This is a genomic window from Halomonas shengliensis, assembly GCF_900104135.1.
GTDB classification, from domain to species: Bacteria; Pseudomonadota; Gammaproteobacteria; order Pseudomonadales; family Halomonadaceae; genus Halomonas; species Halomonas shengliensis.
The window spans coordinates 57,672-115,342 of sequence record NZ_FNIV01000003.1 but is presented as its reverse complement, the minus strand read 5'-3'; the positions used below and the strand labels follow the sequence as shown (position 1 = coordinate 115,342).

52 protein-coding genes and 2 pseudogenes (1 of these 54 only partly in view) are annotated in these 57,671 nt (G+C 57.5%); 24 read left to right on the top strand and 30 right to left on the bottom strand.

The window, feature by feature from the left end:
- Positions 1–66 precede the first annotated feature (66 nt).
- The 12 genes and pseudogenes from BLP95_RS05510 to BLP95_RS05455 all read left to right on the top strand — a co-directional run bounded on the left by BLP95_RS05510 (position 67) and on the right by BLP95_RS05455 (position 13,306).
- Complete coding sequence (locus BLP95_RS05510; RefSeq protein WP_176760231.1) at positions 67–2,475, top strand: copper-transporting P-type ATPase; 2,409 nt, start codon at positions 67–69, stop codon at positions 2,473–2,475.
- 2 nt (positions 2,476–2,477) lie between these two features.
- Positions 2,478–2,723 carry a DUF2933 domain-containing protein gene (locus BLP95_RS05505; RefSeq protein ID WP_052384922.1) on the top strand — a complete coding sequence of 82 codons (246 nt, stop codon included), beginning with the start codon at positions 2,478–2,480 and terminating at the stop codon, positions 2,721–2,723.
- The gene (locus tag BLP95_RS05500) at positions 2,716–3,375 is read left to right on the top strand and encodes a methyltransferase family protein (RefSeq protein ID WP_089677406.1); all 660 of its coding nucleotides are present in this window, start codon (positions 2,716–2,718) and stop codon (positions 3,373–3,375) included. The genes BLP95_RS05505 and BLP95_RS05500 overlap by 8 nt, the downstream gene beginning before the upstream one ends.
- 84 nt (positions 3,376–3,459) lie before the next feature.
- Positions 3,460–3,666, top strand: a pseudogene (locus BLP95_RS16670) (hypothetical protein); the annotation flags it as partial.
- 49 nt (positions 3,667–3,715) lie between these two features.
- Complete coding sequence (locus tag BLP95_RS05490) at positions 3,716–5,416, top strand: DUF3141 domain-containing protein (RefSeq protein WP_089677405.1); 1,701 nt, start codon at positions 3,716–3,718, stop codon at positions 5,414–5,416.
- A gap of 66 nt (positions 5,417–5,482) precedes the next feature.
- Positions 5,483–5,941, top strand: coding sequence for a hypothetical protein (locus BLP95_RS05485; RefSeq protein ID WP_043337196.1), 459 nt, complete (start codon positions 5,483–5,485; stop codon positions 5,939–5,941).
- A 105-nt stretch (positions 5,942–6,046) separates the two neighbouring features.
- Positions 6,047–7,066 carry a bifunctional enoyl-CoA hydratase/phosphate acetyltransferase gene (locus BLP95_RS05480; RefSeq protein ID WP_089677404.1) on the top strand — a complete coding sequence of 340 codons (1,020 nt, stop codon included), beginning with the start codon at positions 6,047–6,049 and terminating at the stop codon, positions 7,064–7,066.
- A complete protein-coding gene (locus BLP95_RS05475) occupies positions 7,066–8,817 on the top strand; it encodes a PHA/PHB synthase family protein (RefSeq protein WP_089677403.1) in 1,752 nt (583 codons plus the stop codon). Before BLP95_RS05480 ends, BLP95_RS05475 begins: the two co-directional genes overlap by 1 nt.
- Positions 8,818–8,930: 113 nt before the next feature.
- A complete protein-coding gene (locus tag BLP95_RS05470; protein ID WP_045995012.1) occupies positions 8,931–9,962 on the top strand; it encodes a zinc-dependent alcohol dehydrogenase family protein in 1,032 nt (343 codons plus the stop codon).
- A 757-nt stretch (positions 9,963–10,719) separates the two neighbouring features.
- A complete protein-coding gene (locus BLP95_RS05465) occupies positions 10,720–11,790 on the top strand; it encodes a YncE family protein (protein WP_089677402.1) in 1,071 nt (356 codons plus the stop codon).
- A 68-nt stretch (positions 11,791–11,858) separates the two neighbouring features.
- Complete coding sequence (locus BLP95_RS05460) at positions 11,859–12,059, top strand: hypothetical protein (RefSeq protein ID WP_089677401.1); 201 nt, start codon at positions 11,859–11,861, stop codon at positions 12,057–12,059.
- Positions 12,059–13,306 (top strand): MFS transporter, encoded by a 1,248-nt coding sequence (locus BLP95_RS05455; RefSeq protein ID WP_089677400.1) that lies wholly within the window; start codon positions 12,059–12,061, stop codon positions 13,304–13,306. The genes BLP95_RS05460 and BLP95_RS05455 overlap by 1 nt, the downstream gene beginning before the upstream one ends.
- Before the next feature lie 728 nt (positions 13,307–14,034).
- Here the strand turns inward: BLP95_RS05455 and merA are convergent.
- The 5 genes from merA to merT form a co-directional block, all read right to left on the bottom strand.
- The gene (gene merA / locus BLP95_RS05450; RefSeq protein WP_008957401.1) at positions 14,035–15,684 is read right to left on the bottom strand and encodes a mercury(II) reductase; all 1,650 of its coding nucleotides are present in this window, start codon (positions 15,682–15,684) and stop codon (positions 14,035–14,037) included.
- Complete coding sequence (gene merF, locus BLP95_RS05445; RefSeq protein WP_008957402.1) at positions 15,677–15,922, bottom strand: mercury resistance system transport protein MerF; 246 nt, start codon at positions 15,920–15,922, stop codon at positions 15,677–15,679. The genes merA and merF (BLP95_RS05445) overlap by 8 nt, the downstream gene beginning before the upstream one ends.
- 73 nt (positions 15,923–15,995) lie before the next feature.
- Entirely contained in the window at positions 15,996–16,253 is a 258-nt protein-coding gene (gene merF, locus BLP95_RS05440) for a mercury resistance system transport protein MerF (RefSeq protein WP_008957403.1), read from the bottom strand.
- Between the two features lie 2 nt (positions 16,254–16,255).
- Positions 16,256–16,552 (bottom strand): mercury resistance system periplasmic binding protein MerP, encoded by a 297-nt coding sequence (gene merP, locus BLP95_RS05435; RefSeq protein ID WP_006911918.1) that lies wholly within the window; start codon positions 16,550–16,552, stop codon positions 16,256–16,258.
- Between the two features lie 13 nt (positions 16,553–16,565).
- Entirely contained in the window at positions 16,566–16,916 is a 351-nt protein-coding gene (gene merT, locus BLP95_RS05430) for a mercuric ion transporter MerT (protein WP_008957404.1), read from the bottom strand.
- Between the two features lie 73 nt (positions 16,917–16,989).
- On the opposite strand from merT, the gene merR reads away from it, so the two are divergent.
- The 5 genes from merR (at position 16,990) to BLP95_RS16975 (ending at position 22,654) form a co-directional block, all read left to right on the top strand.
- Positions 16,990–17,436: a mercury resistance transcriptional regulator MerR gene (merR, locus tag BLP95_RS05425; RefSeq protein ID WP_006911920.1), complete on the top strand. Its 447-nt coding sequence runs from the start codon at positions 16,990–16,992 to the stop codon at positions 17,434–17,436.
- A gap of 78 nt (positions 17,437–17,514) precedes the next feature.
- A complete protein-coding gene (locus tag BLP95_RS05420) occupies positions 17,515–18,816 on the top strand; it encodes an ISL3 family transposase (RefSeq protein ID WP_008957405.1) in 1,302 nt (433 codons plus the stop codon).
- 309 nt (positions 18,817–19,125) lie between these two features.
- Positions 19,126–19,773 (top strand): Spy/CpxP family protein refolding chaperone, encoded by a 648-nt coding sequence (locus BLP95_RS05415; RefSeq protein ID WP_023004785.1) that lies wholly within the window; start codon positions 19,126–19,128, stop codon positions 19,771–19,773.
- A gap of 77 nt (positions 19,774–19,850) precedes the next feature.
- Positions 19,851–22,397 carry a heavy metal translocating P-type ATPase gene (locus tag BLP95_RS05410; RefSeq protein WP_023004786.1) on the top strand — a complete coding sequence of 849 codons (2,547 nt, stop codon included), beginning with the start codon at positions 19,851–19,853 and terminating at the stop codon, positions 22,395–22,397.
- Complete coding sequence (locus BLP95_RS16975; RefSeq protein ID WP_058577548.1) at positions 22,394–22,654, top strand: DUF2933 domain-containing protein; 261 nt, start codon at positions 22,394–22,396, stop codon at positions 22,652–22,654. Before BLP95_RS05410 ends, BLP95_RS16975 begins: the two co-directional genes overlap by 4 nt.
- Before the next feature lie 69 nt (positions 22,655–22,723).
- Here the strand turns inward: BLP95_RS16975 and BLP95_RS05395 are convergent, their stop codons facing one another.
- The 3 genes from BLP95_RS05395 to BLP95_RS05385 are packed head-to-tail and all read right to left on the bottom strand — an operon-like array spanning position 22,724 to position 25,447.
- Positions 22,724–24,013, bottom strand: coding sequence for an ISL3-like element ISPpu12 family transposase (locus BLP95_RS05395; RefSeq protein WP_004574636.1), 1,290 nt, complete (start codon positions 24,011–24,013; stop codon positions 22,724–22,726).
- 21 nt (positions 24,014–24,034) lie between these two features.
- Positions 24,035–24,547: a signal peptidase II gene (gene lspA / locus BLP95_RS05390; RefSeq protein ID WP_004863699.1), complete on the bottom strand. Its 513-nt coding sequence runs from the start codon at positions 24,545–24,547 to the stop codon at positions 24,035–24,037.
- A gap of 3 nt (positions 24,548–24,550) precedes the next feature.
- Positions 24,551–25,447: a cation efflux transmembrane domain-containing protein gene (locus BLP95_RS05385; RefSeq protein ID WP_004574643.1), complete on the bottom strand. Its 897-nt coding sequence runs from the start codon at positions 25,445–25,447 to the stop codon at positions 24,551–24,553.
- A 95-nt stretch (positions 25,448–25,542) separates the two neighbouring features.
- Here BLP95_RS05385 and cadR point away from each other — a divergent pair, with 95 nt between their 5' ends.
- Entirely contained in the window at positions 25,543–25,950 is a 408-nt protein-coding gene (gene cadR, locus BLP95_RS05380; RefSeq protein WP_004364961.1) for a Cd(II)/Pb(II)-responsive transcriptional regulator, read from the top strand.
- A gap of 229 nt (positions 25,951–26,179) precedes the next feature.
- On the opposite strand, the gene BLP95_RS05375 is transcribed toward cadR, so the two are convergent.
- From BLP95_RS05375 to BLP95_RS05315, 15 genes are all read right to left on the bottom strand, one after another.
- Positions 26,180–26,638 (bottom strand): ATPase, encoded by a 459-nt coding sequence (locus tag BLP95_RS05375; protein WP_089677399.1) that lies wholly within the window; start codon positions 26,636–26,638, stop codon positions 26,180–26,182.
- An 18-nt stretch (positions 26,639–26,656) separates the two neighbouring features.
- Positions 26,657–27,985, bottom strand: coding sequence for an APC family permease (locus BLP95_RS05370; protein WP_245678700.1), 1,329 nt, complete (start codon positions 27,983–27,985; stop codon positions 26,657–26,659).
- 145 nt (positions 27,986–28,130) lie between these two features.
- The gene (locus BLP95_RS05365; RefSeq protein WP_089677397.1) at positions 28,131–28,604 is read right to left on the bottom strand and encodes a hypothetical protein; all 474 of its coding nucleotides are present in this window, start codon (positions 28,602–28,604) and stop codon (positions 28,131–28,133) included.
- 46 nt (positions 28,605–28,650) lie between these two features.
- A complete protein-coding gene (locus BLP95_RS05360) occupies positions 28,651–28,989 on the bottom strand; it encodes a hypothetical protein (protein WP_089677396.1) in 339 nt (112 codons plus the stop codon).
- Positions 28,990–29,064: 75 nt separating this feature from the next.
- Complete coding sequence (gene lgt, locus BLP95_RS05355) at positions 29,065–29,874, bottom strand: prolipoprotein diacylglyceryl transferase (RefSeq protein ID WP_089677395.1); 810 nt, start codon at positions 29,872–29,874, stop codon at positions 29,065–29,067.
- Positions 29,875–30,153: 279 nt separating this feature from the next.
- Positions 30,154–33,279: an efflux RND transporter permease subunit gene (locus BLP95_RS05350; protein ID WP_089677394.1), complete on the bottom strand. Its 3,126-nt coding sequence runs from the start codon at positions 33,277–33,279 to the stop codon at positions 30,154–30,156.
- Positions 33,279–34,907, bottom strand: a complete 1,629-nt coding sequence (locus tag BLP95_RS05345) for an efflux RND transporter periplasmic adaptor subunit (protein WP_245678689.1) — start codon at positions 34,905–34,907, stop codon at positions 33,279–33,281. Before BLP95_RS05345 ends, BLP95_RS05350 begins: the two co-directional genes overlap by 1 nt.
- Before the next feature lie 35 nt (positions 34,908–34,942).
- A complete protein-coding gene (locus BLP95_RS05340) occupies positions 34,943–36,247 on the bottom strand; it encodes a TolC family protein (RefSeq protein ID WP_245678688.1) in 1,305 nt (434 codons plus the stop codon).
- A gap of 157 nt (positions 36,248–36,404) precedes the next feature.
- Positions 36,405–36,818, bottom strand: a complete 414-nt coding sequence (locus BLP95_RS16665) for a hypothetical protein (protein WP_143004406.1) — start codon at positions 36,816–36,818, stop codon at positions 36,405–36,407.
- A 224-nt stretch (positions 36,819–37,042) separates the two neighbouring features.
- On the bottom strand, positions 37,043–37,459 hold the full coding sequence (locus BLP95_RS16660) for a hypothetical protein (protein WP_143004405.1): 417 nt from the start codon (positions 37,457–37,459) through the stop codon (positions 37,043–37,045).
- A 130-nt stretch (positions 37,460–37,589) separates the two neighbouring features.
- Entirely contained in the window at positions 37,590–38,360 is a 771-nt protein-coding gene (locus BLP95_RS05335; protein ID WP_089677393.1) for a copper resistance protein B, read from the bottom strand.
- Positions 38,361–38,369: 9 nt separating this feature from the next.
- Entirely contained in the window at positions 38,370–40,190 is a 1,821-nt protein-coding gene (locus BLP95_RS05330) for a copper resistance system multicopper oxidase (RefSeq protein ID WP_089677392.1), read from the bottom strand.
- Positions 40,191–40,262: 72 nt separating this feature from the next.
- Positions 40,263–41,597 carry an ATP-binding protein gene (locus tag BLP95_RS05325; protein WP_089677391.1) on the bottom strand — a complete coding sequence of 445 codons (1,335 nt, stop codon included), beginning with the start codon at positions 41,595–41,597 and terminating at the stop codon, positions 40,263–40,265.
- Positions 41,578–42,243 carry a response regulator gene (locus BLP95_RS05320; protein ID WP_081712100.1) on the bottom strand — a complete coding sequence of 222 codons (666 nt, stop codon included), beginning with the start codon at positions 42,241–42,243 and terminating at the stop codon, positions 41,578–41,580. Before BLP95_RS05320 ends, BLP95_RS05325 begins: the two co-directional genes overlap by 20 nt.
- 9 nt (positions 42,244–42,252) lie before the next feature.
- Positions 42,253–42,753 carry a cupredoxin domain-containing protein gene (locus tag BLP95_RS05315; protein ID WP_089677390.1) on the bottom strand — a complete coding sequence of 167 codons (501 nt, stop codon included), beginning with the start codon at positions 42,751–42,753 and terminating at the stop codon, positions 42,253–42,255.
- A 209-nt stretch (positions 42,754–42,962) separates the two neighbouring features.
- Here BLP95_RS05315 and BLP95_RS05310 point away from each other — a divergent pair, with 209 nt between their 5' ends.
- The 4 genes from BLP95_RS05310 (at position 42,963) to BLP95_RS05300 (ending at position 44,673) form a co-directional block, all read left to right on the top strand.
- On the top strand, positions 42,963–43,583 hold the full coding sequence (locus BLP95_RS05310) for a hypothetical protein (protein ID WP_089677389.1): 621 nt from the start codon (positions 42,963–42,965) through the stop codon (positions 43,581–43,583).
- A 119-nt stretch (positions 43,584–43,702) separates the two neighbouring features.
- Entirely contained in the window at positions 43,703–44,005 is a 303-nt protein-coding gene (locus BLP95_RS05305) for a hypothetical protein (protein ID WP_143004404.1), read from the top strand.
- A 78-nt stretch (positions 44,006–44,083) separates the two neighbouring features.
- Positions 44,084–44,236, top strand: a complete 153-nt coding sequence (locus tag BLP95_RS16820; RefSeq protein ID WP_023007307.1) for a hypothetical protein — start codon at positions 44,084–44,086, stop codon at positions 44,234–44,236.
- Positions 44,233–44,673 carry a DUF411 domain-containing protein gene (locus BLP95_RS05300; protein ID WP_023007306.1) on the top strand — a complete coding sequence of 147 codons (441 nt, stop codon included), beginning with the start codon at positions 44,233–44,235 and terminating at the stop codon, positions 44,671–44,673. Before BLP95_RS16820 ends, BLP95_RS05300 begins: the two co-directional genes overlap by 4 nt.
- A gap of 202 nt (positions 44,674–44,875) precedes the next feature.
- On the opposite strand, the gene BLP95_RS05295 is transcribed toward BLP95_RS05300, so the two are convergent.
- Positions 44,876–45,937 carry a calcium/sodium antiporter gene (locus BLP95_RS05295; RefSeq protein WP_089677388.1) on the bottom strand — a complete coding sequence of 354 codons (1,062 nt, stop codon included), beginning with the start codon at positions 45,935–45,937 and terminating at the stop codon, positions 44,876–44,878.
- 252 nt (positions 45,938–46,189) lie between these two features.
- Here BLP95_RS05295 and BLP95_RS05290 point away from each other — a divergent pair, with 252 nt between their 5' ends.
- The gene (locus BLP95_RS05290; protein WP_089677387.1) at positions 46,190–47,764 is read left to right on the top strand and encodes a DNA methyltransferase; all 1,575 of its coding nucleotides are present in this window, start codon (positions 46,190–46,192) and stop codon (positions 47,762–47,764) included.
- Positions 47,765–47,932: 168 nt separating this feature from the next.
- On the opposite strand, the gene BLP95_RS05285 is transcribed toward BLP95_RS05290, so the two are convergent.
- The 5 genes from BLP95_RS05285 to BLP95_RS05275 form a co-directional block, all read right to left on the bottom strand.
- Positions 47,933–49,294, bottom strand: a complete 1,362-nt coding sequence (locus BLP95_RS05285; protein WP_089677386.1) for an IS1380 family transposase — start codon at positions 49,292–49,294, stop codon at positions 47,933–47,935.
- Positions 49,295–49,492: 198 nt separating this feature from the next.
- A complete protein-coding gene (locus BLP95_RS05280) occupies positions 49,493–49,900 on the bottom strand; it encodes a hypothetical protein (RefSeq protein WP_089677385.1) in 408 nt (135 codons plus the stop codon).
- Positions 49,893–51,971, bottom strand: coding sequence for a hypothetical protein (locus BLP95_RS16655; RefSeq protein ID WP_143004403.1), 2,079 nt, complete (start codon positions 51,969–51,971; stop codon positions 49,893–49,895). Before BLP95_RS16655 ends, BLP95_RS05280 begins: the two co-directional genes overlap by 8 nt.
- Positions 51,968–53,935: a hypothetical protein gene (locus tag BLP95_RS16650; protein ID WP_143004402.1), complete on the bottom strand. Its 1,968-nt coding sequence runs from the start codon at positions 53,933–53,935 to the stop codon at positions 51,968–51,970. Before BLP95_RS16650 ends, BLP95_RS16655 begins: the two co-directional genes overlap by 4 nt.
- A complete protein-coding gene (locus BLP95_RS05275) occupies positions 53,928–55,406 on the bottom strand; it encodes a site-specific integrase (protein ID WP_218118522.1) in 1,479 nt (492 codons plus the stop codon). Before BLP95_RS05275 ends, BLP95_RS16650 begins: the two co-directional genes overlap by 8 nt.
- A gap of 669 nt (positions 55,407–56,075) precedes the next feature.
- On the opposite strand from BLP95_RS05275, the pseudogene BLP95_RS05270 reads away from it, so the two are divergent.
- Positions 56,076–56,954: pseudogene (locus BLP95_RS05270) on the top strand (IS630 family transposase).
- Positions 56,955–57,471: 517 nt separating this feature from the next.
- Here the strand turns inward: BLP95_RS05270 and hrpB are convergent.
- Positions 57,472–57,671, bottom strand: the 3' portion of a protein-coding gene (gene hrpB / locus BLP95_RS05265; protein ID WP_089677384.1) for an ATP-dependent helicase HrpB. Its footprint extends 2,290 nt past the window's final position; 200 of the gene's 2,490 nt are visible here — the last part of the coding sequence; the start codon falls outside the window, past its right edge; it ends in the stop codon at positions 57,472–57,474.

The window sequence follows — 57,671 nt, the reverse complement described above, 5'->3', positions numbered from 1 at the left end:
GTTTCGACCCTATCGAGATAGGGCCACGAGGTTGAATCAAGACGCGGAAGCGACGGAGACGATTCCATGACGCAACACCAACACGACCATTGTCACGGGCATGCCTCGCACGAGGCACCGACACGAGGCAGCGGCGATACGGACCAACACACCGCCGGCAGCCAGGGTGGCGCCCAATACACCTGCCCGATGCACCCGGAGGTCGTCTCCGACCAGCCGGGTGACTGCCCCAAGTGCGGCATGCACCTCGTGCCCGTGGGAAGCGACGACTCGCAGACGCATGACGGGCATGGTCATGGGGCCTCCGCGCCGGCCCACGGCGGCAAGTACGACAAGGTGCCGGCCGGGCATGCCGGCGCCGTCTACACCTGCCCGATGCACCCCGAGGTGCGCCAAACCACTCCCGGTGCCTGCCCCCTGTGCGGTATGGGTCTGGAGCTGGAATCGGCGGCGGTCGGCGATGAAGGGCCGAATCCCGAGCTGGTCGATTTTACCCGACGCTTCTGGGTCGCGGCCGTGCTCACGCTTCCGGTCCTGATTCTGACGATGAGCCCCTACCTGGGCCTCGGGGCCATTCGCGACTTCTTCGGTGAACGCAACGCGATGTGGATCGAGCTGGTGCTCAGCACGCCGGTGATCCTGTGGTCGGGCTGGCCGTTCTTCGTGCGCGGCTACAACTCCTTCCGCACCATGAACCTCAACATGTTCAGCCTGATCGGCATGGGGGTCGGCGCGGCCTATCTGTTCAGCATCGTGGCGGTGCTGTTGCCGGGCGTCTTCCCCGACGGCTTTCGCCGGGAAGACGGCACCGTCGGCGTCTATTTCGAGGCCGCGGCGGTGATCGTCACCCTGGTACTGCTGGGTCAGGTGATGGAGTTGCGCGCCCGTGAAGGCACCGGCAAGGCGATCCGCGCGCTGATGGACATGGCCGCCAAGACCGCGCGGGTGATCCGGCCCGACGGCAGCGAAGAAGAGGTCGCGCTGGAAGACGTGCAGGTGGGCGACCACCTGCGGGTGCGCCCCGGCGACAAGGTGCCGGTGGACGGCGTGGTGGTCGAGGGCCGCTCCTCGATCGACGAGTCGATGATCTCCGGCGAGCCGGTACCGGTGGAGAAGGTCCAAGGCGACCAGGTCACGGGGGCCACGATCAACGGCACCGGCAGCCTGGTCATGGAGGCCACCCGCATCGGCGCCGACACCATGCTCAGCCAGATCGTCGAGATGGTGGCTGCCGCCCAGCGCAGCCGCGCACCGATCCAGAAATTCGCCGACAAGGTGGCGGGCAAGTTCGTGCCCGCGGTGATCGGCGTCGCCATCCTCTCCTTCATCGCCTGGGCGATCTGGGGGCCGGCGCCGGCGCTGTCCTATGCGCTGGTCTCGGCGGTGGCGGTGCTGATCATCGCCTGCCCCTGTGCACTGGGGCTGGCCACGCCGATGTCGATCATGACGGCCACCGGACGCGGCGCGCAGGCCGGCGTACTGATCAAGAATGCCGAGGCGCTGGAAGGCTTCGCCAAGGTCGATACGCTGATGGTCGACAAGACCGGCACCCTGACCGAAGGCAAGCCGAAGCTGGTGGCGGTGCTGCCCGAGGAAGGGCATGACGAGGCCGAGGTATTGCGCCTGGCGGCCAGCCTCGAACGTGGCTCGGAACACCCACTGGCCGAGGCCATCGTCGCCGGCGCCGAAGAACGTGGCGTATCCCTCGCCGATGCCACCGATTTCGAAGCCGTGACCGGCATGGGCGTCAAGGGGGTCGTGGACGGCCAGTCGGTGGCCCTCGGCAACGCCAAGCTGATGGCCGAACTGGGCCTCGATGGCGGCCGGATCTCCGAGACCGCGAACGCCCGCCGCGATGAAGGCGAAACGGTGATGTTCGTCGTGCTCGATGGCCAGATCGCCGGCCTGGTCAGCGTCGCCGACCCGGTGAAGGAGACCACCCCCGAGGCCCTGAAGGCGCTGCACAAACTTGGCTTTCGCATCATCATGGCCACCGGCGACAACGAGCGGACGGCCAAGGCGGTGGCCGGGCGACTGGGTATCGATGAGATCCGCGCCGACGTGCTGCCCGAGGACAAGGCCCGCATCATCCGCGAATTGCAGGAACAAGGCCGCAAGGTGGCCATGGCGGGCGACGGGGTGAACGACGCTCCCGCCCTGGCCCAGGCCGATGTGGGCATCGCCATGGGCACCGGCGCCGACGTGGCGATCGAAAGCGCCGGCTTCACGCTGGTCAAGGGCAACCTCGACGGCATCGTTCGGGCCCGCAAGTTGTCGCTGGCCACCATGCGCAACATCAAGCAGAACCTGTTCTTCGCCCTGGTCTACAACGGGGCCGGCGTACCGATCGCCGCCGGGATCCTCTATCCGTTCCTCGGCATCCTGATCGGGCCGATGTTCGCCGCCTTCGCGATGAGCGCGTCTTCGCTGTCGGTGGTGATGAATTCGCTGCGCCTGCGCCGGGTGAGGATTTGATCATGCATGACGAAAAGGGGTGGCTGGAGCGAGGACCCAGCAAAGGCAGCTTCTGGCTCATGGTGGCGATCGCCCTGGCGGTGATGGGCTTCCTGCTCTGGGAGGAGCACAAGGTGCACCTGCTCGGTGCCCTGCCCTGGCTGATCCTGCTCGCCTGTCCGCTAATGCATGTGTTCATGCACGGCGGACATGGAGGCCACGGGGGTCATGGCGGGCATGATGATCACAAGGGAGGACGCGATGAGTGATGACGTACCCGCCTATGGGCTGTGGGGCCTGGTCATTCTCAACTCGGCGATCTTCATCTTCTTCGCCTTCAGCTTCTTCAAGCCGCAGACGCGCCGCGACTGGCGCTCGTTCGGGGCCTTCAGCGCCTTCCTGGTGGCGCTGTTCACGGAGATGTACGGCTTCCCGCTGACCCTCTACTTCCTCTCCGGCTGGCTGCAGTCGCGCTACCCGGAGGTGGACTGGTTCAGCCACGATGCGGGCCACCTGCTGGAGATGCTGTTCGGCTGGCAGGCCAACCCGCATTTCGGGCCGTTCCATCTGCTGAGCATGGTGTTCATCGCCGCGGGTTTCTGGCTCATCGCCGCCGGCTGGCGGTCACTCTATACCGCCCAGCGGCGGGGAGAACTGGCCACCACCGGGCTCTATGCCCATGTCCGGCATCCCCAGTACGCCGGCTTCGTGCTGGTGATGACCGGCTTCCTGCTGCAGTGGCCCACCCTGCTGACCCTGGTCATGTTCCCGGTATTGGTGTGGATGTACTCACGACTGGCGATCCACGAAGAGCGCGAGGTAGCGCGCCAGTTTGGCGACAAATGGCAGACCTACGCGGCCCGCACGCCACGCTTCATTCCGCACCTGCGGATGGCGAGTACGAGTGGCTGGCGCCTGTAAGGACAAAATCCCAGAGGTGCAGTCATGAAAAGCAGACGTTTTTCTCGTCGGCACGATCGTGGTCGTCAGCGACGACTCGCCCGGGGCTTCTTCTGCCCCTGCCACGGCTCCCAGTTCGACTTCGCCGGACGCGTGTTCAAGGCGGTGCCGGCGCCGATCAACCTGAAGGTTCCGCCGTACCGCTTCCTGTCCGAGTCCCGGATCGAGATCGGCGCCCACGACATCCTGACACTGAGAGGTATCCACTATGACCGCCAAAACATCCACCACCAAGCCACCCACGGCTCATAAAAACCCGCGCAAGCGCCAACCCACCGCCCCACCAGAGATGGACGCCCCGATGACCGCACCCGAGCCCGAAGAAGGCACCCTCCCGAGCCACCCGGCCACGGAGCTACTCGCCTATCAGACCGACCTGTGGCGACGCGGCGTACGCTACCTGGACACGCTGCGTGAGCGCGCGGACAACATGCTCGAGCATGAGCAGGCGGGCAAGCCGCCACTGCTCGACTTCGATTACGAGATGCTCGTGGATGGCCGTCGACTGGCGCGCCCCGCCAACTATGCCCTGCTGCGCATCACCCGGGTCGGCGAGGACTGCCTGGAGGACTGCCTCGACGAGACTAGGCCGCCAGTGATGATCGTCGACCCGCGTGCCGGCCACGGCCCAGGCATCGGCGGCTTCAAGCGCGACTCCGAGGTGGGCATGGCGCTCCACGAGGGACACCCGGTCTACTTCGTGATCTTCTTCCCCGAGCCCGTCCCCGGCCAGACACTGGAGGACGTGCTGCACGTCCTGCGCCGCTTCGTCGAGACGCTGGCCGAGCGCCACCCCGGCCAGCCGCCGGTGCTCTACGGTAACTGCCAGGCGGGCTGGGCCATCGCGCTGCTCTCCGCCGACTGCGAGGGTCTGGTCGGGCCGGCGGTGCTGAACGGCTCGCCGCTCTCCTACTGGTCCGGCGAATCCGGCGTCAATCCCATGCGCCTCGCCGGCGGCCTGCTTGGCGGTGCCTGGCTGACGCACCTGATGGCCGACCTGGGAGACGGGCGCTTCGACGGTGCGAACCTCGCCACCAACTTCGAAGCCCTCAAGCCTGCGAATACCCTGTGGCAGAAGGACTATCAGCTGTTCGCCGACATCGACGGCCAGCGCGAACGCTTCCTCGAGTTCGAGCGCTGGTGGACGGGCTTCTATAGCCTGAGCAAAGAGGAGATCGTTGCCATCGTCGAGAACCTTTTCGTCGGCAACAAGCTGGAGCGTGGCGAGCTCGAGGTCTGCCCCGGCTGTAGCGTCGACCTCAAGCGCATCCGCAACCCCCTGGTGATCTTCGCCTCCGGCGGCGACAACATCACCCCGCCCCATCAGGCGCTCAACTGGATCCCCGCGGTCTATCCCGATACCGCGGCACTCAAGGCCGCCGACCAGCGTATCGTCTACCTGCTCAATCCCCACGTCGGGCATCTGGGCATCTTCGTCTCCTCCAAGGTGGCGCGCCTCGAGCACCGAGCGATCCTCGAGAGCGTCGGCAATCTGAATGACCTGGCCCCTGGCCTCTACGAGATGCGCATCGACAACCCCACCGGCGACCCCGACTGTCACAAGCCCCAGTTCCAGGTGCGCTTCGAGGAGCGCCGCGTGGAAGACCTGAACTTTCCCGACCAGGCCCCGGCGTTCGAAGGGGTGCGAGCGCTCTCCGAGCACAATGTGGCCCTCTACGAGACCTTCGTCGGGCCCTGGGTGCGGTTTTACACCACCCCCTGGTCAGCCGAGGTGCTGCGTCAACTGCATCCGGCGCGGACCAGCCGGCTGATGTACTCGGAACGCTTCTCCCCCTGGATGACCGGTGTGAAGTGGCTGGCCGAGATGGTAGAGACCGCACCGGCGCCGATCGATAGTGACACCCCCTATCGGCAATGGGAGACGCTGTTGAGCGACTCTATCGCCTCGACGCTGGAGCTTGCCGGCACGACCCGCGACAGCATGTACGAGATGGGGTTTCGCAGCCTCTACGGCGGGGGATGGTGGAGCGAGAACGAGTGACCCAGTCGAAGCCGACCCGGTTTACAGCCAATACCTATAGAGCAACCCACTAATGGAGAGCAATAAATGAAGATCGAGACCTTTCATGACCTGATCGACTGGACTCGCCAGCTGCATGCCCAGTTGGCCGAGTGCTTCAGGCACTGTGCCACCCGGCAGGAGGAGGCACGGGCCAAATCACTGCTGGAGTATCTCGCCGATCACGAGGCGGTCCTGGAGCACACCGTGGCCAGCTTCGAGAAGCAGGCCGACCCCAAGGCCCTAAACACCTGGGTCTACGATTATCTGTCGCATGCGCCCATCAAACCCCATCAGGCGTGCAATTTGCCCTATGCCGAGATGGGCTTCGAAGACATCAGCCGGGAAGTCTTCTCGCTGCACGATCAGGTCATCGCGCTATACCGCTACCTGGAAGGACGCGCCGACATCCCCGAGGCTCGGGATCTCGTTCGCGAGCTATTGAAGCTGGAGGAACACGAGGCGATGCGTCTGTCCCAGCAGATCAACCGGGCTCGGGATCTATAGATGTCGACGCTACAGGGCCGTCTAAGCAGAGGTCGTAGCCACTAATGAAGAACGGATGATCGCCCGGCACGTGCAGCGCACATTAACCAACACCCAGGAGGTGACATGACCCAGACGGCAACGCCAGTGGCCCTTGCGACGCTCGATGATCTGATTCAGCGAGCCGGTGGCGGTAACCCGATCCGCGTCGCCGTGGTCAACGCGGCCCAGGCCGCCGTGCTGGAGACGCTTCGCGAGGCGGCGAGGCTGGGCATCGCCGAGCCGGTGCTCATCGGCCGTCCCACCGAGATCGTCGAGGCCGCCGCGGCGATCGAGTGGGACCTCGATCCGCAAGCGATGATCGAGGCCGATTCGGATGTGGAGGCCGCCCGCATCGGGGTGGAGCTCGTGCAGGCCGGACGCGCGGAGGCGCTGATGAAAGGGCACCTCCACACCGATACCTTCATGCATGCCCTGCTGGGCAATGGCCTGCGACAGCCCGGCCGGCGCGTGAGCCACGTCTTTCTGGTGGACGTGCCCGACTACCCACGCCTGCTGGCCGTGACCGATGCGGCCGTGAACATCGTGCCGGATCTCGACGCCAAGGCGCAGATCCTGCACAACGCCATCGAGCTGATGCACATGATCGGGCTCGAGCGGCCACGCGCCGCGGTCATTTCCGCCGTGGAAACGGTCAAACCGGCCATCGTCTCCACCCTGGATGCGGCCTGCCTGACGTTGATGGCCCGCCGCGGCCAGATCGCCGGCGCCGAGGTCGACGGGCCGCTGGCCTTCGACAACGCCATCTCGGAACGCGCGGCCCACGAAAAGGGCATAGACTCCCCGGTGGCGGGGAAAGCCGACATCCTGCTCATGCCGGATCTGGTGTCCGGCAACGTGTTGGCCAAGAACCTCGAGTACCATGCCGGCGCCACGGCGGCCGGGGTGGTCATGGGGCTGACGGTACCGGTGGTACTGAGTTCCCGGGCCGACCCTCCCGAGGCACGCCTGGCCGGACTGGCCGTGGCGGCGCTGATGTACCGTGCGGGGATCCGCCTGCCCGTGCCCTCTCCTACCGAAGCGGAACCCACCTTCTGCTGTTCCCCGCAACCCGAGTCGGCCTGCCGCCCCATGGAGGTGCGCTGATGGACACCACGACCCGAACCAACATCGACGGGCCGGCAGCGAGCCCACCGGCGACGTCGACCGATCAGCGCCTGCACGCCATGGCGAGCCTCTTCACGGGTGGGCTGTCGCCGACCGCCGTCCAGCAGGCCTGGTGGGACTGGGCGCAACATCTGCTCCTGTCGCCCGACAAGCAGGCCGAACTCGCCGGCAAGGCCCTGCGTAAGTGGCAACGCTTCGGCGGTTACTGGGAGCAGGCTTGCCGGGCACCGTGCGAGCCCTGCATCGAGCCGTTACCCCAGGACAAGCGCTTTCGCGGCGAGGCCTGGCAGCGCTGGCCTTTCAACGTGCTCTATCAGGGTTTCCTGCTGCAGCAGCAGTGGTGGCATGCAGCCACCACCGGTGTACCGGGTGTCTCGCGCCACCATGAGGCGATGGTGAACTTCGGTGCACGACAGATACTCGACGTCTTCTCGCCGTCGAACTTCCTCGCCACCAACCCCGAATTGCTGGAGCAGACTCGGCGCGAGGGTGGCGCCAACCTGGCCCGCGGCGCCAGTAATCTTCTGGAGGACTGGCGCCGCCGGCAGGCCGGCGAGGGGCCTGTGGGCGTCGAAGCATACCGGGTCGGCCGAGACGTGGCGGTGACGCCGGGCAAGGTGGTCTACCGCAACCGGCTCATCGAGCTGATCCAGTACGCGCCCGCCACCCAGGAGGTCCATGTCGAGCCGGTGCTGATCGTGCCGGCCTGGATCATGAAGTACTACATCCTGGACCTCTCCCCGGAAAACTCCCTGGTTCGCTACCTGGTGGCGCAGGGCCATACGGTGTTCGTCGTGTCCTGGAAGAACCCGGGCAGCGAGGAGCGGGACCTGGGCATGGCCGACTACCGGCGGCTGGGGGTCATGGCGGCCCTCGACGCGGTCACGGCCATCTGCCCGCAGCAGCGTGTCCACGGCGTGGGCTATTGCCTGGGCGGGACGCTGCTGTCGATTGCCGCGGCCGCCATGGGCCGGGACGGTGACAATCGCCTGGCCAGCCTGACGCTGCTCGCCGCGCAGACCGACTTCAGCGAGGCCGGTGAGCTGATGCTGTTCATCGACGAGGATCAGGTGCGTTTCCTCGAGGACCTCATGGCCGTCAGGGGCTATCTGGACACCCGGCAGATGGCCGGCGCCTTCCAGCTGCTGCGTTCCCAGGACCTGATCTGGTCGAGGATGGTGCGCAGTTATCTCGCCGGCGAACGTCCGCCCATGTTCGACCTGATGGCCTGGAACGCCGACGGCACCCGCATGCCGGCGCGCATGCACAGCGAGTACCTCCGGTGGCTGTTCCTCGACAACGACCTCGCCGGTGGGCGCTACCGGGTGGACGGACGGCCCGTATCGCTGACCGACATCGAGATTCCCGTGTTCGCCGTCAGCACGCTCAAGGATCATGTCGCCCCCTGGCGCTCCGTCTACAAGGTCCAGTGGCTGACGCCGGCGGACGTCACCTTCGTGCTCTCCAGCGGCGGGCACAACGCCGGCATCGTCAACCCGCCCGGTGATTCCCGCCGCTTCCACCAGATCTCGACCATCCAGGCTGAGGACCCCTTCATGGATCCGGATGGCTGGCAGGCCACTGCCGCGCATCATGACGGCTCCTGGTGGCCCTGCTGGCAGGGCTGGCTGGAAGGTCACAGTACCCAGCGCATACCCGCTCGGGAGCCGGGGGTGACCAGAGGCTATCCAGCGCTGGACGAAGCGCCAGGGCGTTATGTACTGGAGTAATGAGCCCGTCCTGCGGGCCTGCTAGAGGAAGCGGTGCAACTGTAACCGCGAATTGACCCGAATGCGTAGCTCTCCATGAGCTGCCGAGCTGTGCCACTCAATGAGGTAACATCATGAAAGCACTCGTCTATCACGGACCGGGCCAGCGACGCTGGGAGGAAAAGCCGCGCCCGAGCATGACCAAGCCCACGGACGCGGTAGTGCGCATCACCCATACCACTATCTGCGGCACCGACTTGCACATCCTCAAGGGCGACGTGCCCGCCGTGGAGGATGGTCGTACCCTCGGCCACGAGGGCGTCGGCGTCGTCGAGGAAGTCGGCGACGGCGTCAGCCATATTCAGGTCGGCGATGAGGTGCTGATTTCCTGCATCACCTCCTGTGGCCGCTGCGACTATTGCAAGCGGGGTCTCTATGCCCACTGCCGCGACGGCGGCTGGATCCTCGGTCATCTGATCGACGGCACCCAAGCCGAGTACGTGCGTATCCCGCACGCGGACAACAGCCTGCACCGCTTGCCTAAGGACATGGACCGCGCCGCGGCGGTGATGCTCAGTGACATTCTGCCTACCGGCCATGAGATCGGCGCCTTGAACGGCGAGGTAGGGCTCGGCGACACGGTGGCCATTGTCGGCGCGGGGCCCATCGGCCTGGCGGCCCTGATGACCTCGCGCTTCTATTCTCCCGCACGGATTATCATGATCGACCCCGACGAGAACCGTCTGGCCATGGCCAAGCAGCTCGGCGCCACCGACACCATCGCCCGGGATCCACTCGACGCTATCGACGAGCTGACCGGTGGCGAAGGCGTGGACGTCGCCATGGAAGCAGTGGGAATCCCCGAGACCTTCGATATCTGCCAGCGCATCGTGCGCCCGGGGGGGCATATCGCCAATATCGGCGTGCACGGCAAGAGCGTCGAGTTCCGCCTGCAGGATCTCTGGATCAAGAATGTCACGGTGCGTACTGGCCTAGTGAACACCAACACGACCCCGGTGCTAATGCGCATCGTCGAGGCCGGTGGCGTCGAGCCCGCAGGTTTGGTGACCCACCGCTTCAAGCTCGACGACATCGAGAAGGCCTACGACGTGTTTTCCCGGGCATCGAAGGAGCAGGCCATCAAGATGCTATTGACGGCCGAGTAACCGATCCGGGGGGATGCGATGGGCGCCACCTGGGCCAAGGACTTCGCCCGCCACAATACCTGCGTCGCGGCCATCGCCCCCGGGGGGGGGCTACTGCATGGCCATGGTGAAGGCGATGCCCAATAAGAGCCTCGACAAGCTGCGTGCCAAGGCCGCCTCCGGCATCGAGCACTTCGGCGAACTACTCAATGGCCCGAGAAGCGAGCACCGCTGAACTGCATCTGCATCTTCAGCTTCATTTCAGCTTGCACAGCTATAATCAATGTCGTCAAACAGACTTGACGTCTGATCGAAATATCATGTGTTGCCCAGATTTACTCCATTCGGCCTCACCCACTTATATTACTACGGGGAATAAAAACATAATCTTTAAACCCATGATGACCCAGCCAACAAGTTGATTCAAGACATCAAGGCGAGGCAGGCGACTCCATAGCTCAGCACCTTCACCGACATGAACATCCATCTCACGGTAATCGGAGGAAAGGCGAGAAAGCCGGCACAATGAAAGTCACGGTGGTAATGAATTCGCTACGTCGCCGCCACTCGCGACAGCCTTTTTGAGATGGGGTTCGAGGAACTCTAAGGCGTGGCGTTTGGGCGTGTCGTTTCGTGGCACAAGGGTAAAGTGACCCAGTGAGATTCGTCTCATCAAAACTATGCCGCCCCAGGACTAAATCACCAACGACCGTGTCGACAGCGAACCCATAGCCCTGCGCTCTTACGGCGTATTTCAGCAAAGATAAGGAAGTAAAGCATGAAACGCAAATCAATACGGCCATGGCTCAACTCCATGGTGGCGGGTGTGATGATGGGAGCATCGATCACTGCGATGGCGTCTGGTAATCACGCCTTCGTGCCGATGGGCTTGGCAGATGCCGTCGGCGTGATCGACCTGGAGAGCTACCAGATGACTGCCACCATACCGGATACCATTAATACGCACGGCTCGGCATTAACACCGGACGGTAAGTATCTGGTTGCCGGCAGCCTCACGCCGCGCGATACCGAGGAAAATGTCAGTCGTCCGGAGGGCATGACGGAAGACGAACATGCGGCACATCACGGTGGGAGCGGGAAGGCCCCGGCGGATGAGCAAAGCACCGGCCTACTGTATGTAGTGGATACGACCACCCATTCCATCGTGCGAAAGCTGGAAGTCCCCAGCCCGGTTCACCATGTGTTGGTGACGGCCGATGGTCGCTATGCCGTCTCCACTCATCCCATGGGGGGTGGCATCAGTATCGTTTCGCTAAATTCCGGCCAGGTTGTCGCGACAGTGGCCACCGGACCGGCCCCGAACTACGTCACCGAAACTGAAGACGGCCAATCGCTGTTGGTCAGCAACACGGGGAATGGGACGGTCAGTGAGATCGATACCCAGAACTGGTTCGTTGAACGCAACATGCGGATCGGCGGCAGCCTGGGGCACATGGTCCTATCACCCGACAATGACCGGCTCTACGTCAATGATGATTCGGCCGGGCGCGTCGTTGCACTCGATCTGTCTACCGGCACCGTGGCGGGTGAATATACAGTGGGCAAAGCCCCCCATGGCGTCGGCTTGAGCCCAGATGGGCAGACGCTGTACGCGACGAGCCAAGGTGACGACCGGCTTGTCAGGATCACACTCGACGACGGGACTCGGCAAAGTATCGACCTGCCCCCGGCCCCCTACCATCTGGCAGTGGCTCCAACTGATGGTCGGTTGCTTGTCACCAGTAGCGAGGAAAGCAAGCTCTGGGTAATCGACCCAATCACTCTCAATATCCAGCACGACATACCACTTAATGGGATAGGCCACCAGATATCTCTGGCCCCGCGTTAAGACAGCACTCTTGCTGCCGATTGCGAGCGGAACCTATCAACCTAGATAGCATCCACCCGAGAAGTGACATGACCCAGACGGCAACGCCAGTGCCTATTGCAACGCTCGATGACTTGGTGCAGCGGGCTCGGAACGGTTACCTGCTCCGCGTTGCCTCCGTAAAAGCGGCACGGACGGCGGTGCTAGCCAGCGACTATGTCACTGGTGTTAACGGTGAGATATTCCAAGTCGATGCCGGCTTTGATATCGCCAGCATGGTCTTTCACTAATGGCGGGGGTCCTCAGCAAATCAGGAGCCGGCTTCACGGCTCTGCTCGCCGCCACCTTAGTCGTCTTCCTCGGCTACGGTACGGTGCTGCCGATTCTGCCGCTGTTCCTCGACCGGGTGCTGGCAGTGACTACCCCCGGGGACGTATCGCTTCACACCGGGCTGCTGACGGGGGTGTATACGCTGGCCTTGTTCGGCTTTGCCCCACTATGGGGAAGTCTCTCCGACCGCCTGGGCCGTCGGCCCATCCTGCTATGGGGGCTGGCAGGGTTTGCACTGGCCATGCTGGGCTTCAGCCTGACTCGAAACCTGCCACTCGCCTATGGGGTACGGGCCCTTGCCGGCGCCTTTGCGGCAGCGGTGATCCCGGTGGCGTTGGCGCAGGCGGCCGAGTGTGACGACCCAACGCGCCGTGCACGGCGTTTTGCCTGGCTCAGTGCCGCCGCCACCTTGGGCTTCTTGTCCGGCCCCATGCTTAGCGGCTGGCTCGCCAGCATTCCCATGGTGATGCCTCAATCCGACATGGTCCTCGGCGGGCCAGTGGCATGGCCCTTCGTGGTCACGGCGGGATTCGCTGGTGCAGTGTGGCTGTTGATCTACCATCACGTCCGCGAACAGCCGGCTCACCGCCCGCCTTCCGACACGCATGCCTCCGAGCCGGACTCGACTCGAGCAATCGGTGGCTTCCTGATGCTGACGCTGCTGGCGATGCTCGGCCTGGGGGCCTTTGAGGTGGGGCTCAGCCTGCAGGCGAGGCAGTCTATTGGTCTCGACCCCTTCAGGGTCGGGTTGCTGTTCACGGAGTGCAGCCTGGTGATGCTGGCGGCGCAACTTCTGTGGTCGGCATACCCACCGAAACGCCTCTCTCCCAGCCATCTGATCGGCGGGTCCTTCCTGTTGATGGCCGTAGGCATTCTTGGCCTCCCGTATGCTTCGAACTTCTGGGGGGCATTCGTCGTGGTCGGGCTACTTGGCGCGGGATCAGGGCTGCTGGTTCCGCTACTGGCCTATCAGGTCTCCCTGGCCAGCGGGCCGGCACAGGGTGCGGCGCTGGGCAAGCAGACCGCCTTGGCCAGCCTTGGGCAAGCCGTGGGGTCTGCGGGCGCCGGATTGCTGTTCGCTGGCAGCGCGCTCGGCACATACTGGGGGCTTGCGATCGTGCTTTTCGTTACCGCCATCCTTACATTCTTTGTTCACTATCATCCTCGAGTGATAGCACTGGTTAAACACGCACCGCGTCAGAATTAATGACAGTATTTCATGGCGGAAACAGGATTTGGCAACCTGATTCTGCACACACGCCTCCTGCTTTCTTCGATCTTGATGCATATCAATGGACAGGTAGTATCACTGGTCTAAGGTGAGGGAGCCGTTTCTCGTCAAGTTGTCTGCCACCATGGCCAAGAGCCCACCGACACGCCGCCTCAGTCTTGCCCACGCCTTGTCGTGGCTGCGTATCGGTATAGTCACACTGATGCTACTGGGTCTATTCCTGGTTGCGATTCAGTCCCACGCCCACCACGAGACTGCCTTCCTCCAGGGCAGCCCCCTAGCCGGGCAACACCTCGAGGCTCCCCAGGAGGCCCCCAGCTGCCACCATGGCCATGATACGAGTTCTCTCGTCGGTGCCCTGCCGCACGTGACGCAGCAGGACATCAAATTCGGGGTATCCGGATTATCTGGTTGGTATGCGAGAGCGAAAGGTGGCCGACAAACTCAACCCACAACGGATTAGCTGGTTGATGGCTCGCTGAGTACGCTCACTTGCTAGAGAGCAGATACTTCACCAAACAGGCGATGCCCAGGACCAGTAGCAATAGTAGGGCAATTCCGATCACTGGCATTATCCAGCCCATCGCCCCCATCATCCCGCAATCTGGTAGTGTCGTGTTCATCGTGACAGGGCTCCCTGTGGTGTCCATGCCCAAAACCCGTGGTGCCGCCGCCCAGTGGCACCACGGTCGCGCTCATATCGTTCACCCGGCACAGCAGGACAACTGCGTCACATCCTTGGTGAAAGTCTGGGCACAGAGCTTGAGCCCTTCCACCATGGTCAGGTAGGGAAACAGCTCATTGGCGATGTCGTGTACGGTCATGCGTGCGCGTAGCGCCATCACCGCCGTCTGGATCAGCTCACCGGCTTCCCCCGCCACCGCCTGCACCCCCAGCAACCGGCCCGAGTCGCGTTCGGCCACCAGCTTGATGAAACCACCGGTGTCGAAATTCACCAGCGCACGCGGCACGTTTTCCAGGTCCAGCTCACGGGTATCGACGCTGAAGCCTTGCTCGATGGCCTCGGCTTCCGTCAGGCCGACGGTGGCCACCTGGGGGTCGGTGAAGATCACCGCCGGCATGGCGCTCAGGTCCAGGGTGGCTTCGCCCCCGGTCATGTTGACGGCAGCCCGGCTGCCCCCGGCGGCGGCGACATAGACGAACTCCGGCTGATCGGTGCAGTCACCGGCGGCATAGAGCCCCGGCACCGTGGTGTGCAGATGCTCATCGACCAGAATAGCCCCATGTGCGGTTTCCACGCCGAGGCTCGCCAGGTTCAGGGCCTCGGTATTGGGTGTCCGTCCGGTGGCCACCAGCAGTTGATCCGCCCGCAAGGTGCCGGCGTTGGTGTCGACAATGAATTCATTGTCGGTGTAGTCCACACGGCTCGCCTGGGTCTGCTTGAGGACCTCGATGCCCTCGCGGCGAAACGCCGCCTCCACCGCATCCCCTACCGCCGGGTCTTCCTGGGAGAGCAGGCGGCTGCGGGCCAGCACCGTGACCCGGCTGCCCAGCCTGGCGAAGGCCTGGGCCAGTTCCAGGGCCACCACCGAGGCGCCGATCACAATCAGCCGCTCGGGAAGAGTGTCCAGGGCCAGAGCACTGGTAGAGGTCAGGTAGGGGGTGTCGGCAAGACCCGGGATCGGCGGTACTGCCGGTCGGGCGCCAGTACCGATGAAGGCGCGGTCGAAGTGGACGACCTGCTCGCCGCCCTCGTTCAGCTTGACCATCAGGCTATGGGCATCGATAAACCGGGCCTCGCCGTGCAGGACAGTGATGGCCGGGTGGTCGCGCAGAATCCCCTCGTACTTGGCGTCACGCAGTTCCTCGACACGTCGCTGCTGCTGCTCGAGCAGCTTGGCCCGATCCACCACCGGCGCCTGGGCGCTCAGGCCTGCATCGAAGGGACTTTCCGTACGCAAGTGGGCAATATGGGCCGCGCGAATCATGATCTTCGAAGGCACACAGCCTGTATTGACACAGGTACCGCCGACGGTGCCGCGTTCGATCAGGGTGATCCGGGCGCCGCGCTCGGCGGCCTTCAGGGCCGCCGCCATGGCGGCGCCGCCGCTGCCGATCACCGCGATGTGCGGGGCGTCTTCATCACGGCCCTTGGACACCGATGCGCCTGCCGGGGAAGTGGGCCCACTGTTGGCCAGTCGAGCTTGGTAGCCAAGTCGGGTCACGGCAAACGTCAACGCCGAGGCCGGTGTCCCCGGATCAACGGCTACCGATGCCGTCCTCTGAGGATAGGATACCTCCACCGACTGCACGCCGGGCAGCTTCTCCAAGGCTTCCCTGACATGATCCGCACAGCGGTCACAGGTCATGCCGCTCACGTTGAGTTCAATCATCACGTTTCTCCGAGTCTTCATTAGTAAAGCCGGCATCCTGCTTCCGCTTGTGGTATCGCGCGTAGAGAGGTAAGCCGATGACGATGGCCAGGACGGCAAACAGCAGGTAATCGAGATAGCCTGCCAACGCGGCCAGGCCCGCCGTACCGAATAGCACCAGGGCGATTGGCCCGGCGCAACACAGCACCATCAACCCGGTGCCAAGCACGACGCTTATAAATTTCTGCGAATCTTTCACGCTTATTCCTTCACCGTGACGGACAAGCTCGTAAACAACTCACCCGATGACCGCGATGTGCAGCTGCTTGATGTCACTCAGGGGGCGTATTCCTTGATTTGATAGAGCCGTTGTCACAACAGGCGTCGAACTGCTTCTTACGCCAAATCGCATAAATGGTCAGGCCGATGAAGAAGGCCAGGGCCGGCAATAACACAACGTCGAGATAGCCCGTCAGCGCCGCCAGGCCCACCGTGCCAAGCAGGATCACCAGGATCGGCGTAAAGCAGCACAATGCCACCAGGACGGTGCCGATCACGCTCACGCGCAGCAGGGTCTTGGGATTCTTCATGATCACTCTCGATCCGCTTGCGAGGATGTCGGGGTTGATGGATACCCAGCGTTGGTGGTGGCCTCGGTCAATGCCTCCACCGACGTTCGGGCGTCGTCAAAGGTGACCACGGCCTCGAGATCCGCGTAGCTCACGTCGACTTGCGAGACGCCGTCCACCTTGTTGAGGGCGGCCTTGACGGTGATCGGGCAGGCGGCACAGGTCATGCCCGGCACCGACAGCTTCACGGTCTGCAAGGCCGCTAAGGCGGGCGTGCTGAGCAGGGCGAGTAGCGCGATGAAGGCGAAACGAGCTTTCATGGTAGATCTCCTTTTAATAGAACAAGGGCAAGACGTAGGGGAATACCAGGGCGATTAGCACCAGCAGCGATACGAGCCAGAAGATCGCCTTGTAGCCCGTCCTGACCCGTGGCACGGCACACACCTCTCCCGGCTGGCACTTTTCCACTGGCCGAAAGACGCGACGCCAGGCGAAGAACATCGCCACCAGCGCGACGCCGATAAAGAGCGGGCGATAGGGCTCCAGCGACGCCAGATTGCTGATCCAGGCGCCGGAAACGCCCAGCGTGATCAGAACCAGCGGGCCGAGGCAACACGCCGAGGCCAGGAGGGCCGCGACTCCTCCGGCGGCCAGGGGCCCTCGCCCCGTTTTAGGTGTCCGCATTGACGATTCTCCTTTCGGGATGGGGGGAGCTACGATAAGGTTACTTCCGTAGCTTGGTACGGAGTCAAGCATCATGAAGAGACATGCAGATAAAGTGGCGGACACCATGACCATTGGCGGCCTGGCCAAGGCGGCCGGCGTCAATGTCGAGACAATCCGCTATTACCAGCGACGAGGGCTATTATCGGAGCCCGAACGACCTCCCGGAGGTATTCGACGCTATAGTGCCGCCGATATCGACAGGTTGACGTTCGTGAAAACGGCGCAGCAGCTGGGCTTTAGTCTGGATGAGATCAGTGACCTACTTCGGCTGGAAGATGGCGCCCACTGTCAAGAAGCCAGTGCTCTCGCAGAGCACAAGTTAGGGGACGTTCGCGAGAAGATCGACAGGCTTGAAAGAATTGAGAAGGTGCTGAGCGAAATGGTCGACCGATGCCATGCACAACAAGGCAATATCACTTGCCCGCTAATTGCGTCATTGCATGAAGGGCTCAGAGAAGCAGAAGACCCAAGGGAGTAAATCACCTTCAGTTCGTAGAAAACAACGCGGTCAAAGAGTCGCAATCATCTATGGACCATGTCGACAAGGAAAGTTTGCATGACCAGCTTGCCTGACAACATCCTGCACCTTCCCGAGTACCACGTCCTAGCCACCAAGATGGAAGAGCATGATCTCCACTACCAGGTCGAAGCTCCTGAGCCTCTAGCTTGCGAGGAATGCGGCGTTGAGAGTGAGTTTGTCAGGTTCGGCAAGCGCGATGTGGCCTATCGCGACCTACCCATCCACGGAAGGCGGGTCACCCTCTGGGTGGTCCGTCGCCGCTACACCTGCCGGGCGTGTGGAAGGACGTTCCGGCCAGCTCTTCCGGAAATGGTAGACGATCACCGCATGACGCGGAGGCTTTACAACCACGTCGAGAAGGAAGCCTTCAATCACCCCTACGCCTACGTGGCTGATACCACGGGCCTCGACGAGAAGACTGTCCGCGAGATATTCAAGAAGAAGGCTGAGTTCCTGGCAGCCTGGCATCGCTTCGAGACACCCCGCTGCCTGGGGATCGACGAGCTGTACCTGAACCGCCGCTACCGCTGCATCCTGACCAACCTGGAGGAGCGTACCCTACTGGACCTGCTGCCCGGTCGCCAGCAGGACGCGGTGACGAGGCGCCTCATGAGCATGACCGAGCGCCACCAGGTCGAGATCGTCAGCATGGATATGTGGAAACCCTACCGCCGTGCTGTCCAGGCGGTGCTGCCGCAGGCTCGCATTGTGGTCGATAAGTTCCACGTCGTGCGAATGGCCAACGAGGCCTTGGAAAAGGTCCGCAAGGGGCTCAGGAAAAAGCTGACGTCCAACCAGCGCCGAACCCTCAAGGGTGACCGGAAGATCCTGCTGAAGCGCGCTCACGATGTCTCAGATCGCGAACGGCTCATCATGGAGACCTGGACAGGGGCATTCCCCCAGCTCTTGGCGGCCTACGAGCACAAGGAGCGGTTCTTCCACATCTGGGACGCCACAACCCGGCGTGACGCCGAGAAGGCGCTGACTGCCTGGATTGACGACATCCCACAGGGGCAAAAGGAGGTCTGGAAAGATCTCGTCAGTGCTATCAGTGGCTGGCATGAGGAGATGCTGACCTACTTCGAGACCGACATCCCGATCACCAACGCCTTCACGGAGTCAATCAACCGGCTGGCCAAGGATAAGAACCGCGATGGCCGTGGCTACTCATTCGAGGTGATGCGGGCCCGGATGCTCTACACCACCAAGCACAAGAAGAAGGTGCCGCAGACCAAGGAATCCCCCTTCCTGGGCAAGGCCACCATGACCTACAGCATGGGTCTTCCCGAGCCTGAGAAAAACTACGGCGTCGATCTATCAACCTTCTGGAAGAGTTAAGGGTTCGAAGGAGCAAGGGGCTCCATCTACCACTTAATCCGGATACCCCAAATTCGCTACCGTTCCTCCCTCCTTGGGCGGTATGGACCCGGCACCTCGGATACTCGCCAGCAGCGGTGTCCCGCAAGCTCTGCCCGACCCTTCTCCGGTTCCCGTCTATCTGCTGACACAACGTTTCAGATCCTGAGCCCTGGGTAATTCTCCTCACACCTAGTCACTGTTACATGGGATTGACCTCTGTGCAGCACGTAGCCGAATAATGTCAGCAAAGGGCCTGAATGGGCCCAACAGCTCGCTAGGAGAAGGATCATGGAAATTCGCAAGCATACTCTCGCTCTCGGACTCGCCCTGGCACTCGGTGCCAGTGGTAGCGGCATCGCTCTCGCCCAGAGCATGCCGACCAATCAGCCCAATCAGGGTAGCGGCATGACGGGCGGCAGCGGCGGCCAAGGCGGCATGGGCCCTGACATGATGGGCGGAATGATGGGCGGCGGCCAGGGCGACATGGGGCCCGGCATGATGGGGGGAATGATGAGTGGCGGCCAGGGCGGCATGGGGCCCGGCATGATGAAAGGCATGATGGGTGGCGGGATGATGACCTGCCCGATGATGGGAGGCGCCGGCATGGGCATGATGCGGGAGGTGCTCGACCCGGAGCAGCACGACGAGATGCGCGCGCTGATGCAGGAGCATCGCCCCGCCCAGTTCGAGCGCATGGGCCGCCTGATGAACCTACGCGAGGACCTGATGGCGGAGATGCGCGGCGAGCGCCCCGATCCTGAGGAGGTCCAGGCCCTGCACGGTCGGATGGCCGAGCTTCACGGCGAGATGATGGCCGAGAGGGTGCGTCTGGAAAATACCATGAACGACCTGCTCACCGACGAGCAACGCCAGCAGCTTCAGCAGGCCACCCCTGAGAGTGACGTCGACCCCGAGGACCACGAGGCCCATCACTGACCGGGAGTGTCACAGACTCAGGCAACAGGACGGCCATTGTTGGCCGTCCACTCGGCAACGCCCGCAGGAGACAAGCGATGAGCGACTCGCCCCCCAGCACGATCACCCTGACGGTCCCCGGCATGGGCAGTGACCACTGTGCCGGCATCGTGCGCAAGACGCTCGAACGCCTCGATGGTGTGGGCGAGATCCAGACCAATATCGCCAACCACCATGTCAGCGTGACCATTGAAACAGGCGGGCCCAACGGCGACACCTTGAAAGATGCCGTCGAGGGCGCCGGCTATGACGTGGCCGCCGTCAGTGGTGGTACCGGCATGCAACAGGTCCGCCTGACAGTTCCCGGCATGGGCTCGGACCACTGCGCCGGCATCATCCGCAGTACCCTGGAGCGGCTCGAGGGTATCGAATCAATCGACACCAATATCGCCAGCCACCGTGTGGCGGTGACCGTCGCCCGGGATGGCCCCGATGGTGAGGCGATCAAGCGCGCCGTGGAAGGGGCCGGCTATGATGTGGCCGCCGTGCAGGCCGACGAGGCGGAGGATGCCGACAGCGACGCCGAGATCGAGGAGGCCTATCTTTCCCAGGCCCGCAAGCGGCTGATCATCGCCGCGGTCCCCACCACCCTGATCATGCTGCTGATGATGCCGCACATGTTCTGGCAGCCGATTCCCGGCTACCTGGCCATCATCGCCGTGCTGGCCTTCCCGGTGGTGTTTCTCCATGGCGGTATTGCCACCCACAAGTCGACCTGGCGCTCGCTGAAGAACGGCACCTTCAACATGGACGTGCTGATTTCCATGGGCAGCCTGCCGCCCTACCTGATCGGCCTAGTCGGCTTCGTCTACCCCATGACCTCATTCATCGAGATGGCCGCCACCATCATGACCTTCCACCTGCTGGGCCGTTACCTGGAGGCACTCGCCAAGGGACGCGCCTCCCAGGCCATCCGCCGCCTGATGACCCTGGGTGCCAAGACAGCACGCGTCGAGCGCGATGGCGAGGAAGTCGAGGTGGCGGTGAAGGAGCTGGCCCCGGGCGACATCATGGTCGTGCGCCCCGGCGACAAGATCCCCACCGACGGCGAGGTGGTCGAGGGCGAGAGCCATCTCGACGAGTCCATCGCCACCGGCGAGTCGATACCGGTCTACAAGAGCACCGGGGACAGCGTGATCGGTGCCACCATCAACAAGGAGGGACGCTTGCGGGTCAAGGCGACCCGCGTCGGCGGCGATACCTTCCTCGCCCAGGTGGTGCGGCTGATCGACCAGGCTCAGGGCTCGCGAGTACCGATCCAGGAATTCGCCGATCGCATGACCGGCCGCTTCGTACCGGCGGTGCTGGCCATCGCCCTGGCCAGCCTGATTGCCTGGGCACTGTTCCCGGATGCCCTGCGACCGATACTCGACTGGGGTGCGACCTTCCTGCCCTGGGTGAACCCCGAGGCCGCCACGCCGGTGCTGGCGATTCTCGCCGCCATCGCCGTGCTGGTCATCGCCTGTCCCTGCGCCCTGGGCCTTGCCACCCCCACGGCGCTGATGGTCGGCTCCGGTATCGGGGCCGAGCGTGGCATCCTGATCCGTTCCGGCGAAGCGATCCAGACCTTCAAGGACGTCAAGGTGATGGTGCTCGACAAGACCGGAACCATCACCCGCGGCGAACCAAAACTCACCGAGGCCGTCGCCGCCGAAGGCGTCGACGAAAACCGCCTGCTGACCCTGGCGGCGAGCGTGGAGAACGCCTCGGAGCACCCCATCGCTCGGGCCATCGTCGATGGTGCCCGGGAGCGCGATGTAAAACCCGGCGAGGTCAGCGAGTTCCGCTCCACCGGCGCCCGTGGCGTGTCGGGCCGGGTCGGCAACGAAAGCGTGCTGATCGGCAATCGCCGGTTGCTGGAAGAGGAAGGCGTGACCGGCCTCGAGGCCCTGGATGACGCCATGGGCGAGCTCGAGGGCAAGGGCCGCACCGTGGTGATCGTCGCCGCCGACGGCCAGGCGCTCGGCTTGGTGGCAGTGGCCGACACCCTCAAGCAGGAGTCGGTGGAGGCCATCCGCGGCATGCATGATCTCGGTCTGCACGTGGTGATGATCACCGGCGACAATGAACGCGCCGCCCGCGCCGTGGCCGACGAGGTGGGCATCGACGAGGTCCAGGCCGGCGTGCTGCCGGAAGGCAAGGTTGATGCCATCCGCGCGCTGCAGGAACAACACGGCAACCACGTGGCCATGGTCGGCGACGGCATCAACGACGCCGCAGCACTGAAGCAGGCCAACGTGGGCATCGCCATCGGTGCCGGGGCCGACGTGGCCATCGAGGCGGCGGACGTGACCCTGGTACGCGGCGAGCTCACCGCCGTGGTGGACGCCATGCACCTCTCGCGTGCCACCTTCGGCAAGATCGTCCAGAACCTGATCTGGGCCAGCGCCTATAACGTGGCCGCCATCCCCATCGCCGCCATCGGCCTGTTGCACCCGATGATCGGCGTCATCGCCATGACCACCAGCTCCCTCTCGGTGATCGGCAACTCGCTGCTGCTCAAGCGGCGTTACGCCCGTGAGCAGCCCCGCGGAGAGCCTTCCACTGCCACCCCATCGGTCCAAGCCAAAGGCGACCGCTCATGAAACGACCAGAATCCACCAAGCCCCCCTCGGGAGAGGCCGAATCACAGAAAGAGCCGTCTTCCCCTACCGCGGCACTCCATAAATGGATGATGACCGCCTGCGTGGTGCTGATGGGAGGCGCCGTGCTGCTGTTCATGTGGGGCGGGCAATCACTGAGCAGCGGCGCCTGGCTGCTGCTGCCCCTGGCCCTCTGTCTCGGCATGCACTTCCTGATGCACCGTCATGTCGGGCATGATCAGCGCGACCGAGATGAATAGCAGATATAAAAGGGTATACGGATTTAATGGTTGATGGGGCACCTTCACCCCATCAATCTGATACCACCCTCAGATGGTTGATAGATCGACTCCGTAGTTGAGTTCCTCTGCGAAGTCCGGCAGTCCGTAACCGATGGTTTTCTTGTAGAAAGGAGAGACCTTCGCAGTCGGTGCCTTCTTCTTGTGCTTCGTGGTGTAGAGCATTCGTGCCCGCATCACCTCGAAGGAGTAACCGCGCCCTTCACGGTTCTTGTCCTTGGCCAGTCGGTTGATGGACTCCGTGTAAGCGTTGGTGACGGGCATGTCCGTCTCGAAGTAGGTCATGGTCTCTTCGCGCCAGTTTCCCACTGCCCTGACCAGATCGCTCCAGACTTCCTTTTGGCCCTTCGGGATGGTGGCTATCCACTCGTCCAGGGCGGCTTCTGCCTGGAGCCGTGTGGTGGCGTCCCAGATGCCGTAGAAGCGCTCCTTGTGCTCGTAGGCGGCCAGCAGTTGCGGGAACGCGCCTGTCCAGGTCTCCATGATGAGGCGCTCCCGGTCTGAGACTTCGTGAGCGCGTTTCAGCAGGATTTTCCGGTCTCCCTTGAGAGTCCGGCTCTGGGACGGTTTCAGCTCCTTTCTGAGGCCCTTGCGCACTCTCTCTAGGGCATCGTTGGCCATGCGCACCACATGGAACTTATCGACCACGATACGGGCCTGGGGCAGCACAGCCTTGACCGCTGCCCGGTAGGGGTTCCACATGTCCATGCTGACGATCTCGACCTTCTGCCGGTCTTTCAGCTTCATCAGGTAGTTGGTCACCACGTCCTGGCGGCGGGTGGCCAGCAGGTCGAGCAGGGTTCGCTCCTCAATGTTGGTCAGAATGCAGCGGTAGCGCTTGTTCAGGTATAGCTCGTCAATGCCCAGGATGCGGGGCGTCTCGAAGCGGTGCCAGCGCCCCAGGAACTCGGCGCGGGCGTTGAAGATGTCGCGCACCGTCTTCTCGTCCAGGCCGGTCTGTGCCGCCACAAAGGTGTAGGGGTGGTTGAAGGATTCCTTCTCCACGTACTCATGCAGCCGCAGTGTCATACGGAATCCGTCCACCATCTCCGGTAGCTGGGGCCTGAATGTTGTCTTGCAGGCCCGGCAGGTGTATCGGCGGCGGACCACCCAGAGAGTGACCCGCTTGCCGTGGATGGGCAGATCACGATAGGGAACGTCACGCTTGCCGAACCGTACGAACTCACCCTGCACGCCGCATTCCTCGCAGGCGATGGGATCGGGCACGTCCACCTGGAAGTGCATTTCGTCGTCGGTTGATTTGCAGCCCAGTACTTGGTATTGCGGCAGGTGAAGGATGTTGTCGGGAAGTTCGGTCATGGTGTTGTATAGGCGTAGGTGTCAGTCAGATCCATCCGGCTCGGCATTGGTGTTTGCTTTTTTACCCAACAAGCTGCTGGAAACGAAAAGTAAGGCACCGAGGACAATTGCAATATCAGCCAGGTTGAAGGCCGGCCAATGCCAGTCTCGCCAATAGAAATCAAAGGAATCCACAACATAGCCGCGAAAGACCCGGTCAATCAGGTTGCCCATGGCGCCACCGAGGATAAGACTGTAAGCGATGGCTTCTCCTTTATGACGATTTTCAAGGATCAGCTTGATCAGAAAAATCGAGACCACTACCGCGATTCCGATAAAAAAGTAGCGCTGCCAGCCTCCACCATTCGCAAAAAGACTGAATGCGGCACCGGTGTTCCATAGGTGCACCCAGTTAAAGAACGGGGTCACCGAAACATACTCGCCATAGGCCATTGATTGCTGCACCAGCCACTTTACAGCCTGATCAGACGCTGCCAGCAGGCCCGATATGGACAATAGGGCATACGGCGAGAGCTTTTTGCCAATAATGAGCATTATTTAACCCTTCAACGCCAAAATGCGTCTGGCACCGTTAAGTACAATGCCCCCCGCGATGGTGCCGATAATCAGATCGGGATAATTGGAACCGGTCCACGCGACCAGGGCGCCGGCGGTGATGACCCCCAGGTTGATCACCACGTCGTTGGCCGAGAATATCCAGCTTGCCTTCATGTGCGCCCCGCCTTCCCGATGTTTGGATATGAGCAGCAGACAACTGGTATTGGCAATCAATGCGACGAATGCGATAGCCATCATCACCAGCGATTCAGGCTCACTACCGAATACAAAGCGTCTCACCACCTCTACGAGCACGCCCACAGCCAAGATCAGTTGCAGTACACCAGCAAGATGCGCGGCACGTACCTGCATTTTCACGCTATGTCCAACCGCATAAAGGGCAAGCCCGTACACCGCCGCATCGGCAAAATTGTCCAGGGATTCTCCAATCAGGCCGGTGGACTGGGCGATCAGACCGGCAGTCATTTCCACCACGAACAGAAGTGCATTGATGCCGAGCAACCAGCGCAGGGTCCCGGATTCTTGCTTAGCAGAAGCTGCCGAAAACTCGGCGGCCTTGATGGTCTCCGGATTTGCAGCGACGGTTTCCTGAAGCGAGGCGCCTAGCCCCAAGGTCTTCAGTTTCGAGGTGACGGGCTCGACCTCGCCGTCATGCACGACCTTCAGCCGGCGGTTCGACAAGTCGAAGGACAGCGCCCGAATCTCCTCAAAGCCGTTCAGGGCTAGGCGAATCATTCGTTCTTCTGATGGACAGTCCATCTTCGGCACGGCATAAACACTGACCCATCTCCCTGGCGCCTCGGAGGAGGCCTGTATATCGGTATCCGCTGCGGACGTTGCATCACCGCCACAGGCGCCACCACAGGATTTGCTCATGATACGACTCCACTTGAACAATGTTGTGGTACCATTTAAAACTATAAAGCTACTATAAGGTCAATAGAGTAAAGAATCCGTTGGGGAGGAGGCTGATGCGCATTGGTCAGTTGGCGCAGTTGGTAGGGGTCGAAACACAGACGATCCGCTTCTATGAACAGCAGGGCTTGTTGCCGCCGCCTGATCGGCAGGACAACGGTTACCGTGTCTATACCGAGAAGCATGGTGAGGGGCTGGCCTTCATCCGTCGCTGCAGAATCCTGGGCCTGTCACTGGCTGAGATTCACGAACTACAGAGCTATCAGGACGACCCTCATCAGCCTTGTACCGCCGTCAACGCCTTGCTCGATGATCACATCTCTCATGTGCGGTCGCAGATAACCGCTCTGCAAGCGCTTGAGAAACAACTCGTTTCACTGAGAGCGAGTTGCAACGATGACCGGGAAGTTGAGGCGTGTGGGGTTCTTGCTGGAATTAGCGAAGGAAACATGCACCAGCAGTAGGTGAAGCATCAACCAGATAATCCGATGAGATGCCGGTCTGTCTCACTCTCATGCAAAGGTAAGATCAACCATTTAATCCGCTTACCCATATAAAAAACAGGACAATCGGCATCGGTGCCAGACACGCAATGCCGATGCCGTTCTGGTACGTTACTTTAGGAACAGTCAGGACAGATGTTATGCCGAGGGTGGCGATCAGGCAGCTATAACAGATCCAGACATCATTTTCTTACAGATCGTCCATCCTCCCAGTCTGCCGAACAAGGCGCATCGCTTCGTGCTGTTCCAGTTCAAGAAGGGATTCAAGTAACTCCCTTGCTTCAGGAATCTCCGCCTTGCCCACCAAGGTACGATAAAGATCCGTCACTTGATCATGGAAATCAAAAATCTCCCGGCAGATCTCATTGAAACCCAGCGCGGCATAGGGGGCATCACAGGTCCGATGCGTCCGGATCGGCTTGTGCTCCAGATAATCATACACATAGGTATTCAATGCTTTGGGATCCGCTCGATTTTTTAACTCACCAACAACATACTCCATCTCATTCTCATGAGCTGCCAGATAATTAAGAAGCATCTTGGCACGCTCTTCTTCATTATGATCGGCACAGTGAGAGAGACAACGTGCCAAATGCTCATGAAGCTGCCGCGTCCAGTCAATCAGGTCACCAAATGTCCGTATCTCCATGATCCCCACCCTTCAACATCAATGTGAATGAGTTCTGTCGTCTAAACTTGAGACTCCTTTGCGAGAGATAAAGAGTCGCTCGACAATCAAGATTGCCACCATCACAACGAGAGCAACAATTAACACTAAATAATCTGTCGTAGCCTTGACCCAAAGAAAGCCTACCAACACGGCTACATCCAGGAGTATAGCAATCACTAGCACCGTTGCGCTTGCACCAACTTCATTACGCAGATGACGCAATACCCCCCAATGAATACCTATATCCATAATCAAATAGAAAATGATTCCAAGCGCAGCGATACGACTGAGGTCAAAGAATGCCGTTAAGATCAAGCCAAGCACGACCGTATAGACCAAGGTATGCTTCTGGATACTGCCTGGCATATGAAAGTGGCGATGTGGCACCAGCTTCATTTCCGTCAGCATTGCCAACATGCGTGATACCGCAAATATACTGGCAATGATACCACCCGCGGTGGCCAGCATGGCGAGAATGACGGTGAACCAGACGGCGGCCTCCCCCAGCGCAGGACGCGCAGCAGCCGCCAACGAATAATCTTTCGTTTCGATTATCTCGCTCAGCGACAGATTACTGGCGACAGCGAAGCCCACCAGCGCATAGATCACCACACACAGGGCGATCGAGATCATGATCGCCCTGCCGACGTTGCGATGGGGATCTTTTATCTCTGAACCACTATTGGTGATCGTCGTGAACCCCTTGAAGGCCAGGATCCCCAACGCGGTTGCTCCTAGAAAGCCTGACAGAGATCCCTCGGGCGTCGACGCCGAGGTTTCCATGCCGACCGAGTCGGCGATGATGACACCGACGACCCCGAACAAGATGATCCCACCAATTTTTATGAACCCGAGTACTGACGCAACACCCTGAATCAGCTTGTTGGCGGAGAGGTTTAATAAAAATGCAGATATCAGCAGCGCAACACCCAATAAGGGGACAAGCAGTGACCTATCCCCAAAATCGAAAAGCTCTAGCGTGTAGGACCCAAAGGTTCTCGCCAAAAAGCTTTGTGCTATCACCATGGAGAAATACATTAAAAGCGCATGGAAAGCGGTGGTCAGAGTTGGTCCATAAGCCTTGCTGAGGTACATGCCAATACCACCAGCTGACGGATAGGCATTGGACATTTTCACGTAGGAATAAGCACTGAAAGAGACGATTAGTGCCGCTGACAAGAAGGCTAACGGGAAAAGCACTCCCGTCATCTCGGCCATCTGTCCCGTCAAAGCAAAAATACCAGCGCCAATCATGACCCCGGTCCCTAAGGCAATCGCACCGACCAGTGAGAGGCTATTCTGCTTGTACTGTGGCGTTCTATCCATAGACTCCATCACCTCTCTCCTGGGTGAATGAAACCAGACCCTACCGAAAGCCCTCTTGACGCTCTGAGACTCACCAGATGACAAATGGTAGAGTGTGGTTAGATACATTGAAATCAAAGTGTAGAACCTATGTGCTACCCAATAGTCAATTATTTTCTTTGGATACAACCTCCGAACCTAACCGATGACGACGCGCCATCCACAGCATCAACGGCGGCAAGATCAACCACTGTAGTAACGGCGAGAGGCCCGTGCCCAACCACGGCACACGGGGCATCAGCTGCGCATACTCCCAGCGTTGACTGACAAGCGTAGCGTGCCACTCCATCGCCACCGTGATACCGATAGCCACCAGCACGAAGCCCACGCACTCCTTCGCTCCATAGACCCGAAGCCAGTCACGACGTCGATACCATACAGCCACCGACCAATACGCCATCAACGCGATCACCACATCGCCAAGGGCCGCCTGGGTACAAGCCTGCACGGCTTCCCAATGTGGCATCACAGGCATGCCCGCATACAACGGAACCTGTAGAAACTCCCAGGGCAGATTCAGCAGAAAGGCAAAGAGCGCTACATGAAGCTCCGGCGCCGAGCGGAGTAAGCGTAGCTTCATGCAGTGTTCACCTCAAGGCTAGCCCATGCGCGGTTATGACTACCATTCAATGGCAGCTCCAAGGCTCCTTCTTGGCGTTGTCCTTCACATTCTGATCGACAAATCGATAATGCTCCTCCTTGAAGCGGTTCCACCAACCACGACTGATTTCTACCGCATATTTGTCGAGAATATCTTCGACGCAGTCGAGGCAGAGACGTGAGGCATCATAGGCCAGGTGAAGCTTTCGTTTCTTCTCATCGAACGAAACACTGTCTAGCCCGTATAGCTCATCAATATCTGCAACAGCCGCTTTCACCGCATCCAGATCGCTGGAATCAAGCTTTAAGTGTCGGTTCACCAAGGTCGTTTCAGAAACTCCCAACCGATGCTCTCTGTGTGCCATGAGAATTCTCCTCGTACTGTAATATCGTTAACGTTCTTCCAATATTATTGCCATGTCTCACATCACTTGTCTTGCTTACCGGTCTGATGTAGCACCCATGGTTCGCTGACTACGACGTGCAGTGGTGACCAGGAACGCACCTGCTGCCAACATTGGTACCGTCAACAACTGTCCCATAGTGAGCCAATCAAAGGCGATGAAGCCCAATTGAGGATCGGGTAAGCGCACAAACTCCACGATGAAACGGAAGGTGCCATACAGAAGCAGGAATAGACCCGAGATAAGCCCTTGAGTTTGCGGTTTCCGTGACACCCACCACAACACGACAAACAGCACCACACCCTCCAGGACAAACTCGTAGAGTGCTGATGGATGTCGGGGTTCAGGCCCCAAGCCCAGCATGGGAGGGAAGATCATCGCCCAGGGCACTTCGCTGGCCCTCCCCGGCAACTCGTGATTGATGAAGTTGCCCAGACGCCCTGCCCCCAGACCGATCGGCACCAGCGGGGCGATGAAATCGGTCAGCTGAAGGTAGGCCAGGCGGTGACGGCGAGCGAACAGCCACGCGGCGATCAGTACGCCGGCCAGGCCCCCATGGAAACTCATGCCCCCTTCCCAGACCATGAACAGCCACAAGGGGTTGGTCAGGAGCTGATCGAGCCCATAGAACAACACGAAGCCCAGGCGGCCGCCGATGATGACGCCCAGAGCGCCATAGAAGATCAGGTCACCGATATCATCGTGGGTCAGGCCGAGGCGGTGCGCTCGCCGCCGCCCCAGCCACCATGCGGCCGTCAGCCCCACCACGTACATTAGGCCATACCAATGTAGCTGTACCGGTCCGAGGGAGAATGCCACTGGATCGATCTGTGGGTACGCAATCATGGCAATTTCCTCGCGACCTTCAAGCTTCTATGAACCGTTCGACGCTACGCCAGCGGGTTAGCGAATAGCCAAGCGTGCTCTCTTATCTACCAGCATAGCCTCATGGCCTGAATACAAGCTGAATCTTGACTCACGAAGTGCAAATTCAACCTAACGCCAGGGGGCATCGCTGGTGTACCTCACATCGAGTACCACTGACGATTCGTGTTAGGCTGGGTGCTCGCGAGATACTGCATTCGATTATCTAGAATGTGCCACCCAGCCTTGTCGATCCTGACGTTATGCATGATTCACATGGCGGCATTTCCACAGGTAGTAGACACAGGGCAACACCAGAAGCGTCAGTATCACTGCGCTCAACATCCCCCCCACCATCGGGGCCGCAATGCGGCTGACCACCTCGGAACCCGTGCCGGAGCTGTACATCAGTGGCAGAAGACCGGCAATGGTCGAGACCGATGTCATCATTACCGGTCTCACCCTGAGAGCAGCACCGTGCAGCACGGCGTGGCGAAGAGTCTCCCGACGGGGTTGTACTCCCTTGTGTTGGCAGCGCTCGAGCATCTGCTGATAGGCCTGGTTGAGATATACGAGCATGATCACTCCGATCTCGACTGCCACCCCGGCCAGAGCGATAAACCCCACTCCCACGGCCACGGAGAAGTTATAGCCCAGCAGATACATCAGCCAGATGGCTCCTACCATGGCCAGTGGTAGCGTGCCCATGATGATGGCTACCTCACTGAAGCGCTTGAAGCTCATGTAGAGCAGGATCACGATGATGGCCAACGTGAAAGGCACCACATAGCTCAGCTTCTCCTTGGCACGCAGCATGTATTCATATTGCCCGGACCACGTCACCGAATATCCGGTGGGTAGCTCGAGCTCCTCCGCCACGACATCCATGGCGCGCTGCACGTAGGTGCCGACATCCACACCCTCGATATCCACGAAGGTCCAACCGTTAGGGCGTGCGTTTTCGCTCTTGATCGCCGGTGGACCGTCCTCCACGTAGATGTCCGCCACGTCTGCTAGCGCGATACGCTGCCCATTGGCGGTGACGATCGGCAGCTCGGCCAGCCGCTCGGGGGAGTCCCGGTAATCCTGTGGGTAGCGCAGGTTGACCGGGTAGCGCTCCAATCCCTCGATGGTCTGAGTAATGTTCTGACCACCGATAGCGGTCGCCACCACTTGTTGCACGTCGGCAATGTTCAGGCCATAGCGCGCCGCCTGAGCGCGGTTGATATCAACCTTGATATAGCGACCTCCGGCCACCCGCTCGGAATAGACCGAAGCGGTACCAGGAACATCGCTAAGGATCGTCTCCAGCTGCTGTCCGATGGACTGAATCTGCTTGAGATCTTCTCCGCCCACCTTGATGCCCACCGGCGTCTTGATCCCGGTCGCCAGCATATCGATGCGCGTCGAAATCGGCATCACCCAGGCATTGGATACCCCCGGTATCCGCACCAGGCTGTCGAGTTCCTTCTTGAGCTTGTCGGTGGTCATCCCCTCTCGCCACTCTTCCCGCGGTTTGAGCTGAATGAATGTTTCGATCATGGTCAGCGGCGCAGGGTCGGTAGCCGTGTCGGCCCGTCCGATCTTGCCAAACACCGTGTCCACCTCCGGTACGCTGGCAATCAGTTTATCGGTCTGCTGAAGGAGCTCCCGCGCCTTGCCGATCGACAGCCCTGGATAAGTGGTCGGCATGTACATCAAGTCGCCTTCATCCAGGGGTGGAATAAACTCGCTGCCAATCTTGCTGACCGGCCAGAAACCTACCAGGGTTATCGCTAGCACCAGGGCGATGGTCGTCTTTGGGAATCTCAATACCGCCTTGAGTACCGGCATGTAGACCCCGACCAGCAGTCGATTGACCGGATTCTTGTGCTCAGGAAGTACGCGGCCGCGGATGAAATAGCCCATCAGCACCGGAACCAAGGTGACCGCCAGCCCGGCACTGGCTGCCATGGCATAGGTCTTGGTGAAGGCCAAGGGTGAAAACATTCGCCCCTCTTGGGCCTCGAGGGTAAAGACAGGAACAAAGCTGACAGTGATGATCAGCAAGCTGAAGAAAAGAGCCGGTCCCACTTCCACCGCCGAGTCGGCCACCACCTTCCAGCGGTTCTCACGCGTCAACGGTGTACGCTCCATGTGCTTGTGCAAATTCTCGATCAATACGACGGCGCCATCGATCATGGCACCGATCGCTATGGCGATACCCGCAAGCGACATGATGTTGGCGTTGATGCCCTGCCAGTTCATGATGATGAAGGCAGTGAGAATGCCCATCGGCAAGCTGATCATCGCCACTAACGCAGAGCGCAGATGGAACAGGAAGAGCACGCATACCAAGGCTACGATGGCTAACTCCTCGAGCAAGCCACGCAGCAGGTTGTCTACCGCCTTTTCGATCAAGCCTGAACGGTCATAGACCGTCACGACCTCCACCCCCTCCGGCAGGCTGGACTGGAGCTGCTCAAGCTTGGCCTTGACGCCATCGATCGTCTTCTGGGCATTCTCTCCTGTGCGCATGACGACGATGCCGCCGACGGTCTCACCTTCCCCGTTCAGTTCGGCAATGCCACGACGCATCTGGGGCCCCATCCCGATGTCGGCGACATCCTTGAGCAGCAGAGGCGTTCCATTGTCATCCACACCCAGCGGGATACTGGCAAGATCCTCACGACTCTGGATATAACCAGTGGCGCGCACCATGTACTCGGCTTCGGCCATCTCGACGACCGAGGCGCCAACTTCCTGGTTGGCCCGCTGTATAGCGGTCTGGATGTGAGCCAGGGGAATGTCGAAGGCACGCAGTTTCTCCGGATCTACCACGACCTGGTATTGCTTGACCATGCCGCCAAGCGCCGCGACTTCAGAGACGCCCGACACGGTCTGAAGCTCATACTTCAGAAACCAGTCCTGCAAGCTCCGCAACTCACTGAGATCATGTTGGCCAGTCTTGTCGATGAGGGCGTAGAGATAGACCCACCCCACGCCAGTGGCATCTGGGCCAAGCTGTGGGCGCGCACTATCCGGTAGCGTAGGCGCCACCTGAGAAAGATACTCCAGCACACGAGAGCGTGCCCAGTAGGGATCGGTATCCTCATCAAAAATCACATATACGTAGGAGTCACCGAAGAAGGAGTATCCGCGTACCGTTGCCGCCCCGGGAACCGACAGCATGGCCGTGGTGAGCGGGTAGGTGACTTGATCTTCGACGACCTGCGGAGCCTGGCCCGGGTAGTTGGTCTTGATGATCACCTGCACATCTGACAAGTCCGGTAGAGCATCAATCGGGGTATTCTTGACTGAATAGATTCCCGCCCCCGCCAGAATCACGGCAGCAAGAAGCACGAGAAAACGGTTGCTTATTGACCAACGGATCAACGCAGGAATCATTACTTGCTCTCCCCAGTTGCATGGCCTTGATGGCTTATCACGTCTTGCTGGCCGCGTTCCGCATTACTGGTTTCTCCGTGATCCATGCCCTCATCGCTGGGTGCTTTAGTCTTATCATCGTCAACATGCACACCGCGTAGAGCGACTTTGTCTTCCGCAATCCGTTCGAGTTCGGCATGGATGTCCATACCGTCTTTCAGCTGTTCAAGGCTAACCGTATCAGCAACCTGGAAATCCATGCTCATGGCCGGCCAGTTCCACGCCGCGATGGGGGCATGGGATAGCGTCACCATGCCATGATCCGGCATGACATCTTCGATGCGTGCTGGCACCCATACGGTCTCAACAAGGGAATTATCATCGGCCTCTTCAGCACTGTCACTATGCTCCATTCGTCGAAAGTCTGATGTTCGACTTGACTCGGAATCCAGAAGGAACTGAGCCGACGTAACAATGCGATCGCCCTCCTCCAGGCCCGATAATATCTCGACGGTTTCCCAACCCACGCGTCCAACGTCGACTTCGATCGATTTGAATTTTCCATCACCCAATGCAAGAACGACACGCGACTGGCTTCCGGTGCGAATCAAGGCCTCACGGGGTATTTGCAATGCCTCAGTCGTCGTATCGGACATAATGGTCAGCTGAGAAAACATTCCAGGCTTCAGTGCCAGGTCGTCGTTGGCGAAACGCATCCTTACACGAGCCGTACGCGTCTCACTATCAATACTTGGGTATATATAGTCCACCACCCCTGTCCACTCCCGTTCGGGTAGATAGTCAAGAGTCATGCGAACCTCATCTCCCTCAGCGATCAACGCTGCCTGGCGCTCAAACACCTCTCCGACAGCCCACACATGATCAAGAACGCCAATACTCATCATGCTCATTCCCGGGCTCACGAACATTCCTTCACGCACTTGCAAGTTGTCCAAAACGCCACTCTGAGGTGCGCGCAAGATGATCGTCTGGCTGACCTGGCGTGTGTCTTTGAGACTCTGGATGGCTTCAGTGGGAACTTGTAACGCGCGGAGCCTTTCCAAGGCGGCAGAAATCAGACGTTGGTTGCCGCGGTTCATTGCAAGCAACAATTCTTGCTGTGCATTCACGAGCGTCGGCGAATAGATCGAGTAGAGCGGCTGACCCTGGGTAACTCGATCCCCTTCGGACTTGGCAAATAACTTTTCTATCCACCCCTCGACGCGGGGATGGATATGTACCAACTTATCTTCATCGTATTGGACATACCCAACTGTCCTTACCGTAGTGTCAAAGGTATCCTTTTCGACTGTGCCTGTTTTGACACCAAGATTATTGACGACATCAGGAGAAATTTTCACTGTCCCGGGAGTATCTCCTTGGTCCTGATCATCATATACCGGCACGAGGTCCATCCCCATCGGGGATTTTCCAGGCTTGTCCCGCTTATAGTTGGGATCCATTGGCGCCACCCAATAAAGGGGAACGCGCTCCCCCCTCTCTTCCATCCCAGTCTCACTACTATCGTTTCCAATAGCAGTTTCTACTGCATTCAGGATGAATGTCTTGCCTCCCAGGACTATACTGCCGGACACGCCCAACATGACGCCTAACGATATGACGAAAAAGTACCTACCCATTTGATTCATCGTGATGTCTCATTCCAGACTTGAGAAGTCGTGAGTTAGCGTGAAGACGTGCCTTGGGACAGCAGGTAGTTGATATCCGAGATCACCTTGAGTCGTTGGGCTTTCAGGCCTATGAGCTCCACACTCGCATTGGTTTCATCAATTCGTGCCCGCACGGCTTCTGCAAAATCACCATCGTCATTGTTATAGGCATTCAGGGAAGCTTCGGCCTGTTCGCTCAGCTCTGGCAACAAGCGATTCCCATACAGTGCAAGCCTTTCATCAAGCCGCGACAACTTAGCCCAATTTGTTTCTAGCCTGGCAATCAGTTCACGTATCAAGCTTTCCCTTTGATATTGCACTGATTCATGGCGAGAGGCAGCCGCCGCCACTCGCTTGTCCTGTCGATTTTCCGTAAAGATAGGCACGTCGAATGTGACGCCGACGGAGAACAAATCCGCTCGGCTCCCACCCATGGGGTCGTCTTCGCGGTAGCCATACTGGGCCGACACACCCCATTCTGGCTTGTACTGCTGCCTCGCTGCATCGACTCCAATTTCCATGGCATCAATCGACTTATCGACTGCCAGCACGGCAGGGTGATACCTCACCCGCTCATACCATGCCTGACGATTGGGACGCTCAACGGCAGTGAAAAGCTTAGGTTCTTCCAATTCCAGCCCGGGGAAATCCGCCACTACCGGCATTATCGCTTCGCTCCCCAGCCATTCAGATAGCTGTCGTTCAACGGCCTCCTGTTGCTGCCTGAGATCGGTCAACCGGTCCTCCAGGCGAGTCAACTCCAACTGAGCACGAATCACATCGTCTTGGCGGGTCATTCCAAAGGCGGACGAATAACTCACCTCGGCGACATCAGCTAGCTGCTCAAACAAGCTACGATCACGCTCTATCCGCTCGATGCTCAGCTGAGCTCGAGTGGCCTCCAGCCAAAGCTGGCTGACCGTAGCCTCGACTCTGGCTTCCCTATCCTGCCGCAACATCGGCTGTTGGGCCGCAATCTGCTGCTTTTGTTGCTTGGCAAGCGCCAGGCTATCTCCTCTGGGAAATTTCTGACTGATTCCTACGCTGAACTGGGTCATACCTTCTTGATTCAAGTCAAAGGTATCAACCGGCAGATTTCCCGCTTTCAATGAAATCTGGGGATCAGGTAGCTGGGCCGATGCAATGGCCTCGTTCTCAAGGGCGGCTTCAGTGGACATACTTCCGGTTAACCAAGGGTCTTGATCAATGGCTATCTGTATCGCTTTTTGCAAACTGTCCGCTTCACTTCCGGCAACAGCAATAGCTGGCATCCAGGCGACACCCAAGACACCGGTGAGTAATAATGCAGCCTTGATCACAGCAGATCTCCACGAAAAGGTTATGCCACACAGCAAAACATCATCATAACTAAATTAAATACTCAGCCATAATACACCATGACTGGAAATCTATTCGGAAAACCAAAATCTTACTGGGACGCTGGTTGGCCAGCATTAGCTGGCCAACCACCGCGCATCACTGAATGTCTACATGCAGACTGTACTGGTGCATATCACTATCACCAAGCCCACCACTATCACCTGATACCATCAGGCGATATTCGCCTTTCTCGAGCTTTTCATCAATCGTGAAGTCTCCATTGAATGAATCTACTTCCGCAATAGTTTTCCCTGAATCATTCATCAACTTTGCCTTCATCCCAAGTGTAAGACTTGATGATCCTGGAAAGTGATCACTGGCAATTTTCACCTCCGAACTTTCGTTTAACGAAAGTGCATATTCATGTGGGAAGCCGCTGGTCAAAATCCCACCAGACGTAATCCCCTCCGTCAGCTGCCTGCCTTGGGATTCAGTATGACCAAAGCTCGCAAATGCCGGAGTAGCAACGATGCTAATAATGGCGGCGGCAAGTGCAAATTTGATTTTCATGTCAACTCTCCATTTCTGTTTGATGACAGGGCTAGACTACCCCTCCTACCTGAACCCAGGCTTAACAGGTAGACTTAAAAACCATGACACAGGTCATGACTATTCACTTGCATTGCCAACATGACTTGTGGCTACCCAAAAAATTACCCATGATTGGGCTGTAATGAAAAAGGCCAGCTCAAGGCTGGCCACTATGATAAAAAAACTCTGCCCGACTACTTCATTCAGTATGCAGTGTGAAGCTCATACCGGTTTCGATCACTCTCAGCATTGCCTCCCAGTGATGATCCTGACACTTCAATTTGATAACTCCCAGGTTGCAGCTGTCTGTTGAGCTGAAAGTGACCTCGAGGGCTGGATGCTTCCGCTACACGGTTACCGGCATCATCATATAATATCGCTTTGATCTGATTACCCTGACTCGACACTCCCGCAAAGTGTTCACTTGAGACTCTCAGCGTCGTGGGCTGGTCAATCTTAATCTGGAAGCGTTTCGGGTGTCCATTAGCCAGGATCTGTGTAGGAGATACTCCTCTTTCCAAAACCGGCATCTCCTGGACACTGGCTCCCATATTGGCGAGGACAGGCATTGAAAACATGCTTGCCACTGCCATTCCAAAAGTAATTGTCTTGAACTTCATGAGAGGTCTCTCCGTTTTGGTGACACTGTCATGATAGTGGTGCAACTTGAAATAGAGCTGAATATACGTAGGTGAAGGGTAAAAAAAAACGCCACCGGAAGGTGGCGCAAGCACCGACATACAAGGATGGCTAGAACATCAGCCTTACCCCGGCTACGAGACCGGTATCTTCCGTGGCATCACCTCCGGCACGCGAGAGATCGGCGGTATCCCCGTACTGCTTCTCCCAGTAGCCACCCACGTAGGGCGCGAACCGCCGGGTTACCTGATAGCCCAGGCGCATACCGGCACGCACGGAGTTGAGCCCCTTCCCGACCCCGAACTCCTCGACCTCGCTGGCAGCGACGGCAATTTCGGTACGTGGCTGCAGATAGAGGCGCTGGGTTAAACGCAGGTCATACTCACCCTCGACACTAGCCGAGACGTCTCCCTCGTCGCTGACCTGAAGTGCCACGTCAGTCTCGATCCCGTAGGGCATCACACCCTGCAGGCCGATGACCCCATAGCCGCGTTCGGCATGGTCGTCCGAGAACACACCGCCCTGATAGCCGATGCCGCCCTGGAGTTCCCAGAAGTCAGCGATCAACCGGCTATAGAGAAGCTCCAGGGATTCGAACTCGGCGTCCTCGCCATCGCCCTGGACGTTCTCGCCCTCGGACTTCAGGTAGACACGGTTGACGTCGCCGCCGTACCAGGCCTCGAAGTCCCAAACCACGGCCTCTTCCCCCTTGTCGGGCACGACGTACTCGAGCCGGTCGAACAGTGCCATGCCCATATTGTGTTCCACAACCGGTGACGGCCAGCCGGCCGGAGCATCGTAGCCGTCCTCTGCCTGGGCGACGGAAAACGCTGTCGTGGCCAGCAGGACACCGGCGGCGGTCAGTGGGATTCTGTTATTCATGCCTTCTCCTTACGAAACCTTGACGACCCGGAACATGCCGGCATCCATGTGGTAGAGCAGGTGGCAGTGGAAGGCCCAGCTGCCCTCGGCGTCAGCGGTGATCAGCGCCGAGACGCGCTCACCCGGCTTGACGTTCAGGGTGTGCTTGCGCGGGATCAACTCGCCCTGGCCGTTCTCCAGCTCCATCCACATGCCATGGAGATGGATGGGATGCTCCATCATGGTGTCGTTGATCAGGATCAGGCGCAGGCGCTCATCCTTATTGAAGTGAATGGGGCCAGTCACTTCACTGAACTTCTTGCCGTCGAAGGACCACATGTAGCGTTCCATATTGCCGGTGAGGTGCAGTTCCAGCTCACGCTCAGGCTCACGGCGGTCCGGCCAGGGAGTAAAGGCCTTGAGATCCCGGTAGACCAGCATCCGGCGCTCGCCGGGATCGATACCGATACCGGCCTGATCGTAGCGAGAGCCAGGCTGAGCCGCCCCTGCCGCCAGCATGCCATTGGCGTTCATCCTGTTCTCTTCACCTGACATGCCCTGCATGTTGGAATGGTCCATGCCCTGCATGCTGGAGTGATCCAGGCCCTGCATGTCCGAGCCGTTCATGCCGGAATGATCCATGCCCTGCATGTCTGAGCCGCCCATGCCGGAGTGGTCCATGCCCTCCATGCTGCCCATGCCGTGGGCACCCATGGCCTCCATGCCGCGGTCGGCAATCTTGCGACGCTCGGGAATCTCGGCGGCCATGCCCTCGCGCGGCGCCAGGGTGGCGCGGGCGTAACCGCTGCGATCCATTGCCTCAGCGAAGATCGTATAGGCCGTGTCGTCCTCGGGGGCGACCAGCACGTCGTAAGTCTCGGCCACCCCTATGCGGAACTCGTCGACGGGAACCGGCTGCACCGGCTGGCCGTCGGCGGCCACCACGGTCATCTTCAACCCGGGAATACGCACGTCGAAGTAGGACATGGCCGAGCCGTTGATCACCCGTAGACGGACCCGCTCACCGGCCTTGAACAACGCCGTCCAATTCTCTTCGGGCGAGTGACCATTGAGCAGGTAGGTGTAGGTACTTCCGGTGACATCGGCGATGTCACGCGAGCTCATGCGCATCTTCGCCCACATGCCGCGCATTTCGGCGGTGGCGGCAAAGCCCTTCTCACGCACGTCGGCGAAGAAGTCGGCGACGGTACGCTCCTGGAAGTTGTAGTAGCCCTCGGCGGTCTTGAGGTTGCGGAAGACCGCCATGGGGTCCTCGAAGGTCCAGTCGGTGAGCAGCAGCACGTGCTCACGGTCGTAACGGAAGGGCTCGCGTCCGGCGGCATCGATGATCAGCGGGCCAGCATGGCCGAGCTGCTCCTGCAGGCCGGAGTGGCTGTGATACCAGTAGGTACCGTTCTGGCGAACGGGGAAACGGTAGGTGAAGGTCTCGCCCGGCGCGATGCCGGGAAAGCTCACTCCCGGTACGCCATCCATCCCAGGCGGCAGGATCAGGCCATGCCAGTGGATGGACGTGGGCTCGTCGAGCAGGTTGGTGACCCGCAGCACGGCGTCCTGGCCTTCCTTGAGCCGGATCATCGGCCCGGGGCTGGTGCCGTTGATGCTGATCGGGCGTGCCTCCTTGCCGTCGATCAGGATCGATTCGCGGCGGATGGCCAGCGACACCTCCGGCCCCTCTTCGACTCCCTTGGAATAGACATTGGTCTGACCCCAGGGGTTGGCCCAGCTAGGACGTAGGCTAAGGGCCGCTGCCGACCCAAGGCCAAGCGCCGCACCGCCTTTGAGGATCTGACGACGTGACATCGGGTGCGTGATGACGCGCGAGTTTGCCATGTGTGACTCCCGTCCATGTTTGACGCGAGCCAGTTTGACTGACGAACCTGAAACAGGCCTGAAAATGCGCAATTAATCGGTAGATTCCTTGATGGGCACCTCCATCCTCACGCACAAGCCCCCCAGTGCACTGGGCTCAAACCTCACTTTCCCGGCATAGCGCGTCATGAGTTGCCACAGAATAGACAAGCCAAGGCCATACCCAGGATGACTTTCATCCAGCCGCCGGCCGCGCTGGCCAAGGCGAGGCAGGTCATCTACTGGAACACCAGGACCGTCATCCTCAACGGTAATCCTGAGGACATCATCGAGCACAATGCGACTGTCCACTTTGCTACTGGCCCACTTGCCGGCATTGTCAAGCACAATCCCGAGCATTTCGGAAAAGTCCTGAGATTCGATGGGTACACGTTTCTCAAATTCCCCCGGCAAGCTCATGGTGAAATTAATGTTTGGGTAAAGACCTCGAAACATCTCGGTCAACCTTGTGCAATCACGATGGAGATCAGACATACGCCCCGCGTTTGGGCCCGCAATCCTTGACCGCCTAAGTTCTGCATCCAGTTGGGCGTGAATCTCCTCGAGACGCTGCACCAGCTTCTGGCGACGAGTATCATCAATAGGACGCGTCCCTCGCAATACCTGGGTTACCGCCGCGAGCGGCGTCTTGAGTGCGTGAGACAAGTTTGCCACCGAGTCGCGGGAGCGTTGCAAACGACTATCGATCTCGTCCATGAGCCGGTTGAGCTGAATAACCAAGCTATCAAGTTCAGAAGGAACATCCAAGGATAGACGCTCTCGATCTCCAGTCCGAAGTTCTCCAAGTTGCTCCCTGAGTCGTGAGAGAGGTATCAAGCCTCTATTGACCGCCAGAATATTCAGCAGCACCAGGAGCAGTAACAGAACTGCCGCAATAGCCGCTACCCACCAGTGAAGCTCATGCAGCCCTGCTTCTACCTGAGAAAAATCTTCACCAACAAGTAGCACCCCACGATCTTCCTCCAAAGTGAAAGATCGCCGATATACCAATATATGTTGCTCCCCATCTCTTACTTCCACGAGAGCATCACTGGTATCATCCAACAAAAAGTTCAGCGCCTTCACCCAACGTGGGTCTGAAGAGGAGATATCGCTTCCTAAGCGTAGAACGTACAAGTGGTGAAAGGCTTGAAAGCCACGGCTCGCGGAATCCAGCACGACTGGGGTAGAAATATGATCCTGCTTGACTTGTTCAATCGCATGATCGGCTTCTCGTTTCAGGCGCTCTCCGAGAAAATCGCGCGCCAGGTCTTGAAGCAAGATACCATGCAACAGCCATGTGGCTCCGGTCACGATGATGGCAATGCCAGAGAGCCAACACAGCAAGCGGATTCGCAGGCTTCGTCCGTCAATGCGTAACAAAGACATACCCCTGTCCGCGCCGAGTCTGGATCACCGATTTCCCTACATAACGGCGCAATCTGGCAACATACACTTCGATAATATTAGGCGTCGCCGCATCTTGATCCAATGCATAAAGTTGCTGGAGAAGGCGTTCCTTAGATAGCACCCGATCTGGATGATGCATAAAATAACGCATGAGGGCGAACTCAGTTCCAGTCAGGGACTGCCAAGCCCTACCATTGACGCTGACAGATCGACTTGCCTCGTCCAACATAATACCATTGAGAGAAAGCTCATTCGACGTACTGCCAAACTTCCTGCGAAGTAGTGCTCTAATCCTGGCGATGAGCTCAGGCTCATGAAAGGGCTTTGTCAAGTAATCATCAGCACCTTCTTCAAGACCTACGACCTTATCTTCCCAGGTATCTCGAGCAGTCAGAATCAGAACAGGAAGGTCGTATCCATCTTTACGCCACTTCTTGAGCAAATCCAGCCCAGAGCCGTCTGGAAGACCGAGATCGAGGATTACCAGTTCATAGTGCTCGGTTGCCATAAGTGACCTGGCCACTTTCAGCGAAGTGGCCAAGTCAACCCGGTAACCGTTGTCTTTCAGACTTTCGGCCAGACTCTCTGCGAGAAGGTCGTCATCTTCAAGAAGCAACAGTTTCATGTAAAAAACTTACCCCTGTAAATCGATATTTCCGGACATGCCTGCCTCATAATGGCCCGGAATGTTGCAGGCGTACTGCAGCCCGTCCACATTCTGGGGGGCAGTCCATACAAGCTCTGCGGTGTCACCCGGCGCGATGGTCACTGACGGCATGCTGCCACCATGCTCGCCTTCGGCCATGTCATGGCCTTCGTGACCACCATGGCCACCACCACCGCCATGGCTACCCCCCATCTCCTGCATCATCTTGCGATGTGCTTCCTGAGCCTCGGCATCACCGATGACGAATTCGTGCTCCACGTTACCAGTATTAACAATTTCGAACTTGATTGTTTCGCCGGGAGCAATGTTGAGCTTCTCCGAGTCGAACCACATGTCACCCGCCTCGACGCGGATGGTGCGATCGATGTCGGCATCGCTCACCGCAGCTTGAGAGCCGCCGTGCCCAGCACCAGCGAAGGCAGCTGTCGTAGCGAGGCCGAGTGCCAGCGTCAGTAGAGTCTTGCGCATGATATACCCTCTTTTAGTTGAGTCAGGGGAGTTCACTTGTAACGCACAAACCTGAAGACAAGCTGAACAAAGCAAAAAATAGTGTCAATCCACATCACACCTTGACATTGGGCCCACCCATAAGTTGTAAGCTCATAACTGAAGCCAAACAGCCTTCCCTGCCTCGGTAAGGCGATTTCTCTACCAGCAGCAAGATGAGAGTACAGCACATGATCAAGCACAAGCAGCTTCTCGCCATCGCTCTGGCCGCCAGCATGGGTGTCGTCACCAGCGGTGCCGCCTCTGCGCAAGGTATGCAACAGGGTCAGGGCATGCAACAAGGCGGCATGATGGGCGGTCAGGGCGGTATGGGCCCCGGCATGATGATGGGCGGCCAGGGCGGCATGGGCCCCGGCATGATGATGGGCGGCCAGGGCGGCATGGGCCCCGGCATGATGATGGGCGGCCAGGGCGGCATGGGCCCCGGCATGATGATGGGCGGCCAGGGCGGCATGATGCCCTGTCCGATGATGGCGAACATGGGAGGCATGGCCGGAATGCTCGACGAAGAGCAGCTGAGTTCCCTGCGCGAGATGCGCAGGGAGCACCGTTCCGCCCAGTTCGAACGCATGGGCGAGATGATGAACCTGCGTGACGACATGATGCTGCTGATGCAGGCGGAGCGTCCTGATCCGGAGGAGGTCCAGGCACTCCATGGTCAGATGGCCACCCTCCAGGGCGAGATGATGGCGGACAAGGTGCGCATGCGTAATCGGATGCAGGATCTGCTGAGCGATCAGCAGCGCGAGCAGCTGAAGCAGGACCCGTCTTCCGGCAACAACCCGCAGTGATACCCGATGCCCGCCGCCTGACGGGTATCGCTCAGCCATCTCGCTCCCTATTGCGCTGGGTCAAGGTGGTCAACCGGATGACTGGCACAGAATGACACAAGGATGACGAGGGAATCACCATGACCGAACAGGCCAGACCGCTGCACCGCACACGAGGAGGACGCTTGCTGGCGTTGCTGCTCGTGGTGCTGCTGTCAGTGACCGGCCTGACCGCTCAGGCGGCCATGGAGAGCTGCGCCGCTGACTGCAGCACGGCTGAGGTCGAGTTGTTCGATCACGCCGACCCCGAATGCGCCGGCTGCGCGGCCCTGGCGTCGACGCCCCTCGTCATTCCTGCCACCCCCGACACCCTGGCCGACACCGCCGGACCGGCTAAGGTCGAATTCATCGCCCCGCCCCCGCGCGAACCTCCCAGACCCTGACCGTGCATCCAACGCCTCGGTGATGCTGGCCATCGGCCTGCCACCGGATTTACCTGCACGTTCGTCAGGAGTCTTGTTATGTTCAGCAACGAATGCTTCGCCTTCATGGACTCAATGAGCTGGATGGGATGGCTGATGCCGCTGACGGTCACGCTTTTGCTTGGCCTAGGCATTGCCGCCCTCGTCAAATACCTGTTCGTTTCCCGTCACACCCAGGAGAACCGCTCATGAACCGCTTTGCCCCCACCCTCTTTTTCTCCACCGCGCTGCTGTTGGGCGCCGGCACCACCCAGGCCGCATCGCCGACCGAGGCCACCCTCTACAAGAATCCCCAGTGCGGCTGCTGCGACGAGTACGCCCGCCAGCTTGAGGAGCGCGGTGTCAGCGTGACCATCGTCGATGACGTGGAGCTGGGCAAGGTCAAGGAGCGCGTCGGCCTGCCCTACGGGCTCGGCGCCTGCCACACCATCGAGATGGGTGAATACGTGATTGAGGGCCATGTTCCCTTCGTGGCCGTGGAGAAACTATTCGAGGAACGTCCTGACACCGATGGCATCGGCCTGGCCGGCATGCCTATCGGCACCCCCGGGATGCCGGGCCCAAAGCAGGAAGACTGGAACATTTATCAATTCCGGAACGGGGAGGCAACACCCTTCATGACCCTGTAATCCGACCTACAGGCAGAGAAAAAAGGGCCGCTTCACGCTTGAGTGAAGCGGTTTTTTCTGTTTGGTTGAAGCACAACTGCGTCGTGATATGTAGGGCGGGACAGGACTGCCGATGAGGTCAAGGCATTGGCACTTGGTCGATAGCACCCACGGCCCGACAGGCCAACCGGCCACTTCGGGCGCGGGCAGGGGTAAATAGTGGTCATAAGGGCCGTATTCCTCGGTGGCGCTCCTGTAACACCAGTACCACCAGCGTCAGGGCTGTCAGCGGGAGTGCAAAGAACAGCATGGTGACGCTGAAGACCGGTAGCGCATCGTGGTGTGTGGCAGCCAGGATCAAGTAGAGGGTGTAAGCCAGGTAATAGGCTAACAGAACGCCACCCTCCCAGCGGCTGATCACCCCGCCAGTGAAGCAGATCGGTAGACAGAGCAAGGCCACGGCATTCATGACCGGGATATCGAAACCCGCCATGGCCTCGGGGACGGCGATGCCGGTGGGAGCCAGCAGCCCGGCCAGGCCCAGCACGCCAAGGAGATTGAACACGTTACTTCCCACCACATTGCCAACGGCAATGTCGCGCTCCCCACGCAGCGCAGCCACGATCGAGGTGACTACCTCGGGAAACGAGGTACCCGCCGCGATGATGGTCAGACCGATTACCTGATCGCTCACGCCTAGCGACTGAGCAAAGACCACGGCGCCGTCCACCAGCCAGCGCGACCCCAGCACCAGCATGCCCAAGCCTCCCACCACATACGCCAGGTTGTTCAATAGCCTGGCGCCTATCGGGCCATGCTTGGCGCGGCTCTCCGGTGATGGTTCCCGACGGCTCTGGCGGAAAAGGAACAGCAGGTAGGCAGTCAGGCCTATCACCAGTAGCCCTCCATCAAGACGCCCGACGCTGCCATCCAGAACCAGTAGCAGGACCAGCAAGGAGAGTCCGACCATGAGCGGGATGTCGAAGCGAATCAGCTGCTGTGCCACGGTCAGCGGTACGATCAGCGCCGAGACGCCCAGGATGAACAGCACGTTGAACACGTTACTGCCCACCACGTTGCCCAGGGCAATACCCGCCTGGTCATCGATGGCCGCCTTCAGGCTGACCGCCAGCTCAGGCGAGCTGGTACCGAAGGCCACGACCGTCAACCCGATGAGCAGCGGCGACATGCCGAACCTGACAGCCAGTCGAGAAGCGCCCTTGACCAGTCCCTCGGCCCCGATGATCAGCAACAGCATCCCGGCAATGAGCGCCAATATCGTCATTATCACTCCCTAAGCCCCACCTCTCGGGATTCCACTCTCCAAGATCTCCCTGGATGAGCCGGAACCGGCATGCTGCTATCGCCCGTCATCCTGCAATTGGTACCGCCCCGTATCACCGCCTTCACAACAGCCCCTGCCTCGATAACCGTCCTTGACCTCGCGCCTTGCGGCCACCCTGCCGATTCACCATGATGGCCTGTATCATCAGCAGGCTAAGCGCATTCATCGCCGCCAGAACGACAGGGACGCCCCATGAGCCAGACCGACGCCCAGCTACGTGAGCTGATCCTCACCCTCGTGCCCGATGACGGCAACACCATCGGCAACGCCAGGCTGCTCAAGCAGCTCAGCGAAGAGGCAGGCGAGGTCGACAAGCTCGACTACGAGCAGGTTCGCGACGGGCTGATCGAGGAAGGCGTGCTGGGCAAGGGGCGTGGCCGGGGCGGCTCGGTCTACCTCGTCGATCCGCCCTTCCAGCAAGAAGACCCGGCTTCAGACGACATGGCCCCCGACCTCACCCTGCAGATGCAGGAGGTCCCTGCGGAGCTGCCGCTGAACCAGCAGCAGGCCAAACCGAGGAGGGCCACCAGACCGCGCCAGAAGAAGCCTGACCAGGCCGAGGTGCTCTCCTACCGTTATGACGAGAAGCGCAAGAACAACCCCCATGTGGGCATGGTGGATACCGCCAGCGACGGGGTGGAGGAGACCACCACCTGGGCCTACGACCCTCACCTGGACCCCGAGCTGCAGTTCGATTCCTCCGCCAACCGTGCCCAGGTCGAGTCGCTGATCGACGATGCCCTGGCCTCCGGGGACCAGGTGCAGATGAAGGCCGCGCTCGAAGAGCTCAAGCGGCTGCAGTCGCCCTACCTGCAGTGGACCGGCAAGACCGAGCGCACCAGCTTCGAGGTGGATACCGTCTCCCTGCATGTTCACGAGCGCATCGACCCCGCCACCATCCTCGGTGAGGTGCAGAAGCGCATGAAGGCGGGCAAGAAGGCTGGCAGCGCCTTCCAGCCCGACATGTTCCACGCCCCCTTCGAGAACCTGCCGCTGCGCGAGGCCATCGACTTCTACAAGCACGAGCGCGACTGGGCCAACCGCCTGATCGCCGGCGACTCCCTGCTGGTGATGAACTCCATGTTGCAGAAGGAGGGCATGGCCGGGCAGGTGCAGATGATCTATATCGACCCGCCCTACGGCATCAAGTACGGCTCCAACTTCCAGCCGTTCACGAATAAGCGGGATGTGAAGGATCGCAAGGACGAGGACCTGACCCAGGAACCGGAAATGATCAAGGCCTTCCGGGATACCTGGGAGCTGGGCATCCACTCCTACCTCACCTATCTGCGCGACCGGCTGCTGCTGGCGAGGGAGCTGTTGAGTGATAGCGGGTCGGTGTTTGTGCAGATTTCTGATGAGAACCTTCACCATGTCAGGGAGCTGATGGATGAAGTTTTTGGACAAGATCAGTTTTTCTCATTGATTACTTTCCAAAAAACAAGTAGCTCATCTAGCGAGCAACTTGCCTCGGTGTCTGACTATTTGGTGCGGTATGCAAAAGATATAAATTTTCTGAAATATAGAAGCCTCTATATGAGGAGGTCTGGCGATCGCTGGGTTAATTACGACTACCTTAGAGATATCTCTCTCAACCATAGGAGAATGTCACTCGCGGAAAACAAGGATCGCTCCCTAATACCAAGAGGTTCATTTGTCTATCGTAGAGATAATTTGACTAGCCAGCGTCCAGCCCAAGAAAGAGATCCTGAATCCGTGATGCCGGCGTCGACACTTTCCCTATCGCCGTCAGCGAGCATTTTTTGACCTCCGATTCCGTCTCAACCGCCGAATGCATATCTGCCATGGCCAACCATAGCGGCATCGGCCGGCGACGATGACCCGGTTGCTCATGCATTGCTACCCGCCGGGTACGGTGATGCTGGCTGCCGGTGACCGTCAGCCCTCTGCGTGGTGCCTTTGTCCGACAGACGATCAGCATGGCGTGCCTCGCGGATAGCGCAGGCGGCTTCGCAGGGTGTTCAACACCGTCATGCGTCCGATGTCCTGCCCGAAGTCGAGGATGATCTGCCGCGCCTTTTGAACCACGAGCGCCGCACGATGCACCAGCTCTTGTAGCACGGTGCGGATCCGGCGCCGCTTGGCGGGATGGCGCACCGGGCTCAGCTCGCCGGTCATGCCCAGCTGCCCCATCAGCCGCAGGATGTTGTAGGCCAGCTGGGCGAGGTGCAGGATCAGATCGTTGGTGGCGAACTTGCCCAACGGCAGCCGCTCCAGGTCGAGATCGGTCTTGATCTCACTGTGGAATTGCTCGTGGGTGGCATGCGCCTGGTAGCGTTTGATCACCGCCTCCGGCGCCTCGTCCAGGCTGGTCCACCAGCCTTCCAACTCATAGTCCGGTTCGAGCAGCAACTGGCCATCGCGATCGGCGGTGCGCTCGACCAGGCGCATCACGCGTTGGACGACGTATTCGGTCTTGTTGTCGTCGTGGATCGAGACGGTCTGCGTCCACAGCGCCTGGCGCTTGCCAGGACGCAGCTCTTCCCAGTAGTCCGCCGCCACAGCCAACCAGGTATCCTGATCCGCCGTGGCCGAGCCGCGCGGGTTCCATTTGACGACATAGTCGAGCCGGCGCCCCTCGTCGGCAAAGACCTGGCGCTGCTGTTCGAGAAGCGCCAGGTGCGCCTGGCTGTCGAAGCCGCTGTCCTCGCGTAACAGGATCGGTTGCTTGGTCAGGCCTTGGGCGCGAGGCAGTACCCGCTCCAGGAAGGCGTTGCTCTCCTTCATGGTGTGCTGCTTGCCAGGCCGCAGTTCCAGACCCAGGCACCACCCTTCGTTGCCCAGATAGGCGGCGATCGGGGTGTAGCCATCGACCTTCTGGTAGGTCCGCGAGACGCCTTCCTTCTTCGAGTTGCTGTTGTCCATGACGAAGGTGTCGATGTCCAGGCAGACGTGCGTCGTCTCGGCGGTGATCGGTGCTTCGATCAGTGACAGCAGGGTCGTGGACCAGGTGGCGGTGCGCGCCTGCAGGTCGTTGGCGGCAAGTTTCTCCAGCCGCTGTCGCAGCGTCGCCGCGCTCGGCACCTTCTGCAGGGTCAGCAGTTGTTGGAAGGGCTTGTCGCGGCGGAAGTTCTCGACAGCGTCATAGTCGCTCATGCCCAGACACAGCAGGCCCAGGTAGCTCTTGATCACGTCACTGGTGCGCATGCCCAGCGTGGTGGGGAAGCGGCTGTCGATGCTGTCGACGCCAGCGATCTCGAAGCATTGCCCGATGATGGACAGCCCGGCGTGGCTGGTGAGGGTGCGGCGACTGGCGCGGAACTTGACGTTGGGCATGGCACTGTCTGGGTGAATGGCGATATTCGCTATATTGCCATGCAGTTCAGTAGGTTAGAAGCATTCCTGGGGGCCGGTCTCACGGATTCAGGTAACTTTAATAAGCCCCATTAACGCAGCACCATTCCAAAGGTCGCTATCAGCCCTCGATAGTAATACTCCCTGCCATTCGAACTGAATAATCCGACCAGCAGTAAATTATTGACGTATGCGGAATTTATATCTGCTTAACTCCTTCTCAAGTTCTCTGACCCTCTCAACTAACATAAGATTCTGCGTAAGAACTTTATCCATCACTTCGCTAAGCCTATCAACTTCCAATCGGCGTTTTTCTGCAAGCGCCTTAGCCCTTTCCAACTTCTTCTTATTCGCAGTGGACGTAGAGAATCCAGCCCCTCTCTTTAAGGCGTCTATTCGGGCAATCAAAGGTAAGTGATATTCTCGGCTACGTTTTAAATAACCTTTATCAAAGCCAGCTTCAATACTCACCATAGCCGGTGTAATGTCCTCATACTTAACTCCAACATGGTCAGAAATGTGTGGTTGACCAGACAAGAGCCGTTCAAGAGCCTTTTCACAGCGCTCTAAACTGCTGATCTTAGGCATCAGCCTTCTCCAAAACCTTAATAAGCTTTTTATCTCTAAAATCAGTCAACTTTGTGACTTCCATCTTGGCAATTTGGTGTTCTACGCTTGCTTCTGGAAAAGTTTCCATATCCGCCTCAGCCTTTGACAACTGACTAAGCAACCTGTCCTCTCGTATGATGGCGCCGGGACAACTTAGACAGGCTGTTATATCACCAAGGAGAAAGTCATTGCACGGGCCAACTTTCGTGCATCCACCAAGCAACGTATTTCGATAAGCTATCTCACCCTTCTCAGCCATCTTAATGGTAGTATCCTTGGCTGAAAGAACAGAAATTTCGCCTTTCTGAACACGCCCTTTTAGCTTTTCAAGATAGGAGCCGGTCCCGCCCATCAGGGTGGCCTCCGACTCAAAAACATCATCGAATAGTTGGTCTACTGCTGCTACAGGGACAGCCATTTGGAAGTCATGAGCAATGTGTGACATGGGATTAATTTTTATTTTCTTTCGATCATCCCAACGCCCAAATATTGAAAGAAAATTATGATTATTTCTAGAATAATACTTAGCCATCATTTGAGCTAAATGCTTAAACTGATGAGACACTGTACGCATTGATACAAATCCGCTGTTCGCAGCATAGAACGCCAGAGACCTCCTAAATTGATGCGATGTAAGAGGCCAGAACTCACCCTCTTTAAACAATTCTTCCTGACTAAATTCACGATCTGGATCTGTATACTGAAGGTGAACCAAGTCATCTTTCGTGATTCTAAAATCCGGACTTGTCAGAAGAGCATCGCCCCCTCTAGCAAGATTATTTCTGAACTCAGTAGCTGTGAATTTTGGTTTTATATTATGTTTTAAAATGGATACATTGATTAATAAAGGGCAATTTTCTGGTTTTACACCCCATACATGCGCTATTCCTTCAACAATAGACTCAGCAAGTTTTACAGCCTTAACAACTGAATCTGGTGCAAGCCATGTATCTTCCTTTTTAAAACCAGTAAATTTTGTATGAGTAGAAACTATGCTAACCATTCTTGCAGAATCCAAGATAGCTCCACTATCATCCAAGACAGGTTCAGAAACCAGCTCATTTCCTAAGCACCCGTAATACGTTCTAGCGCATTCTTCATGCCTCATTCCAGTGTAAATATGGATAACATACTTAACCAGGAACTGGATTCTCTTTAAGAAACGTGCTAATGACGATCGCGAGGCGCTATAAATTTTAAATTTATCATATAGCAATTCTTCAAGACCGTGATCCTCTATCAAATTACTCATATCGGGGTGGTAGTAACCAGACCGAACACCAGCACGGGCCCTCTGCCTTGACTCTGTAATACCATTTAGGGGATCTTTCAAGTCACAAATTAGGGCCTTTATTTTCTCCCGATGCGGGTAGACATCTTCAATTAATGACTCGTAATGGTTCATAATCGCTATATAGATTCGAGGAGGGATTACTGGGTGTTGACGGTCCTCAAGCCGTTCAAAGTTGAACAACTTCTTAGGGCACGATTCAAAACCCAACACATCAATATCAATCTGATTCAATGCAGTAAGGAGTGCAGATGTTTGCTTAAGTTGATTCTTGGCAACATCCTTCCTCCCAAGATAGCTCCTCAAATAGGCGCTATTAGACAAAAGATCAAAAAGGGAAATACCCTGAGCTAGATCATTATCGAGACTGGACACACAGAACCTGGCCATTGACCGCAGCTGAAAAAAGTACTGAACAAGCGTTGAAGCACTCAGCCGACCAAGATAGCCGCTAGCGGAAAAATGCATGAGCAGATAGAGAATAAACTTAGCTTCTTCTGATAATTTACTCCTAAAAACCTCATCGTCACACTTTACAAAGTCACCAAAGCTCAACACGCGAATTTTCTTGGAAGATAACCTGTAAGGGTTAAAATCCCAATGGTCTTCACCGTAGATAGCCGTGGGGTTCCCGTTTGAATCTCTGCACAAGACATGATCCGCAGTTGGCCTATAGACAAACTCATCGGGAGAATTATCACTGAGAAAAAAAGCATTCCCCCGGTTAATAAACAATACATTTAAACTCCCCTCTTTCACAAGATCACCCCCATTTCTTCATATCGATTAAGGCGAGATTCCCAAAAAGGGGTTAGCACGCCTAATTCAAAAACTTCCTCGCGAATGACATCTATAGAGTCGATCATTTTAGGATATAGCTCAGTCATCCTTTTTAGCAAGGCTTCAACACGTAAGCAAAGATCTTGAAATAGCTGATCTGCTGCTTCAAATTCCACAGCTTGCCCCCTAACTTCCTCAATAACGTACTTTAAACATAGTAACTTTCGAATATCCTCATCATCTGCATGGCAAACATAGTGCTCACAATACAGACACCCATACTGCGTCCGACAATTCGGCTCAATCAGAGAACCTTCACTAATTTCTTCGGCATTACCTAAATCATTACAGTGGCCAACGGCAATGTCTACACCGGAAATACCGTCATCAGAGCCAATAAGCTTTACTTTCTCTGCTGAACTTTTTACGGCACCCCAAAACTGAGATAGCTCTCGACTTGAATCATCAACACTAGGCGCACCATAGCTGCGACGGTTCGTTTCCAGTGAATGATTCAGAAGATCTGCTGCTTCTTCCTCTGTCGCGCCAATAAACTCTAGGGCGATACTCTTATATTTTCTGGCCAACATAGGTGATATATTTTTAACATAGCTAGGAAACAGCTTTCCCTTTAATTGCTTGAAAAATCTGGTCTGGAAGTCACTGCGCAAAGGAACAGGCATATCTCTTTTTCCAGATGTTTCTGCATTGGAGAAAAAAAGCAAATCATATTCCTCTCCATCGAGTAACCAATCCCTAAATTCTAGATACTCTCTCAATATTTTTAATCCCCTCCTTCCTCCGAGAGGATAGGGTTCGACACGACCTTTCGCCCTGTGCTTGATTGATATTAACTCTTTTTTTACGCTGCCTTTGCCAACCGCTAATGCATCCTCATACTTCAAATTGACCAGCGGAGTATTGTTCATCCCCGTAAGGAATTGCAGCAAAATAGCATACCCACGAATGACCTTTTGGGCCCAAAAAACACGGTAATAGGCACGACTTTTATCAACATTTGACTTTTGAAATATCTTCAATGACCGATTATATTCATTTTTTAATGAAGATCTTCTCTTTTTTTCCGAAATAGTAGTAGACCGTAGATCCACCTTACTCTCAACATATTCATTCATGGTTAGCAACCTACCATTCTTTAAATCGAAGATGCCTATAGAAGATAATTCTTCCCCATGAATTTCCGGGCTATAAGAATATCCCGTATTGCCCGTAAAAATGTACATTTTGCACTTCCCCTCATTTATCGTTAGAGGGAAATCATCATTCATGAGTGCCTTTCTAAGTCCTCTAATAAAGGGAACTAGATAGGATAGGTACTCGTTAAAATCATGGCGAGAAGGAGCTTGAGTAATATTCTTTTTTTCTCGAATTCGATAGGTTTTCGCTTTAATTTGATACTCTACATCAGAGAACATCAACCCAATAATCCCGTGAATCAACATTCCTTGGCGTTTCGCTGCAGTATTAACTGCCAACCTACCATTTTGTATTTCATGGTAAAGATAATCAGTGTAAGCTATATAAGCCTTCTCCGCTCTCTCCTCACTACTAAGAAAATTCGAGTAACGATTGCTATCCAGCCAGTCAAAAATTTTAACTATCTCTACTAGTTTAGTATTGATAGACTCATCACGAAGACCACTAACCGCCACAGTATCTAGATAGCGAGCTACAAACTCTCGCCGATCCACCATAAGGCTACTCATAATAACAGGCAACGCCTGTATCTCTCTATTTGTATTCCATCCTGATCTCCGCACAGCTCTTTGAGAAAAGCAGAGCGACCCTATATCGTGGGGTTTTTTCCTTTGAGATTCAGGCAGGCTAAGTAATATGTTCTCGGGGCGTAGGATTTCCGCTCCCAATTCTTTCCTTGTAAGCACAACATAGGGACGTGATTTATAGACACCGTCATTAATCAAAATACACCCCCTCCTTAAAGATTTTTTCCGGGAGAATCAGCCCTTCATAAAGTTCTTGATTTTCTAGTCTCCTGTCCATATTTCGGAATAGCTTCAGATAATTCTCAGTGGTTTCTCTGTTTTTGTGATACAAGCGTTCTTGAATGACACTGATAGCTTCAGCCGAAGTTAAAACACCTTCCTGTATCTTTGGTTCAAGTCCTTTCCAAAGCAACAAGGCGAAGGTTGCTCGCAACCAGTGGTAGTAAAAATCTTTTGGAAATTCATTAGAGGCGACTTTAAGGATTTTTCGTTTTAAAGTCTCAACAACTTGGCCCCGAGGTGGAGATTTGACCATCGGATAACGTGGATCATCTCTGGCCATGAAGTAGCAATTCCCTTGATCACTGAGAAATAAATAAACATCCTCCTCAGCGATCTTATCCAAATTAGGATTATCCTTCTCATATCGACTCTTAAATTTTTCCCTGCGAGCTTTAGCCTGAGAACTGTGTGCGTATACGTAAAGCTCCTTAACCAATTGCTCAGGCAGCTTGAGTGCTTGGTGTTTGTTGTTTTTCGTATCAACTTGAGTTCCTGGTCCAGCATGCAACACATAGTACCCATGTGCATTGGGGCCAGAGCTAATGAGAAGATCAATGTGCTTCACTCGAAGTGTTAGCACTGTCTGTTTCCTTGCCCCTGTCATAATTGGAAATAGCATAATAAGTCTTTCAATCGGACTCCACTTCAGGCTATTTATAATATCCTTAAGCTCTTTTAACTCAAAGCTTTGCAGGGGGCGAAGAACCTCCCCATCATCACGCACAAATCCTATTTGTACCTTAGAGGTTTGTGGAACAGATTGAGTTTGTGACCGCTTCAAACGATCAACAGATCGAGCGCCTGAATGAGTCTGGAAGTAAATCTTAATAGTTTTTACCGAGTCAACCCGTTTCATGGAAATATCATGCCAGTTTTCCGAAACAAATTGGTAAAACTGATAGACATCTGATGTATATTGATTTACAACTTGGGCACTCAGCCCGCGCTCCTCAATCAAATACTGAAAATAACGGTATGTCGGCCGAGAAGTTAGTCTTCTACCACTGAAGTCCAGCCAGTTTATTGCATTTTGTTCAGTAAATATTTTGTAATCCAGAAGCCTGGAAGCTCTTCTACGCGCATCATCTGCAGGGCGATTAAAAACATGCTTATTAGCGACAATATCAATGAGGTAACTATTTGCTTCGTACCATGGAGAGCCGTCAGCATTGATCAAAAAAGGGAAATTGTAGATACCACTATGGCACTTCGAGGCTACGAGCTCTCGGGTAAGGTATACTTTATCTCCTGTCTCTACGCCAATTAATGGAACTTCCAAAGCCCCCTTCGTTTTGGAGGCGCTTAACTGGCCAAACAAGTCCTCCGCCTTAGAGATGTTTACAATCCTTTCGGAAAGCTGGAAACCTTCATGAGACATACAATGCATTAACTTTTCCACCAAACTTATGAATCTAATGTTAGCGTTTATAAATCCGCATTGGAAGAAGAAAAAACCAGCGATGCAACTATTGCTGACACGTCACCATGATTTTATGGAAGCATGAAATGCAAACATTTTCAACATGCCAAAAATTTAATAACCACACCATGTAATGAGAAATATCGATTAACTACACCATGTAATGAGAAATATCACTTAACCACACCATGTAATGTGAAATATCGCTTAACCACACCATGTAATGCGAAATATTGCCTAACCAGGAAATATACAAAATCAGGAATTTACATCACCTTGATCAATTGCAGCCCGATCTTTGTTAAACATTCTCTCTAGAATTTGTATAAAATATACGCTCTCATTTAAAGGCACCTAAATAATGTTTAATTTCAATAAAATACTGCCGATATAAAACCAATAAATTATTAAATAGCGGATTTGTAATACATTCTGGATTCATAGAATAACCGCAGCACTTTAGACACCACGGTGGAGGCAGGAGGGCCAGCGCCGGTACCTTTTTCGGAACACCATGGGATAGAGTCCTCCCCACCCTCCCGGCGCCAGTGCGCCAAACTGAGAGGGTGAGGCTGAACTGATCTAATTGGAGCGGACACCCCGGTAAGCCTCATTCTAGAGGCATCGGAGGTGTTCATGACCAAGAAGGCGCGACGTCGGTACTCCGACGAATTCAAGGCTGAGGCTGTCAACATGGTTCTAGGAGAGGGTTATGCCATCTCCGAGGCTGCCAGGCGGCTGGATATCGATCGCAACCTGCTGGATCGCTACCACCAGCGATTGCAGGAACTGGTCGCCGAGCAGCCTCATCAGATTCGACCCTTGCAGGCTCGCTTTCAAGAAGAGACCGGCAAGACGGTCAGCATGGTGCCCCTTCGCCAAGCGTTGAAAAAAATCGCTATAGCTTCAAGCGCGTTCGGAATTCACTGAAGGAGCAGCGCGACGAAACGGATTTCCGCAACACTCAGGGCTTTCTCCAGGGTGCTTCACAAGTGGGAAGACCAGGGCGAGCATGAGCTCTATTACTTTGATGAATCAGGCTTTTCCCAGTCATAGCCGGTGCCATACGCGTGGAGCCCCTTCGGCAAGTCCTTCGAGGTAACGGCATACTCATATAGTCAAACTCTGAACGTACTGGGGCTCCTCAGCCGAGACGGGAAGCTGGTCTTCCATACCACCACGGTCTCAGTGACCACCGTGACAATCATCGAAGTGTTTGAACTTTTTGTGTCCCAGAAAGCCCCCGATGCCTTTGCCGTCGTGGTGCTCGACAATGCCAGCATGCATCGCTCCAAGGCTTTCAGGCGGAAGATAGTGGAGTGAATGTCGCATCGTGTGCACCTGGTCTACCTATCGGCTTACTCGCCGGAGCTGAACCTGATTGAGATTCTGTGGCTGCAGATGAAGTATGCATGGCTACTGTTGAGTGCCTACCTATCATTTGAGCACCTCTACAACGAGGTTCATCGCCTACTCGGCAGCTACGGATCTGATAACGCAATTAATTTTGAATAACCACTTAGCACAGGGTACGGATATTTCCGTTTACAACCAGCAACAACTCAACTCGAGCGCCGAATCACTGGACACGCGGCCACGCAAGACACTGCACAGCTTACGCCGTTAGAAGTTACGCCAAGGTGCTAAAGAAATCGGCCGCTGGCCTGAGTACCCGTCAATAGCATTTCTCTTGGCTAGCTTACCATTAATTCAATGTATCGCATTTGATCATGAAGGTTCCTCTCTGCAGCGCCTATCTACAGGTGGAATAATTACCAATTTAATAACCGAGCTGTCGGAAACGGCCATGACTCTTCTAACTGACTCCTCATTTCGTCGCGACCTTTTTAATAACGTCGCTTAATAATGCTAAGCCTACCAACAACCAAGCCACGATTAAGTTGAATAAGTTCGGATATTGAATCCAGGATTAGCAGAGAGGGAAGAGCGAGAACCGTAATCGAGTGCTGCGGCCTTATCCCGAAAACGACAGACTGGCGGCAGATTGCCGATACCAAGCTAAGAAAGCGAGTCAGGAAGCTGGATGACGGCCCCCAGAGATTGCTCGGCTAGATGCCATCCTAGGTCGACTACATTCTGTCAACGGCCTTATGTTAGGCACCTGGGTGTCAACAGTGGAGTCATGCGCTAGCTTGGGGTAGCGCCCCCTCATCTCGCGACGCACCTCGGCGTAGCCGCCCGCCCAGAAACTCGCCAGGTCGGCGGTCACCT

What these genes read in the sequence shown, in the direction of transcription:
- BLP95_RS05510 (WP_176760231.1), top strand. Translation starts at nt 67, where the DNA reads ATGACGCAACACCAACACGACCATTGTCACGGGCATGCCTCGCACGAG.
- BLP95_RS05505 (WP_052384922.1), top strand. Translation starts at nt 2,478, where the DNA reads ATGCATGACGAAAAGGGGTGGCTGGAGCGAGGACCCAGCAAAGGCAGC.
- BLP95_RS05500 (WP_089677406.1), top strand. Translation starts at nt 2,716, where the DNA reads ATGAGTGATGACGTACCCGCCTATGGGCTGTGGGGCCTGGTCATTCTC.
- BLP95_RS05490 (WP_089677405.1), top strand. Translation starts at nt 3,716, where the DNA reads ATGACCGCACCCGAGCCCGAAGAAGGCACCCTCCCGAGCCACCCGGCC.
- BLP95_RS05485 (WP_043337196.1), top strand. Translation starts at nt 5,483, where the DNA reads ATGAAGATCGAGACCTTTCATGACCTGATCGACTGGACTCGCCAGCTG.
- BLP95_RS05480 (WP_089677404.1), top strand. Translation starts at nt 6,047, where the DNA reads ATGACCCAGACGGCAACGCCAGTGGCCCTTGCGACGCTCGATGATCTG.
- BLP95_RS05475 (WP_089677403.1), top strand. Translation starts at nt 7,066, where the DNA reads ATGGACACCACGACCCGAACCAACATCGACGGGCCGGCAGCGAGCCCA.
- BLP95_RS05470 (WP_045995012.1), top strand. Translation starts at nt 8,931, where the DNA reads ATGAAAGCACTCGTCTATCACGGACCGGGCCAGCGACGCTGGGAGGAA.
- BLP95_RS05465 (WP_089677402.1), top strand. Translation starts at nt 10,720, where the DNA reads ATGAAACGCAAATCAATACGGCCATGGCTCAACTCCATGGTGGCGGGT.
- BLP95_RS05460 (WP_089677401.1), top strand. Translation starts at nt 11,859, where the DNA reads ATGACCCAGACGGCAACGCCAGTGCCTATTGCAACGCTCGATGACTTG.
- BLP95_RS05455 (WP_089677400.1), top strand. Translation starts at nt 12,059, where the DNA reads ATGGCGGGGGTCCTCAGCAAATCAGGAGCCGGCTTCACGGCTCTGCTC.
- merA (WP_008957401.1), bottom strand. Translation starts at nt 15,684, where the DNA reads ATGATTGAACTCAACGTGAGCGGCATGACCTGTGACCGCTGTGCGGAT.
- merF (WP_008957403.1), bottom strand. Translation starts at nt 16,253, where the DNA reads ATGAAGAATCCCAAGACCCTGCTGCGCGTGAGCGTGATCGGCACCGTC.
- merP (WP_006911918.1), bottom strand. Translation starts at nt 16,552, where the DNA reads ATGAAAGCTCGTTTCGCCTTCATCGCGCTACTCGCCCTGCTCAGCACG.
- merT (WP_008957404.1), bottom strand. Translation starts at nt 16,916, where the DNA reads ATGCGGACACCTAAAACGGGGCGAGGGCCCCTGGCCGCCGGAGGAGTC.
- merR (WP_006911920.1), top strand. Translation starts at nt 16,990, where the DNA reads ATGAAGAGACATGCAGATAAAGTGGCGGACACCATGACCATTGGCGGC.
- BLP95_RS05420 (WP_008957405.1), top strand. Translation starts at nt 17,515, where the DNA reads ATGACCAGCTTGCCTGACAACATCCTGCACCTTCCCGAGTACCACGTC.
- BLP95_RS05415 (WP_023004785.1), top strand. Translation starts at nt 19,126, where the DNA reads ATGGAAATTCGCAAGCATACTCTCGCTCTCGGACTCGCCCTGGCACTC.
- BLP95_RS05410 (WP_023004786.1), top strand. Translation starts at nt 19,851, where the DNA reads ATGAGCGACTCGCCCCCCAGCACGATCACCCTGACGGTCCCCGGCATG.
- BLP95_RS16975 (WP_058577548.1), top strand. Translation starts at nt 22,394, where the DNA reads ATGAAACGACCAGAATCCACCAAGCCCCCCTCGGGAGAGGCCGAATCA.
- BLP95_RS05395 (WP_004574636.1), bottom strand. Translation starts at nt 24,013, where the DNA reads ATGACCGAACTTCCCGACAACATCCTTCACCTGCCGCAATACCAAGTA.
- lspA (WP_004863699.1), bottom strand. Translation starts at nt 24,547, where the DNA reads ATGCTCATTATTGGCAAAAAGCTCTCGCCGTATGCCCTATTGTCCATA.
- BLP95_RS05385 (WP_004574643.1), bottom strand. Translation starts at nt 25,447, where the DNA reads ATGAGCAAATCCTGTGGTGGCGCCTGTGGCGGTGATGCAACGTCCGCA.
- cadR (WP_004364961.1), top strand. Translation starts at nt 25,543, where the DNA reads ATGCGCATTGGTCAGTTGGCGCAGTTGGTAGGGGTCGAAACACAGACG.
- BLP95_RS05375 (WP_089677399.1), bottom strand. Translation starts at nt 26,638, where the DNA reads ATGGAGATACGGACATTTGGTGACCTGATTGACTGGACGCGGCAGCTT.
- BLP95_RS05370 (WP_245678700.1), bottom strand. Translation starts at nt 27,985, where the DNA reads ATGGATAGAACGCCACAGTACAAGCAGAATAGCCTCTCACTGGTCGGT.
- BLP95_RS05365 (WP_089677397.1), bottom strand. Translation starts at nt 28,604, where the DNA reads ATGAAGCTACGCTTACTCCGCTCGGCGCCGGAGCTTCATGTAGCGCTC.
- BLP95_RS05360 (WP_089677396.1), bottom strand. Translation starts at nt 28,989, where the DNA reads ATGGCACACAGAGAGCATCGGTTGGGAGTTTCTGAAACGACCTTGGTG.
- lgt (WP_089677395.1), bottom strand. Translation starts at nt 29,874, where the DNA reads ATGATTGCGTACCCACAGATCGATCCAGTGGCATTCTCCCTCGGACCG.
- BLP95_RS05350 (WP_089677394.1), bottom strand. Translation starts at nt 33,279, where the DNA reads ATGATTCCTGCGTTGATCCGTTGGTCAATAAGCAACCGTTTTCTCGTG.
- BLP95_RS05345 (WP_245678689.1), bottom strand. Translation starts at nt 34,907, where the DNA reads ATGAATCAAATGGGTAGGTACTTTTTCGTCATATCGTTAGGCGTCATG.
- BLP95_RS16665 (WP_143004406.1), bottom strand. Translation starts at nt 36,818, where the DNA reads ATGAAAATCAAATTTGCACTTGCCGCCGCCATTATTAGCATCGTTGCT.
- BLP95_RS16660 (WP_143004405.1), bottom strand. Translation starts at nt 37,459, where the DNA reads ATGAAGTTCAAGACAATTACTTTTGGAATGGCAGTGGCAAGCATGTTT.
- BLP95_RS05335 (WP_089677393.1), bottom strand. Translation starts at nt 38,360, where the DNA reads ATGAATAACAGAATCCCACTGACCGCCGCCGGTGTCCTGCTGGCCACG.
- BLP95_RS05330 (WP_089677392.1), bottom strand. Translation starts at nt 40,190, where the DNA reads ATGGCAAACTCGCGCGTCATCACGCACCCGATGTCACGTCGTCAGATC.
- BLP95_RS05325 (WP_089677391.1), bottom strand. Translation starts at nt 41,597, where the DNA reads ATGTCTTTGTTACGCATTGACGGACGAAGCCTGCGAATCCGCTTGCTG.
- BLP95_RS05320 (WP_081712100.1), bottom strand. Translation starts at nt 42,243, where the DNA reads ATGAAACTGTTGCTTCTTGAAGATGACGACCTTCTCGCAGAGAGTCTG.
- BLP95_RS05315 (WP_089677390.1), bottom strand. Translation starts at nt 42,753, where the DNA reads ATGCGCAAGACTCTACTGACGCTGGCACTCGGCCTCGCTACGACAGCT.
- BLP95_RS05310 (WP_089677389.1), top strand. Translation starts at nt 42,963, where the DNA reads ATGATCAAGCACAAGCAGCTTCTCGCCATCGCTCTGGCCGCCAGCATG.
- BLP95_RS05305 (WP_143004404.1), top strand. Translation starts at nt 43,703, where the DNA reads ATGACCGAACAGGCCAGACCGCTGCACCGCACACGAGGAGGACGCTTG.
- BLP95_RS16820 (WP_023007307.1), top strand. Translation starts at nt 44,084, where the DNA reads ATGTTCAGCAACGAATGCTTCGCCTTCATGGACTCAATGAGCTGGATG.
- BLP95_RS05300 (WP_023007306.1), top strand. Translation starts at nt 44,233, where the DNA reads ATGAACCGCTTTGCCCCCACCCTCTTTTTCTCCACCGCGCTGCTGTTG.
- BLP95_RS05295 (WP_089677388.1), bottom strand. Translation starts at nt 45,937, where the DNA reads ATGACGATATTGGCGCTCATTGCCGGGATGCTGTTGCTGATCATCGGG.
- BLP95_RS05290 (WP_089677387.1), top strand. Translation starts at nt 46,190, where the DNA reads ATGAGCCAGACCGACGCCCAGCTACGTGAGCTGATCCTCACCCTCGTG.
- BLP95_RS05285 (WP_089677386.1), bottom strand. Translation starts at nt 49,294, where the DNA reads ATGCCCAACGTCAAGTTCCGCGCCAGTCGCCGCACCCTCACCAGCCAC.
- BLP95_RS05280 (WP_089677385.1), bottom strand. Translation starts at nt 49,900, where the DNA reads ATGCCTAAGATCAGCAGTTTAGAGCGCTGTGAAAAGGCTCTTGAACGG.
- BLP95_RS05275 (WP_218118522.1), bottom strand. Translation starts at nt 55,406, where the DNA reads ATGCATTGTATGTCTCATGAAGGTTTCCAGCTTTCCGAAAGGATTGTA.